We start from the raw sequence: 57,671 nt of genomic DNA, 5'->3' as shown, positions 1-57,671 counted from the left end.
CCTCCGCGATCTCCTCCAGGGCGCGGGAGCGGGTGGTCAGATCGCTGGCGCGCTTGGTCTTGTGCAGGACGAGCGCCTGCTGCGCGTTGCGCCCGACCGTCTCCATCAGGTCCTTCTTGTCGCCGCGCTGCGGGATCCGCAGCGAGACCTGGGCGCCACGGCGCTCGCTCAGCCACAGGGCGACGGCGTCCGTCTCCTCCGGCAGAGCGGGAACGAGGACCTCCTTGGGCACGGAGTCGCCGCTCTCCTCGCCGTAGAGCTGCTGGAGCGCGTGCTCGACCAGGCCCGCCGTGTCCACGGCCTCGACCTTGTCGGTGACCCAGCCGCGCTGGCCGCGGACCCGGCCGCCGCGGACATGGAAGATCTGTACGGCGGCTTCGAGTTCGTCCTCGGCGACCGCGATCAGATCGGCGTCGGTGGCATCGGCGAGCACGACGGCGTTCTTCTCCATCGCGCGGCGCAGGGCGCCTATGTCGTCACGGAGCCGGGCGGCCTTCTCGTACTCCATCTCCTCGGCGGCGGCCGTCATCTGCCGCTCCAGGCGGCGGATGTACGTACCGGTGCGGCCGGCCATGAAGTCGCAGAACTCCTCGGCCAGTTCACGGTGCTCCTCGGCGGTGACCCGGCCGACGCAGGGCGCCGAGCACTTGCCGATATAGCCGAGGAGGCAGGGACGGCCGGTGCGCTCGGCGTTCTTGAACACGCCCGCGGAGCACGTCCGTACGGGAAACACACGGAGCATCAGATCGACGGTCTCGCGGATGGCCCAGGCGTGTCCGTACGGTCCGAAGTAGCGCACGCCCTTCTTCTTGGCGCCGCGCATGACCTGGACGCGTGGGTACTTCTCGTTGAGCGTCACCGCGAGCGAGGGATAGCTCTTGTCGTCGCGGTACTTGACGTTGAAGCGGGGATCGAACTCCTTGATCCAGGAGTATTCGAGCTGGAGCGCCTCGACCTCGGTGGAGACGACGGTCCACTCGACGGAGGCGGCCGTGGTGACCATGGAACGGGTGCGCGGATGCAGGCTCGCCAGGTCCTGGAAGTAGTTGGCGAGCCGCTGACGCAGGCTTTTCGCCTTTCCGACGTAGATCACCCGGCGGTGATCGTCACGGAACTTGTAGACCCCCGGCGAGTCGGGGATCTGTCCCGGCTTGGGGCGGTAGCTGGAGGGGTCGGCCATGCCGTCCACCCTACTGTCGGCGACGGACAGTGTGACGGCGCCGGGGCACGGGAGCAGCCCGGCCGGTGGCCCTCAGGCCCGGGGACCGGCGATGAGCTTGCCGCCCTCCGCCGTGACCGGGACCTCCGGCAGCGGTACGGTCGCCGGGCCGTGGATCGCCTCGCCGGTGGTCACGTCGAACTTGCTGCCGTGGCACGGGCAGTCACCCACCGTGCCCTCCAGCTTCTCCAGGAGACAGCCGGCATGGGTGCACTGGGCGCTGAACGCCTTGTACTCGCCACGCGCCGGGCAGCTCACCACAAGACGCTGCTCGCGGAAGAGCTTGGCACCGCCGACCGGGATGTCGTCCGCCGCACCGAGCTCCACGGCCGCGGTGGGCGTGGGATTCTCGGCGTGCCCGAGCTTCGACTCGGTGGAACATCCGGCCACTCCGGCCCCGGCCACTCCGGCGAGCGCGACGCCCTTCAGTACGGTACGACGCTGCGCGAACGGGCCGTTCATGATGTCTCCACTGGTCAGAATTGCCGAATACCGCCTCCGACGATACCGACCGCCGCCCGGCCAACGGCGGGCGACGGCTCGGCGGAGCCGGTATGACGACGCCGGACAGGCCAGGGCCGCCCTGAGGCGAGCCGCCCTGGCCCCGGTGGTGTCAGGCTCGGCCGGAGGTCGCCGGGGCCTTCTTCGGCGCCGTCTTCCTCCGCGTCGTCTTCTTCGGCGGAGCCGCGTCGCTGATGCGTTCCGGATCCAGGATCTCCCGCAGGAACTTGCCCGTGTGGCTGGCCGGGATGCCCGCCACCTGCTCCGGCGTGCCCTCCGCGATCACCAGGCCGCCGGCGTTGCCGCCCTCGGGTCCCATGTCGATCACCCAGTCCGCCGTCTTGATGACATCCAGGTTGTGCTCGATGACGATCACCGAGTTGCCCTTCTCGACCAGACCGGACAGCACCGTGATCAGCTTGCTGATGTCCTCGAAGTGCAAACCGGTCGTGGGCTCGTCCAGGACGTAGACCGTACGGCCCGTCGAGCGCTTCTGGAGCTCGCTCGACAGCTTCACGCGCTGCGCCTCGCCGCCCGAGAGCGTCGGCGCGGACTGGCCGAGCCGTACATAGCCGAGACCGACCTCGTTGAGCGTCCTGAGGTGGCGCGAGATCGTCGGGACGGCCTCGAAGAAGTCCAGGGCCTCCTCGATCGGCATGTCCAGCACCTCGGCGATGGACTTGCCCTTGTAGTGGACCTCCAGCGTCTCCCGGTTGTACCGGGCTCCGTGGCAGACCTCGCACGGCACATAGACGTCCGGCAGGAAGTTCATCTCGATCTTGATGGTGCCGTCACCGGAGCAGTTCTCGCACCGGCCACCCTTGACATTGAAGGAGAAGCGCCCGGGCAGATAGCCACGGACCTTCGCCTCCATCGTCTCCGCGAAGAGCTTGCGGACATGGTCGAAGACACCGGTGTACGTGGCCGGGTTGGACCGGGGCGTACGGCCGATGGGCGACTGGTCGACATGGACCACCTTGTCGACCAGATCGTCCCCGTCGACCCGGGTGTGCCGGCCGGGCACCGACTTCGCGCCGTTCAGCTCACGCGCGAGATGCGTGTACAGGATGTCGTTGACCAGCGTCGACTTGCCCGAGCCCGAGACACCGGTGACCGCCGTGAAGACGCCCAGCGGGAACGACACATCGATGTCCCGCAGATTGTTCTCCCGCGCGCCGTGCACGGTGAGCCTCCGCTCCCCATCGACGGGCCTGCGGATGTCCGGCGTCGGGATGGACCTCTTGCCCGCCAGATACTGGCCGGTCAGCGACTCCTTGTTGGCCAGCAGTCCCTTCAACGGCCCGGAGTGCACGACCTTGCCGCCGTGCTCACCGGCGCCGGGGCCGATGTCGACCACCCAGTCGGCCACCTTGATGGTGTCCTCGTCGTGCTCCACGACGATCAGCGTGTTGCCCATGTCCCGGAGCCGGACCAGCGTCTCGATCAGCCGGTGGTTGTCCCGCTGGTGCAGCCCGATGGACGGCTCGTCCAGGACGTAGAGCACTCCGACCAGACCGGAGCCGATCTGCGTCGCCAGCCGGATCCGCTGGGCCTCACCGCCGGAGAGCGTGCCCGCCGCGCGGTTGAGCGAGAGATAGTCCAGGCCGACGTCGACCAGGAACTTCAGCCGTTCGTTGACCTCCTTGAGCACCCGCTCGGCGATCTTCTTGTCCCGGGCGTTCAGCTTGAGCTCGCCGAGGAACTCCGCGCAGTCGCTGATCGAGAGCGCCGAGACATCGGCGATGGACTTGTCCATGACCGTGACCGCGAGAACGATCGGCTTGAGCCGGGTGCCCTCACAGGTCGGACACGGCACCTCGCGCATATAGCCCTCGAAGCGCTCCCTGCTGGAGTCGCTCTCGGCCTCACTGTGCCGCCGCTTGACGAAGGAGACGGCTCCTTCGAAGGCGGGCGTGGTGTAGGCGCGCTCACGGCCGTACCTGTTCCGGTAGCGGACCTCGACCTGGGTCTTGTGGCCGTAGAGCAGGGCCTTCTTCGCCCGCTGCGGCAGCCCGGCCCACGGGATGTCCGTACGGAAGCCGAGGGCCTGCGCGAGCCCGCCGATCAGCCGGCCGAAGTACTCCCTGGTGTGGCCGTGCGACCACGGATGGATCGCGCCCTCGTCCAGCGACCTTTCCTCGTCGGGGACGATCAGCTCCGGATCGACCTCCATACGCGTACCGATACCGGTGCAGTCGGGGCAGGCGCCGAACGGCGAGTTGAAGGAGAAGGAGCGGGGCTCCAGCTCCTCGAAGGAGAGATCGTCGTACGGGCAGTAGAGATGCTCCGAATACATCCGCTCGCGCTCGGGATCGTCCTCGGGAAGATCCACGAAGTCGAGCACGACCATGCCGCCGGAGAGACCGAGCGCGGTCTCGACCGAGTCGGTCAGCCGGCGCTTGGCGCTGTCCTTCACCGTGAGGCGGTCGACCACCACCTCGATGGTGTGCTTCTCCTGCTTCTTCAGTGTGGGCGGCTCGCTGAGCTGGATCGTCTGTCCGTCGACCCTGGCCCGGCTGTATCCCTTGGTCTGGAGATCGGCGAAGAGATCGACGAACTCGCCCTTGCGCTCGCGCACGAGCGGCGAGAGGACCTGAAAACGGCTGCCTTCGGGCAGCTCCAGCACCCGGTCCACGATGGCCTGCGGCGACTGCCGGGAGATCGGCCGCCCGCACTCGGGACAGTGCGGCTTGCCGATCCTCGCGAAGAGCAGCCGGAGGTAGTCGTAGACCTCGGTGATCGTGCCGACCGTCGAGCGCGGATTGCGCGAGGTCGACTTCTGGTCGATGGAGACGGCCGGGGAGAGCCCTTCGATGAAGTCGACGTCCGGCTTGTCCATCTGACCGAGGAACTGCCGGGCGTACGAGGACAGCGACTCCACGTACCGGCGCTGTCCCTCGGCGAAGATCGTGTCGAACGCGAGGGAGGACTTGCCCGACCCGGAGAGCCCGGTGAAGACGATGAGGGAGTCACGGGGGAGGTCGAGCGACACGTTCTTGAGATTGTGCTCGCGCGCGCCACGGACGATGAGACGGTCGGCCACGCCGGTCCGCACCTTTCTGGGGGAAACAGGGGCGGAGCCCCCGTTCTCGGACTACGGAGGTCGCCAGAGCGATTGATTGCCAAGCGGTGGACTGCCCCGCACGGAAGCGCCGGGCTCGGATGTGCCTGCATGCGTGGTCCCCGCATGCGTTCTGCCTACATGCCAGGATGCCTCCCCCGAGCCTATAGCACGCGCATTCGATTTACGGAGCCCCTTCACCGCCTTCACCCGATCGAGTGGCACGGCTATCGTCGGCGCCATGATCGACCATGTGCGGGACCTGGCATCAGTACGCGAAGCGACCGAGCGGCTCCTCACCGCGGCCGGCGCACTGGACAACGCGGCGCTCGCCGCGCCGTCACGCCTTCCCGGCTGGAGCCGGGGCCATGTACTGGCCCATCTCGCCCGGAACGCGGACGCCTTGGTCAATGTGCTGGAAGGACGGCCCATGTACGAGGACGCCGCTTCCCGCGAGTCGGACATCGAGCGGGACGCGTCACGCGCCCTCGACGTACAGCTCGCCGATGTACGTAACACCGCCGAGCGGTTCCAGCATTCCGCGGCCGTGCCCGCCGACTGGTCCCGTGTCGTCGTCCTGCGCAACGGCGTCACGGATGTGGCGGCCCGTCTTCCGTTCCGCCGGCTGATCGAGATGGAGCTGCACCATGTCGATCTGGGACTCGACCGTGAGCTGGAGGATCTGTCCGAGGAGTTCACCGCACGCGAGATCGACTTCCTCACCGAGCGCTTCTCCGGGAACGCCGGAGTCCCGCCGCTGACCTTGAAGGCGTCCGACGGCCGCACCTGGCGCACCGGCCGTACGGAGGGCATCCCGCAGCCCGTCACCGGCCCGGCCGCCGATCTGATGGGCTGGCTCGCCGGGCGCCGCGACGGAGCCGCGCTGGAGTTCCCGGGCGGCTCCCTGCCCGTACTGCCGCCGCTATAGGCTGATCCGTATGACGTACAGCGGAGCGGTGAAGGTCGGCGGACCGGCGGATGTGCATGAACTGCCCGCCCTGATGATCTCCAAGGTCGCCGTCGGGCCGATGGAGAACAACGCCTATCTGCTGCGCTGCCGGGCCACCGGTGAGCAGCTTCTGATCGACGCGGCCAATGACGCCGCGACCTTGCTGACTCTGATCGGTGACGACGGCATCGCGTCCGTCGTCACCACACACCGGCACGGCGACCACTGGCAGGCGCTCGCCGAGGTCGTGGCGGCCACCGGTGCGCGTACCTACGCGGGCCGGTACGACGCCGAGGGCATCCCCGTACCGACCGATGTGCTGGTCGAGGACGGCGACACCGTCACCGTCGGCGAGATCGGGCTCACCGCACTCCATCTGGTGGGACACACGCCGGGCTCGATCGCGCTGGTCTACGACGATCCGCACGGCCATCCGCATGTCTTCACCGGTGACTGCCTCTTCCCCGGCGGTCCCGGACGCACCACGACTCCGGCGGAGTTCACCAGTCTGATGGACGGGCTCGAAGCCAAGATCTTCGACGCCCTGCCCGACGAGACCTGGATCTACCCGGGCCATGGGAACGACTCCATGCTCGGCGCCGAGCGCCCGCAGCTCACGGCCTGGCGCGCCCGCGGCTGGTGACCGCCGGGGCGCGCCTCACTGGTCGCCGATGCTGATCGCCGATCAGGATCAGGACCGGGATCGCGCCTGGACGCTGTCCTTGCTGCCCGCCTCGCCCGTGTCGCCCTCGCTGTCCGAACCGCCCGTGTCTCCCTTGCCGTCGCTCCCGGCCACGGCCGATGCCTCGCGCTCCGCCTGCTTCTTGGAGGCGATCAGGCTGGTGATCGTGGTGACGATCAGAACTCCGCAGATGACCGCCAGCGAGACCGGTATGGAGATCTCGGGGACATGTACGCCGGACTCGTGCAGCGCGTGCAGCACCAGCTTGACTCCGATGAAGCCCAGGATGACCGACAGACCGTAGCTGAGGTGCACCAGCTTCTTGAGCAGGCCGCCTATGAGGAAGTAGAGCTGCCGCAGGCCCATCAGGGCGAAGGCGTTGGCGGTGAAGACGATGTACGGGTCCTGGGTCAGACCGAAGATCGCCGGGATGGAGTCCAGCGCGAACAGCACATCGGTGGTGCCGATGGCGAGCATGACCACCATCAGCGGAGTCAGGACGCGCTTGCCGTTGTTCCGTATGAAGAGCTTGGTGCCGTGATACCTGTCGGCGACACCGAACCGCTTCTCGATGGACTTGAGCAGGCGGTTCTCCTCGAACTCCTCTTCCTCCTCGTCGGAGCGCGCCTCCTGGACGAGCTTCCAGGCGGTGTAGATCAGGAACGCGCCGAAGATGAAGAACACCCACGAGAAGCTGGCGATGATCGCGGCGCCCGCCGCGATGAAGACCGCGCGCAGGACCAGGGCGATCAGCACACCGATCAGCAGTACCCGCTGCTGGAGATGTGACGGCACCGAGAACTTCGCCATGATCAGGACGAAGACAAAGAGATTGTCGACACTGAGCGACTTCTCGGTGATGAAGCCCGCGAAGAACTCGCCGGACGCCTGGCCCGTACCGAAGACCATCAGCCCGAGGCCGAAGAGCGCGGCGAGGGCGATCCAGACGACCGTCCAGATTCCGGCTTCCTTCATCGACACGTCATGAGGCTTGCGCCCGATGAGGAAATCCACGGCAATCAGGGCGGACAGACCAAGAATGGTCAGCACCCACAGGGTCAATGAAACGTCCACTGCGCCTCCGGCTTCGTACGGCTACTGATCAGCGTCGTCGCTGCCGGAGGTCTCCTCCACCCGTGCGGCACCCGCCGCTCCCGGGCCGACGCCCCGGGACCGATGGCGGTCCGTACTGACGGGCACGTCGCGAGGTGGGAGTACTCCCCTCCGTTCCAAGAAACAGTACAGGAAAGACCAAGGAAAGGTAAAGAAAGAGGTAAAGGAGCTGGAAGTGTGCAGCTCAGCCGGGTGCGCGCCGTCGTGCGCCGGTGTGCGCCGCTCAGCGGCGCCAGGAGCGACGGGCGATGGCCACCTGTTCCAGGACCTGGAAGAGCACGCGGCTGCCCGGAGGCACGGTGGGAGGCTCGTACGTCCAGGCGTGGCCGACCCAGGGATCGGCGAGATGGTCGTCGGGGACCGGAGTGATCCGGAGCAGGGAGCGCCAGAGCGGATCCAGCACCGGTCCGTACGCGCTCGCGTCCTCGCGGTCCGCGACCATCAGCAGATGCACGCCGACCGACGGACCCTCGTCGGCGAGATAGCGGAGCTGCGTCACCGCGCGGTCGTCGAAGCCGTGCGGGAAGTCATTGACGATCAGTAGCTGTTCGGCGGTGTCCAGACCGGGCGGCAGCGACTCGGCGGCGCCGCCGCGCACCGCCATCTGCACCAGATCCACCCGCTCGGTCAGCTTCGCGAGGACGGCGGCCACTCCCGCGGCACCGGCGGCGGGCGGTCCCGCCAGCGCGCCGGAGGCGGTCAGCGGCGCCAGCGAACGGGCCGCGGAACCGGCCGGGTCGATGACATGGACCGTGAACTCACCGGGCGGATAGACCGCGAGCAGCCGCCCGGCATGAGCGACGGCGGTGTCCAGGGCGAGCCCGCGGAGCTGCGCCTCGTCCATCATCAGGGCGGCCTCGGAGCCGGACCGGCCGCTGTCGACCCACAGCCCGCGCTCCAGCGGCAGCCGCACCAGCATCGGGATCCGCAGGTCCGGGCGCTCGGGCAGATGGACATCGCCCAGGCGCAGCGCCATCGGGATCTCCATCGGTACGCGGTACGCGTGCCAGACCGGATTGTCCCAGCGGGCGTACGCGGCCGGCAGGGCCGGTTCGACGACCTCGGACTCGGCGACGAGCTGGGCGAGATCGCGGTCGAGGACCTCACGCGCCTGGGCGGCGAGCTGATCGTGCTTGGCGCGGGCCGCCTCCCGTGCCGCCTCGCCCGCTCCGCCGATGCGGTTACGGGGATCGGACAGGACGCGGTCCAGCTCCTGGTCGAGCCGGGACTCGGCGAAGTCGATCGCGCTGCGGTACGCGGCGACCGCGCGGGCCAGATCCTCGAACATGCCCCAGACCTGGTTGTAGAGCCGCTCGTCCATGGACCAGCCCGTGGCATCGCCCGCGACGGGACGGGGCTGCCGGCCCGGTTCGGCGGGCGGCGCGGCCGGAGGCGGCGTCGGTGGCGCGGAGGTCCGGCGCCCGGGATGCGTGTAGTTGACGGCTCCTCCGGCGCCACCGGTGGCGCCCGTACCGCTCGTACCACCGGAAGCGGCCGTCGTGCCGGAAGCCGCCGCCGTCCCGCCGGAAGCCGCCGGGCCGGCCTGCGGGACGGTGGAGCTGCTCTGGGTGGCCGCTCCCGCCGGTCCCGGCTGGGCGGCCGGACCGGGCGTGGCCGACGAGGACAGGCTGTCGGGCCTGACCCGTACACCGTCCTGGGCGCCGGGCAGCGGGATCTGCACCGTACTTGCCAGATGGCGGGCGACCGCCTCCTGGATACCGCCGGCGAAGGCGCGGGCCTGCGGCAGACCGTGGTCGCCGAACAGCTCGGCGAGCCCTCCCGCGTATCCCTGGCCGACGGCCCGGACCTTCCAGGCGCCCTGACGGCGGTAGAGCTCCAGGGCGACGACGGCGGACTCGGCGTCCAGACCGGTGAGGGTGAAGCTGGCGACCTCGGTGCCGTCGGTGGAGGTGACGGCGGCGAACGGAGCCGCGGTGGCGCCGAACCGGTCCGGTCCGCCGACGCCCTCGGGCAGGGCGAGCAGCACATGCACGAGATGCGCCTGCTCGGGCACTGCCTCCAGATCGATATGGAAGCGCAGCCCCGAAGCGGCCTGGCGGGACACCTCGATACCAGGAAGCGTGGGCGAGCCGGGATGGGCGATCCACTCGGTGCCGCGCACCGCGCCCTGTGCGTCGCCGAGCGTGGCGCAGGCCATGACCGGTGCGCCGGCCGTCACCCGGATCTCCAGGCGGGTGTGGGGCAAGGGATGGTTCTGCCCCCGGACCAGCTCGGCCGTCATCGCCTCTGTCCCCTCGTCGGTCACGCGTCGTTGTTCAGCTGTGGATTCAGCTACGGGTGGTCGGGTGGTGCTTGTACGGGTGGTGCCGTACGGGTCCACGGCAGCCGCGCAGCTCCCGGCGACCTGACTTCCGGGAGCTGCGCGTGCCGGCGAAACGCCGTGTCATACAGGTGCGTTCGCCGTGGTGCTGGAGTGGTGCCGGCGCCGTCGTGGTGCTGACGCCGTCGTACTCGTCGTCCTGCTTCGCCGTACTCAGAGATGCGGCAGGATCGCCGGCATCAGGTCCTGGAACGTACGGCCGTTGGCCGGGTTGCCGAGGGCCGTCATCTGCCAGCCCGCGCCCGCGCGGTGCACCTTCGCCATGATCTGCGCGGTGTACTGGCCACCGCCGTCCAGCGTGTAGCGCGCCAGCTCCTGGCCGTTGGTCTCGTCCACGATGCGGCAGAAGGCGTTCTGCACCTCCTGGAACGTCTGGCCGGTGAACGAGTTCACCGTGAAGACGATCTGGTCGATATGGACCGGGACCCGCTGGAGGTCGACCAGGATCGCCTCGTCGTCGCCGCCCTGTCCCGCGCCGCCGACCAGATTGTCACCGGTGTGCCGCACCGAGCCGTCGTCACTGACGAGATGACGGAAGAAGACCACGTCGACCGGCTGCTTGTCGGCGAAGAGCACCGCCGACGCGTCCAGGTCGATCTCACGGGTGCGGGAGCCGAACAGGCCCCGGCGCGGCGCGGCCTGCCAGCCGAGCCCCATGCGGACCGCGGTCAGCGTGCCGCCGCCCTTCTTCTCCAGGCTGATGGCCTGTCCCTTGGTCAGATTGACGCCAGGGCCCCCGGGCGCACTGCCCTTGGATACGTCCACCACGCGCTGTCCCCTCTCGAATGGTTCCCCCGCAACCGTCCGTATGCGGTTGCGCAGCACCCTACGCAGTCGCGCGGGCGGTGCAGGAGGCTTGGACCGTTTTTGTGTCGGTCTTGCAACACACCAGGTGTTCCGGGGTGTCAGGCCAGCCCCGCCTCCCTCATCTGCCGCAATTCCTTCTTCAGTTCACTCACTTCGTCGCGCAGCCGGGCGGCCACCTCGAACTGGAGCTCTGCCGCCGCGGCCCGCATACGGTCGGTCATCTCCTCGATGATTCCGGCCAGTTCGGCGGCGGGACGGTCGGAGAGCACCGCGGTCTTCGCACCCGCGCCCTTGGCGCCCTTGGCTGCCTTGGCGGTCTTCGTACCGAGCGTGGGCACGGCGGCCTTGGGCGACCGGCCGTCCTTCGACTGCCGGTAGCCCGTGCCGAGCAGCGCCTCGGTGTCGATCTCCTCGCGCGCGATGGTCGCGACGATGTCGTTGATCTTCTTGCGGAGCGGCTGGGGATCGATACCGCGCTCGGTGTTGTACGCGATCTGCTTCTCGCGGCGGCGGTTGGTCTCGTCGATGGCCTTCTCCATCGCCGGAGTGATCTTGTCCGCGTACATATGGACCTGGCCGGAGACATTGCGCGCGGCCCGGCCGATGGTCTGGATCAGCGAGGTGCCGGAGCGCAGGAAGCCCTCCTTGTCGGCGTCGAGGATCGCCACCAGCGAGACCTCCGGGAGGTCGAGGCCCTCACGGAGGAGGTTGATTCCGACGAGGACGTCGTACTCCCCGGAGCGCAGCTCGCGCAGCAGCTCGACACGGCGCAGGGTGTCCACATCGCTGTGCAGATACCGCACCTGGATGCCCAGCTCCAGGAAGTAGTCGGTGAGATCCTCGGCCATCTTCTTGGTGAGCGTGGTCACCAGGACACGCTCGTCCTTCGCGGTCCGCTCACGGATCTCGTGCACCAGGTCGTCGATCTGGCCCTCGGTGGGCTTGACGACGACCTCCGGGTCGATCAGCCCGGTGGGCCGGATGATCTGCTCCACGAACCCGTCGGAGCGGGACAGCTCATAGGTGCCGGGCGTGGCGGAGAGATAGACGGTCTGGTCGATCCGCTGCTGGAACTCCTCCCACTTCAGCGGGCGGTTGTCGAGCGCGGACGGCAGCCGGAAACCATGCTCGACCAGGGTCCGCTTACGGGACGCGTCGCCCTCGTACATCGCACCGATCTGCGGCACCGTGACATGTGACTCGTCAATGACCAGCAGGAAGTCCTCGGGGAAGTAGTCGATGAGGGTGTTGGGCGCGGTGCCCGGCGAGCGGTCGTCGAAGTGCATCGAGTAGTTCTCGATCCCGGAGCAGGAACCGATCTGCCGCATCATCTCGATGTCGTACGTCGTGCGCATACGCAGCCGCTGGGACTCCAGGAGCTTGCCCTGCTTGTCCAGCTCGGCCAGACGCTCCTCCAGCTCCCGCTCGATGCCGTTGACCGCCTTCTCCATACGCTCGGGACCGGCCACATAGTGGCTCGCGGGGAAGACGTACAGCTCGCGGTCGTCGCTGATGACCTCGCCGGTGAGCGGATGCAGCGTGGAGAGCGCCTCGATCTCGTCGCCGAACATCTCGATACGGACGGCCAGCTCCTCGTAGACCGGGAAGATCTCGATGGTGTCGCCCCGGACCCGGAAGGTGCCGCGCGCGAACGCCACGTCATTGCGCGTGTACTGCATGTCCACGAAGCGGCGCAGGAGCTGGTCCCGGTCGGTCTCGGCGCCGACCTTCAGCGGCACCATCCGGTCCACGTACTCCTGGGGCGTACCGAGACCGTAGATGCAGGAGACCGAGGCGACCACGATCACATCGCGCCTGGTCAGCAGCGAGTTCGTCGCGGAGTGGCGCAGCCGCTCGACCTCCTCGTTGATCGAGGAGTCCTTCTCGATATAGGTGTCCGACTGCGGGACGTACGCCTCGGGCTGGTAGTAGTCGTAGTACGAGACGAAGTACTCGACGGCGTTGTTGGGCAGCAGCTCGCGGAACTCGTTGGCGAGCTGGGCGGCGAGCGTCTTGTTCGGCGCCATCACCAGCGTGGGGCGCTGAAGCTTCTCGATCATCCAGGCGGTCGTCGCCGACTTTCCCGTGCCGGTCGCGCCGAGCAGGACGACATCCTTCTCACCGGCGCGGACACGCCGTTCGAGATCGGCGATGGCCGTCGGCTGATCGCCGCTGGGCTGGTAGGGACTGACGACCTCGAAGGGCGCCACCGTACGTTCGATGCTGGAAACGGGCCGCATGGAACCACCGTACGACCACCCACTGACAGCCGGGCGCCGGGCGACACCGGATCACCGGCCGGTCACCAGTCGTGCAGGTCCTGCGGGCCGCTGCGCGGCGCTCTGGCGGCCGTACGGTCGGCCTCCTCACGGCGGTCCCGGTCCGCGCGGAGCCGGGTCCGCTGCGCGGGCACACCGCCCAGCCCACGGGACCCGCAGAGCCCGCGCGTGGCCCCCGCGGACCGGGCGGGCCGGGCGGATCGCAGGTGGCCCTCGTGACGGTCCATGTCCCGGCCGCGCCCGCCCGTCACCAGCAGCGGATCGAAGAACAGCGCCACGCCCGCCAGCAGCAGAAAGACCGCAGGGCCGATCAGCATCGGCACGAGCAGCTCGGTGGCCGGCGCGCCGCCCGGCGCGGTGGTGGTTCCGTCGAGATGGACCTCGACTCCGGCCATCGCCGTGAAGTGCATTCCGGTCGACGCGACACCCAGCACCAGACTGGCGCCCAGACTGGCCGAAAATCCTCGGTGCGTGGCGATCACCCAGAGCCCGGCCACGGACGCGGCGACGGCGATCAGTACGGAGAGCGCGACCGTCCCGGTGTCGTAGGTGACCTGTCCGTGCAGCCGTACGCCGGCCATGCCGAGATAGTGCATGGTGGCGATGCCGAGGCCGGTGACCGTACCGCCGGTGACCAGGGCCATCGGGGTCGAGCCGCGATATCCCACTATGAAGATCCCGATCCCGGTCATGACGATCCCGACGACAAGGCTGGCGAAGGTCGTGAACCGGTCGTAGCCGATCGGCGCCTCGGTGACGGCGAAGCCCATCATGCCGATGAAGTGCATCGTCCAGACGCCGGAGCCGATCGAGGCCGCGCCCAGCGCCAGCCCGCCCGGTTTCCAGGGCCGCCTGGTGCGCAGGGATCTCGCGGTGCAGCGCAGGCCGAGTGCCGCCCCGAGACAGGCCATGAGAAAGGCCGCCACGGGAGTGACGAGGCCATAGCTGAATCCTTCGACGGTGCCCTGCATACGGTGTGCCCTTCGCCCCTCGGCCCCATGTACGGAAGCGCTGGTTCGGGGCGAGAGTAGGACGGCCGGCCCGGTAATCAAACAGGCACCGGACGATTTGTCGATATGAAGCCGATATGAAGCCGACATGCGGCGACACGGAGCGGCACGGCCTCGCGGTCCGGTATGCCTGTCTCGGGGTGTGGCTTCATGTTGTGGCCAACCTTCGCCCGTCCTCCGTTGGCCGGAGGCTGCCACCCTCGGGGCCGACCGTCTTCCCGCGACGCGAGGAGTCCATGTGTACGCGCGCACTTCGGCGGCGACGCGCACCTCGTCGACCACGGCCACCGCGCTGCTGGGAGTCACCGCGCTCATGCTGCCGGGCGCCGCCACGGCCTCCGCCGGTCCGGCCGAGGCCCGCGCCGCCACTGCCACCGCTACGGCCACTGCCACCGCCACTTCAGCCGCCTCTACCGCTGCCGCCGCCACCGCTGACGCGCCCAGGGCCGGCGGCCCGCTCGTCATCGCGCACCGCGGTGCCTCGGCGTACGCGCCGGAGAACACCCTGGCGGCCGTCGACCGGGCCGGTGACCTGGGCATCGACTGGGTGGAGAACGATGTGCAGCGCACCAGGGACGGCGCTCTGGTCGTGATCCACGACGACACTCTCCGGCGGACCACGGACGTCGAGAAGGTCTTTCCCGACCGGGCGCCGTGGAAGGTCAAGGACTTCACCGCCGCCGAGATCGCGCGGCTGGACGCGGGAAGCTGGTTCGGCGCGCGGTGGGCGGGCGAGCGCGTACCAACGCTGAAGCAGTTCCTGAACACCGTCGACGCCAACCGTCAGAAGCTGCTCCTGGAGATCAAGGGCCCCGAGCAGTATCCGGGCATCGAGAAGGACATCCTGCGGGTGCTCCGCCAGGAGGGCTGGCTGGACCGCGCCCATGTCGAGGAGAAGCTGGTCATCCAGAGCTTCAGCGCGGACAGCGTCCGTACGGTCCACCAGCGGCGCCCCGAGATCACGACGGGCTTCCTCGGCACACCGGCGGCGGCCGAGCTGCCCGCGTACGCCGCCTTCACGGACCAGATCAATCCGTCGTACACCTCGCTGACCGCCGGCTATGTGGCCGCCGTGCACCGGCTGAAGGGCCCGCACGGCAAGCCGCTCACGGTCAGCACCTGGACGGTCAACGACGCGGCGGGCGCGGTGCGGGTCAGGGACCTCGGTGTGGACGGGATCATCACCAACAACCCGGACGTAGTGCGGGACGCGGTGGGCTGAGGCCCGCTGTCAGTGGTGGCCCTTACGGTGGTCGACATGAACACCCGCATGAACACTTACGGGCAGTCCTCGCTGGAGTGGACCGTCGTGGGCAGCGACATCGGGCCGCTGCTGCTGGCCGCGACCGGCCATGGTCTGGTGAGCGTGGTCTTCCACGCCGACGGGCCGGTACGGGAGAGGGCGCTGAGACAGCTCAGGGACCGGCTCGGCGTCGAGCCGGCCGAATCGTCGTCGGGCCTGCTGGCAGAGGCGATACGTGAGCTGTCGGCGTATTTCGCGGGCGAGCTGCGGGAGTTCGGGCTGCCGCTGGACTGGTCGCTCTCCGGAGGCTTCAACCGGCAGGTGCTGCGCGAGCTGGCGACGGGTGTCCCGTACGGAGCCGTGGTGGGGTACGGCGAGCTGGCACGCCGGGTGGGCCAGCCGGGCGCCGCGCAGGCGGTCGGCGTGGCGATGGGCTCCAATCCGCTGCCGGTGGTGGTGCCGTGTCACCGGGTGGTGGAGAGCGACGGCGGGCTCGGCGGTTTCGGCGGCGGGCTGGAGACCAAGCGACAGTTGCTGGCCCTGGAGGGTGTGCTCCCGGCGCCGCTGTTCTGAGCCCGGGCGGCTGTTCTGAGCCCGGGCGAGAGAGCGAGAATTGTACGACTTTACCGTCACTTGTCCGCTTTCCCTGCCGGGCTTAGGCTGATTTGTGGAGCACCACCGCGCGTACAGCCCGGCGGAAACCGTGCGAGGCGCAGTACGTCCGGCCCCGCCGACCGGGCGGATTTCCGTGTCCGCACACACCGTGGCCGGACCGCCTGAGCGGTAGCGGACTCCATGACCCGCGCACAGGCCGAGTCATCCGCTGGACAAGCAGAACCGAAGGGACGGCGAGTCAGCATGAGCGGAGGAAACAAGGCGGTCGCATACATCAAGCCGGGCGAGGTGGAAGTCAGGGAAACCGACTACCCAGTGCTCGAACTTCGCGACGGGCCGGGAGTGGCTCCCGCCAATGTCGGCCGCAAGTGCCGGCACGGAGTCATCCTCAAGGTCCTCGCCACCAACATATGCGGCAGCGACCAGCACATGGTACGAGGCCGTACAACGGCCCCCGAAGGTCTGATCCTCGGTCACGAGATCACCGGCGAGGTCATCGAGAAGGGACCCGATGTCGAGTTCATCGACACCGGTGACATCGTCTCGGTGCCCTTCAACATCGCCTGCGGGCGCTGCCGGAACTGCAAGGAGCGCAAGACCGGAATCTGTCTGAACGTCAATCCGGCCCGTCCGGGCGCGGCATACGGCTATGTCGACATGGGCGGCTGGGTCGGTGGCCAGGCGGAGTACGTCATGGTGCCGTACGCGGACTTCAATCTGCTCAAGTTCCCCGACCGGGACGCGGCACGCGAGAAGCTCCTCGATCTGACGATGCTCTCGGACATCTTCCCGACCGGCTTCCACGGTGCCGTGACCGCGGGCACGGAGGTCGGCTCCACGGTGTACATCGCGGGCGCGGGACCCGTCGGACTGGCGGCCGCGGCTTCGGCGCAGCTCCTCGGCGCGTCGGTCGTCATCGTCGGCGACCTCAACACCCAACGGCTGGACCAGGCCCGCAGCTTCGGCTGTGAGACCGTCGATCTGACGCTGGGTTCGCTGGAGGACCACATAGCCCAGATCCTGGGTGTGCCGGAGGTCGACTCGGCGGTCGACGCGGTCGGCTTCGAGGCGCGCGCCTACGGCAAGGACACCGACGAGGCACCGGCAACCGTCCTCAACTCCCTGATGAACATCGTCAGGGCGGGCGGCAAGCTGGGTATCCCGGGGCTGTATGTCACCGAGGACCCGCGCGGTGTCGACCAGGACGCCAAGTCCGGCACGCTGAAGGTACGGCTGGGCCTCGGCTGGGCGAAGAGCCATGAGTTCACGACCGGTCAGTGCCCGGTGATGAAGTACCACCGAGGCCTCTCGGAGGCGATCCTGCACGACAAGGTGCATATCGCGAAGGCGGTCAACGCCACGGTGATCTCGCTGGACGACGCGACGCGCGGATACGCGGAGTTCGACCAGGGAGCGAGCCGCAAGTATGTGTTCAATCCGCACGGCGCACTGGACGGAGTGAAGGCCGCCTGATGCCGCAGGTGTCATACGGCTGAGGTCACAGGCCGGATCCGACCGTCCCGCGCGGACGCGATTCCGGACACGATCGCCGACCGGCTTTCCCGCCGGCCGGCGATTCCGTACCAGGTCCACGATTCCGTGGCCGACGTTTGCGCGGGCCCCGGACGTGCCATGGATGGGTACATGCCAGACATCACATCGCAGCACTCCCCCGAGGTGCGGGAGGCGCTCGCCGCGGGCCGTCCCGTGGTCGCCCTGGAGTCCACGATCATCGCGCATGGACTGCCGCGCCCGCGCAATCTGGCGGTCGCGGAGGAGCTGGAGGCGCTGGTGCGGGCCGGCGGCGCCGTGCCCGCGACCGTGGCCGTGCTGGACGGCGTGCCTCATGTGGGCTTGGTCAAGGACCAGTTGGAACGGATCGCCGAGGACACGTCCGTACGGAAGCTGGGCCACCGTGATCTGGCACCGGCGATCGCGGCGGGCGCCAGCGGTGCGACGACCGTGTCCGCCACCGCGTTTCTCGCCGCGAGGGCCGGGATCCGGATCTTCGCTACGGGCGGTCTGGGCGGAGTCCACCGCGGCTGGACCGAGACCCAGGACGAGTCGGCCGATCTGGCACTGCTGGCCAGGACCCGGATCACGGTCGTCTGCGCGGGCGTCAAATCGATCCTGGACGTCCCGGCGACGCTCCAGCGGCTGGAGACGCTGGGCGTCAGCATCCTGGGCTACGGGACGGAACGTTTCCCCGGCTTCTATCTGGCCTCTTCCGGCGAGCCGGTCGACTGGACGGTCCATTCGCCCGAGGAGGTCGCGGCCGTGATGCGCGCACAGGACGCGCTGGGCGGTCCCGAGTCGGCGCTGATCGTCGCCAATCCCGTACCGGAGGCGGAACAGCTCGATCCGGCGCTGCACGACCGGGTGCTCGCGGAGGCGCTCACCGAGTGTCATGAGCGCGGGATCGGCGGCCAGGCCGTCACTCCGTTCCTGCTGGACCATCTCATGCGGCAGACCGCGGGCGCCTCCCTGGAGGCCAATCTGGCGGCGGTACGCGGCAACGTACGGCTCGCGGCCCGGATCGCCGTGGCGCGGATCGCCTCGGCCCGGTGAACCACAGCGCTCTGCCCGGCGGCGGCGCGCTGCTGGTGGTCGGGGACGTGGTGACCGATGTGGTGGCGCGGTACCGCACACCTCTCGCGCACGGTACGGACACGGCCGCCGAGATCCGTACGCTGCCCGGCGGCGCCGGGGCCAACGCGGCCTGCTGGGCCGTCCACAGCGGGTGCGCGGACGTAAGGCTGCTGGCGCGGGTGGGTGCAGACGCCCATGACTGGCATGCGGAGCGGCTGCGACGGGCAGGGGTACGGGCACATCTCGTCATCGATGACAAGGTGCCGACCGCCACGGTGATATGCCTGGTCGACGCCTCCGCGGAGCGCACACTTCTCACCGACAGCGGCGCGACGCTGCGGCTGTCACCCGCCGACTGGTCACCGTCCCTCCTCGACGGGATCGGACGGCTGCATCTCTCCGGCTATCTCTTCTTCACCGAGGTGAGCCGACGGCTCGCCGCCCTCGCGATGGCGGCGGCCCTGGAGCGGAGGATTCCGGTGAGCGTGGATCCCGCCTCGGCCGGCTTTATCGAGGAGCTGGGCGCGGACCGTTTTCTGGCGGCGGTGGAGGGCGTGGAGACGCTGCTGCCCAACGTGGACGAGGCCAGGCTCCTGACCGGACTGACGGATCCGGCGGACGCCGCCGCCGAGCTGAGCAGGCGGGTGCCGGTGGCGGTGGTCACGCTGGGCAGGGACGGCGCTCTGGTGGCGGAGGCGGGCGCCGTCCGTGCCCATGTACCACCCGTCCCGGCGCGCGCCGTGGACTCGACGGGAGCGGGCGACGCCTTCACGGGCGCGTTCCTGGCGGCGCGGCTGACGGGCGCGGACCTCGTGCGGGCCGCCGCTGCGGGCTGCCGGGCGGGAGCACGCGCGGTGACGACGGTGGGCGGACGACCACCGGACGGACCGTAGCCACGGCCGTCGTCGGCACACGGGCCGGGACGCGTGAAAGCCAGTACGTCCATACGGTCGTGGCGCCCGCTCGCCGGTCAGTCGCCGTCAGCCCAGCCCGCCCCAGGCCGGATGCCTGGGATCGTCGGCCCGTACGACCACATCGGCGACCGCGGCCGGGTCCACCTCGTCCTCGTACCGCGCGAAGGCGGGCAGCGTCCAGAGTTCGCCCGCGTCGGTACGGCGCCGGAGCGCGCCCGGTGAGAGCCGCAGATGCACCGTGAGGTCGAACGGGAACCAGTGCCCCAGCAGCAGCGGCCCGTGCAGCACCAGCACACCGCCGGGCGCGAGTCGACGGTGCGGGCTGCGCGTCGCCCGGTCGGTGGCCGGGTCCCAGAGATCGGGCAGGACCCGCCCGCTGCCGCCCGGTTCCAGAGGTCCGAACACCTCGCGCCAGAGGGCGCCGGTGTCGAACCAGCCGCTGTAGTACGTGTCGGGGTCCTCGCGCCCGTACTCGTACCGCAGCGAGGCCGGGCGCAGAAAGCCGGCGGTACCGACGACCAGCACCGACCGGCCGCGTATCCGCAACGCCTCGGCGAGCGCCTCGGCCGGTCCGGCGGTTCCGGCGGCAGGCGCTCCGTCGACAGCCACGCGCAACCAGGGCCCGCCGTCCGCCGGCTCCGTCTCCAGGATCCGCTCGGCGAGGGCCTCGGTCAGCCGGTCCCAGGTGATCGCTTCGAGTCGCACCCGTTCATCATCGTTCAGGCGTTCAGCCGTTCAGACGGCGGCTCACAGGCCCGTAACCCAGGCCTATGACTCACCCACCCGTGGCTCAGATCCATGACCGGTGACTCACAGACCCATGACCGGAAGGCTCTGCTCCGCCCAGATCGTCTTTCCGCCGACGCCCTGGCGCGTGCCCCAGCTCTGGGTGAGCTGGGCCACCAGCAGCAGTCCGCGGCCTCCCTCGTCGAAGACACGGGCACGGCGCAGATGCGGCGCGGTGTTGCTGCCGTCGGAGACCTCGCAGATGAGGCTGCGGTCATGGATCAGCCGGAGCTGGATGGGCGCCTCGGCGTACCGGATGGCGTTGGTGACGAGTTCGCTGACCACCAGCTCCGTGGTGAAGACGGCCTCGTCGAGGCCCCAGTCGGCGAGCTGGGCCGAAACCTCGCCCCGTGCCTCGCTGACCACGGCCGGGTCGCAGTTCAGCTCCCAGGTGACCACCTGGTTCGCGTCGAGCGCGTGCGTACGGGCGAGGAGCAGCGCTACATCGTCGGCCGGGTGAGGCGGGAGCAGCGCCTTGAGCACGCTGTCGCAGATCTCCTCCAGAGGCGCGGTGGGCTGGGACAGGGCCTCGCTCAGCGCGGCCAGCGTCTCGTCGATGCCGCGCTCGCGCCTCTCGATCAGACCGTTGGTGTAGAGGGCGAGAATGCTGCCTTCCGCCAGATCCACATCGACGCTCTCGAAGGGCAGATTGCCCAGCCCGAGCGGCGGTCCCGCGGGCAGGTCGAGGAATTCGACGGCTCCGTCGGGACTGACCACCGCGGGCTGGGGATGTCCCGCGCGGGCCAGCGAGCAGTGCCGGGAGACCGGATCGTAGACCGCATACAGACAGGTGGCACCGACGTCCCCGGCGGATTCCGCCGTTATGGGCGCGCCCACGACCTGGCCGCTCGCCGCTTCGGTGGCGAGATGGTTGACGAGGTCGTCGAGATGGGTGAGCAGTTCGTCGGGCGGCAGATCGACATCGGCCAGCGTACGCACCGCCGTCCGCAGCCGGCCCATCGTGGCCGACGCCTGGAGGCCATGGCCGACGACATCGCCCACGACCAGGGCGACCCGGGAGCTGGACAGCGGGATCACATCGAACCAGTCGCCTCCCACTCCGGCCCTGGTGTCGGCGGGGAGATAGCGGAAGGCGACCTCGGCCGCCGCGTTCTCGGGCAGTTTCCTGGGCAGCAGGCTGCGCTGGAGAGTCAGTGCCGTTTCACGTTCGTGGGTGAAGCGGCGGGCGTTGTCGATGCAGACGGCGGCCCTGGCCGTGATCTCCTCGGCGAGGAGCAGATCCTCCTGTTCGAAGGACTCGGGACGCCGGTGCCGGGTGAAGGTCGCCACACCGAGAGTGGTTCCGCGGGCGCGCAGAGGAACGGCCATCATCGAGTGGAAGCCGAACTCGCGCGCCTTGGCGGCCCGCTCGGGTGCCTGGATCCTCCAGCGGTTGGTGGCGGGCTCCGTCATCCTGCTCACGACTCCGCGCGCGGTGAGCAGGCTCTCGGCGGCGGGTGAGTAGTCGGAGTAGACATCCGTCTCACCCACCGGGACCACGGACTCGGGAACACCCTCGAAGACCGAGCTGCACGCGGCGCGGCGCAGCGTGACCCGGCCGGTCAACGGTCCTGACGGCGGCTCGCCGCCCTCATTGACCGTGGGGATCAGATCCACGGTCACGAAATCGGCCAGGACCGGGACGGACACGTCGGTGAGCTCCTGCGCGGTACGGCCGATGTCGAGGGTGCTGCCGATACGGACGCTGGCCTCGTTGACCAGAAGCAGCCGCTGCCGGGCCGTGTGCTGCGAGGTCACGTCGTGTGTCGCCACCATCACACCTCGCACCCGCTCCTCATGGTCCCGGAGCGGCGAGATGGAGAGCGACCAGGCGAGTTCGTGTTCATGGCCCACCATGCGCAGGGAGTACGCGAGCTGCCGCGGTACGCCGGTCTCCAGCGCCAGCCGCATATGACGCTCGGTGTTCTCGGACTCCGGGCCGGGCACGATCTCCGGCAGCCGCAGTCCGCGTACGTCGTCCTCGGCCAGGCCCAGCAGGCGCTCCATGTCCTCGTTCGCGCAGCGCAGCCGCAGATGGGTGTCGTAGATCGCCATCTTGCACGGGGACTGGACGAAGAACTCCTCGATCAGCTCGCCGTCCTCGGTGCACGGCGGGGGACGGGAGAGCGGAGAGACGAGGAGCCACTCGGCGTCGGCACGGCTCGCGGCGGAGGCCTCGGGGGCCTCGGTGCCGGTGGAGGTGTCGGTGTCGGTGGAAGCCTGGAGATCAGGCGTTGTCCGTAGATGCGCCAGCAGTGGTACGTCCACCTGCTCACCGTCCCGGTGCAGCAGCGTGACCGTACCGCTCCATCTGCCCAGCGCCTCCGGGCTCCGCCGCGCCTCCTCCGCCGCCCGCGCGGCCGACTCCGCGGTCTCCGCGTCGGCGAACAGCCCGGCCACGGGCCGTCCCACGACCTCGGCAGGCGCGTAACCCAGCAGCCTGCGGGCTCCCTCACTCCACCGCGTCACCATGCCCTGGGCATCGACAGCGGCCTTCGCCGTGGACGACTCGTCCACGAAGACATTCGATCGGACGGACTGTTCCTCGTGCTCGGTGTCCGGCCGAATCATGGCCATTCATCTCACCCTCGGACCGTCAGGGAACACGGACATCATCAAGTATGACACCGGGTGACAAATAGAGTCATTTAACCCCACTTTCTCTCAAAGTATTGAGAAATACATTAAGAACGCGTTAAGGGTGCAACGAAGGAGGTTTCACTCGCCGCGCAGCACCTTGGCCAGCGCTCCCTCGCCCGACACCTCGATACGCCCGTCCCGCACTCCGTCCCCGACCGTCAGCTCGCCTCCGCTCAACGCGCGGCAGGTATCGACGTCGAGGACCAGACGGGCGTCCGGGCTCTCCGCCGGACCGTCGCCGTACACCGGATCGCCCACACCGAGCCGTATATGGAACGCTCCTTCGTCCAGCCGGACTTCCACCACGCCCTCCTGTCCGTACCCGTCTGCGCCGCCCGGCCCCGACAGGCCGTCGAGCACCGGCAGCAGCGGCACGGCGAACCAGTGCGCCCGTACGGCGTCGGTGGGCCTGCGCTCCTCCAGCGCCGGAGCGCCCCACTCCGCGAGGGCCGTGAGGACCGGCAGCAACCCACGCCCGCGCTCGGTGAGTTCATACACATACGCGGCGGACGGCGGCGGCAGTCTGCGGCGCGTGGCCAGTTCGTCGCGCTCCATGTCCTTGAGCCGGGACGCGAGCACATCCGTACTGACGCCGGGCAGATCGGCGTGCAGATCGGTGTAACGACGGGGCCCGGCGAGGAGTTCACGGACGATCAGCAGGGTCCAGCGGTCACCCACGGCATCAAGGGCACGGGCGGTGGCGCAGTACTGGTCGTAACTTCGGCGACGTGACATGTGGCGCAGTCTAGACATGTTGTTGGACTTTCCAAGCTCGCACTTGGTAAAACCAAGTATCGCAACAAGGTCTGGGAGGCCACCGCATGGAATTCCGGCAGTCGAGCAAACTGAGCGAGGTCTGCTACGAGATCCGCGGCCCGGTGATCGAGCACGCCGACGCACTGGAGGAGGCGGGCCACAGCGTCCTGCGCCTCAACACCGGCAATCCCGCGCTCTTCGGGTTCGAGGCGCCGGAGGAGATCCTCCAGGACATGATCCGGATGCTCCCCCAGGCCCATGGGTACACGGACTCGCGCGGCATACTCTCGGCGCGCCGTGCCGTCGCCCAGCGGTATCAGACGCTGGGTCTGCCGGATGTCACCGTCGATGACATCTTCCTGGGGAACGGAGTCTCCGAGCTGGTCTCGATGGCCGTCCAGGCGCTGCTGGAGGACGGCGACGAAGTCCTCATCCCGGCGCCCGACTTCCCGCTCTGGACCGCCGTCACGACTCTGGCCGGCGGCCGTCCCGTGCACTATCTCTGCGACGAGTCCGCGGACTGGTATCCGGATCTCGACGATCTGGCCGCGAAGATCACCGACCGCACCAAGGCCGTTGTGATCATCAATCCCAACAATCCCACCGGGGCGGTCTATCCACGGGAGATGGTCGAAGGGATGCTGGATCTCGCCCGCCGTCATCAGCTCATGGTGTTCGCGGACGAGATCTACGATCAGATCGTCTATGACGACGCGGTCCACCACACCGCCGCGGCCCTCGCTCCCGATCTGGTCGTCCTCACCTTCAGCGGGCTCTCGAAGACCTACCGGGTGGCGGGCTTCCGTTCCGGCTGGCTCGTCGTCAGCGGGCCCAAGCAGCACGCGCGCAGCTATCTGGAGGGGCTCACGATGCTCGCGTCGATGCGGCTGTGCCCCAACGCGCCCGCGCAGTACGCCATTCAGGCCGCGCTCGGCGGCCGGCAGTCCATCCGCGAGCTGACGGCTCCGGGCGGCAGACTCCATGAGCAGCGCAATCGCGCCTGGGAGAAGCTGAACGAGATTCCGGGCGTCTCCTGCGTCAAGCCGAAGGGCGCGCTGTACGCCTTCCCTCGGCTCGACCCGAAGGTGCACAAGATCCATGACGACGAGCGATTCGTACTGGACCTGCTGCTGCGCGAGAAGATCCAGGTCGTCCAGGGGACGGGCTTCAACTGGCCGCGCACCGACCACTTCAGGATTCTGACTCTGCCGTACGCGGACGACCTCGACGCGGCGATCAGCCGCATCGGCCGCTTTCTGAGCGGATACCGCCAGTGAGGGGGGGCTCAAAAGAGCAGGAAAGAGTAGGAGGAGGAGCGGACCCGGGGGCGTAGCCGGCCCCCGAGCCCTGTGATGCCACCCATGTCGCACGCCGGCACACTTGAGAACCCAGGTCAGTCGTAATGTCGCCGCGTCCTGCCATTGGACCACCGCGCATCGAGCTGCACGGGCCGGACTTGAACCGGCACTTCGACGTCCCAGGGCCTGGGTCCGATCGATCCGGCGATCGGCGGCCAATGCTGAGTCTGGAGCAATAGTCTGAGATTGATCGCGGTCTGCCTCTGCCGATTGGGCTACCGCGGCCCGTCCATCCTGCTACGGATGTGCCGCGGGGAGGACTCGAACCTCCACTGGAACCGCGCAGTCACGACAAGCCTCAGTTTCAGCTTGCGCTCCTCGCGCACCCCGGCCGCACAAGCAGGCAGCCGAGGAGTCTTCGAGGCTACCCGAACAGGTAGCCGAACACCGCGTCACCTATCAGCTGATCGGTGACATCCGTGCCGTTCGCCTCCTCGCGGGCGAACTTCACGGCCTGCTGGAGCTTCTCGACCCGGTCGAGCAGCTCGTTCACCCGACGGGCGGGCAGCGCGCCGCTGAATTTCACCGTGGTCCAGTAACCGACGGGTATGTCCTCGTAGTACACCTCGACCTGCGCCGGGTGCTTCTCGGTCGCCTCGGCCTTCACATGGTTGCGCGGGACCTTCTTCGTACGGACGGTCCGTACCGCCTCGGTCTTCCACGCGTCCGTCGACGGGTCCTGGCTCCAGGACTCCGAGGCGTCGAGCACCGGGAGCTTGCGTACAAAGGTGTTGAGGTCGGTGAGCTGCTTCTCCAGGAAGAGCAGATACGACACCGGCGCCTCGCTCACCAGCACCCGTCCGTCGACGGTGATGTCGGCGCGCGCCGTGCAGTTCGCCCAGTCCTTGGTGGCGGTCACATCGAACAGCCTCGTCAGGGTCTTCGCGGTCTCGCGCAGTACGTCCTCGGCCTTGACCTGGACACGGGTGGACTCGGGCGGAAGCTGCTCGCCCTCCTCGTCCTTCGGCTGATACGTACGGGAGATACCGGCGAGCAGGGCCGGCTTCTGGAGGCCGTGATGGGCCGCCGTCAGGTCCTGGTGCGCCTTGGACTTGACGCCTTTCTCCACTGCGATGATCTGATTGAGTTTCGTTGCCACGTCAGGAAGTTAGCAGGGCCGATCAGCCGTGATCGAACGAATAAACGGCGCCGGAACAACCGGAATAAACAGCGATCCGTGATCCGCCGGATGTCGCTACCGCCATGACGCCACCTCAAACAGACAGCGGGAAGCCCCAACCGGGCAGGGTGCGGCCCGGGTTGTTCATTGGCATGGACCTGTTCATGATCCTCGGCTACGCTCCGGCTGATACGGGCTGAGAGCGCTCTCAGCCGGTCACTGTTCCACGTTCCACCCCCACGATGCTGGAACAACCAGAAGGGCCAATCCCTTGAGACGCACGACAGTGATACGCACCGGTCTGTCCGCACTCCTCATCCTCGGAACCTGGGCCACCGCCGGCCTCGTTCCCGCGGCGGCGGCCCCCTCCACCGTCTCCGAAGCACCGGCCTCCGCCGGTCTGCTCTCCGCGATGCAGAAGGACCTGGGCCTGACGAAGAGCCAGGCCGAGGCGCGTCTCGCGGCGGAGAAGACCGCGACGGCCGTCGACGGAAAGGCGCGGCGCGCGGCGGGATCGTCGTACGGCGGTTCCTGGTTCAACGCGGACAGCGGCACGCTGACCGTCGCCGTCACCAGCACCGGGAAGGCCGACGCCGTACGGGCGACCGGCGCGACCGTACGGCTGGTCAAGCACAGCGCACGGCAGCTCGACGCGGCGAAGGCGAAGATCGACGCGCTCTCCGCGCCGGCCGGTGTCGCGAGCTGGCACGTCGACCCCAAGGCCAACAAGGTCGTCGTGAACGTCGTCGCCGCGCAGAAGAACGACAACGATGTCCAGGGCTTCCTCGCCCGGGCCCGGCAGGCCGGTCCCGTCACGGTCGAGGAGACCGCCAAGGCTCCGCAGACCTTCGCCGCGGGCACCGTCGGCGGCGACCCGTACTACACGGGCAATGTCCGCTGTTCCATCGGCTTCTCCGTCTACGGCGGCTTCGTCACGGCCGGCCACTGCGGCCAGCCGGGCGCCGGCGTGAGCGGCTGGGACGGCTCGTACATCGGCAACTTCCAGGGATCGTCCTTCCCCGACAACGACTACGCATGGGTGAACGTCGGCAGCGGCTGGTGGACCGTCCCCGTGGTCCTCGGCTGGGGCAGCGTCTCCGACCAGCTCGTCCGCGGCTCCAACGAGGCCCCGATCGGCGCCTCGATCTGCCGCTCCGGCTCCACGACCCACTGGCGCTGCGGCAATGTCCTGGCCAAGAACGAAACGGTCAACTACAGCCAGGGCGCCGTCCACCAGATGACCAAGACGAGCGTCTGCGCCGAGGGCGGCGACTCCGGCGGCTCCTTCATCAGCGGCGACCAGGCCCAGGGCGTCACCTCGGGCGGCTGGGGCAACTGCAGCAGCGGCGGCGAGACCTGGTACCAGCCGGTCAACGAAATCCTGAACCGCTACGGCCTGACTCTCCACACGGCCTGACCACCCCAACAGCCTGACGGACGAGCGGCCTGAGCGGTCGACAGGCCTGTCGGGCCATGAGGCAACAGAACAGCGGACGAAGCCTGCCGCGTTGAGGACTCGGAGAATCCTCATCCCCTGACGCGGCAGGCTCTCCATCTCGGCGGCGGTCAGCAGTCAGTGATATCGCTCACCGGCCCGCGCCTACTTACGCCCTCGAAACAGACATCGCCCTACGAGCGGGTACCGCTCACCGTGGCGATTCCTGTGGCCGCCCTCAGTGTTCCGAGGGCGGCCACAGCTGTTCTGCCACCAAGGAGCGCTCGTGTACTGAGTGGCGTGTCTCCTTCGCGCCACCATCACGGCCGTCGGAGGCCGCGCCACTCGGTGGGCAGCACGAGAGGGCGTACGACCGCACGCAACAGAAGATTTCGATCAACTGAGAGAACCTTCTTGTCACGGTCGGATCAACTGCGTAGAGTTTCGAACGATCTTCGGCATCAACGAGCTTCCCGCACGGGATACGCTCTCCGCCTACATCTGGAGCACGCACGTGTCTTGCCTCTCTCTCGACGGCCACCATGCGAGATCCACTCGCCTCTCCTCGCCGTCGGCACTCGGACAGCATTCAGGTCGCAGGGGCCGCACAGCACCGCTGACTCGCGCCCACGCCCTCTCCGCCTGATCCGACCTCCTCACCCGATGGCTGTGTCCGCATCACGGAGAATCGTTCCTCCTTTATGCGCCGACACAGGTGTCCGAAGGGAATGCTGTGCTGTCCGACTACATCGTTCTCGCGTGGTGTCTCACCGCGATGGCAGTAATGACCTGCTGCGCTTTCGTCTGCATCACGATCAGCAGAATCGCCGGTTCGGCTCTCCGGAACAGCCGCTCGGCCGACCGGGCTCAGATCATCGGGGCGCTGGCCACGATGTTCCGCCACTTCCTGAGGCCCTGGTGGCGCAGTAAGTAGCCGCAAGGACTTGGGCGGGGGCCGTGTGCCGCCGAACGCCGGCCCTCGCCCCGAAAGGCGGAAATCACAACGAATGACCGAGCTACAGTTGACATCGACATCCACGCGGCCCGCCGGGCTTCCGCTCCTGACGGGCAACGCCCGAACGGACTGCAAGGGACACGCCCCCACCCGCTCCAGCCACTACGTGCTGCCTGGGGGCTCTCCTTGCTGATCCGCGAATCCGTCGCTTCCGTCGCCGCCCAAATTCAGTCCGAAGCACTGTACTTCCATATGGTGGACCGTTTCTTTCATGTGCACGGGCATAAGCCCGGCCCGGGCGAGATCCGGTCATGGAAGCACTCCCTTCCCGCCTTGGTGAACACGCTGCTGGAAGCTGGGCTGGGTGATGTCGAGATCATGCTGGAGTACACGCTGCCGCTCACCAGCAAGCGCGCCGACGCGGTGCTCGCCGGAGTGCACCCGAAGACCCGTGAACCGTCTTACGTGGTCATCGAGCTGAAGCAATGGACCGAGGCCCACCCCGACGAGGAAGCGCCGAATCTGTGCCAGGTCGCCGGAATGTACACGAACCTCAAGCTCAATCCGATTGAGCAGGTCCGTGGATACTGCGACTATCTCGCTCAGTTCAACGGAGCACTCGACAAGAAGGAACACCGGATCACCGGAGCCGCGTACCTGCACAATGCGACGGAGTTCGGGGCCGGCTCATTGGATATCGCTGGGCAGAGTGAGAGGGGCCGACTCTTCACCGGGGACAAGCGTGGACAGTTCATCGCCTTTCTCCAAGACCACCTCGCTCCGGAATCCGGCGCCCTCGCGGCAGACGAACTCCAGGCAGGGAAAATCAAACCTTCCACCCAGCTCATCGCCGTCGCCGCGGACGAGATCCGCGACCGGGAACAGTTCCGTCTGCTGAGCGAACAGAAACTGGCCTACGAGCTGGTGCTGAAGGCCGTACGGAACTCACGGCAGTCCGACCACAAGCAGGTCATCGTCATCACCGGCGGACCGGGCAGCGGGAAGAGCGTCATCGCACTGTCCCTGCTCGGCGAGTTGTACCGGCAAGGACGCACCGCGTTGCACGCCACCGGTTCCGCGTCCTTCACCAAGACCATGCGGAAGGTCGCGGGCGCCCGGAAGCGCGAAGTCCAGGAACTCTTCAAGTACTTCAACAGCTTCATGACCGCCGAGCGCAACGCACTGGACGTGCTCATCTGCGACGAGGCGCATCGAATGCGGGTGACATCGGCCAACCGCTACACGCCGGCCGCCCATCGCACGGGCAAAGCCCAGGTGGTGGAGCTGATCGACGCCGCTCGTGTACCGGTCTTCCTGCTGGACGAGCACCAGGTTGTGCGTCCGGGTGAGATGGGTTCGGTGGAGAAGATCAGAGACGAGGCCGCGGCCAAGGGGCTGAACTGCACGGTGGTGGATCTCGACGGCCAGTTCCGTTGCGGCGGCAGCGACGCGTATCTGCAGTGGGTGCTGCGGCTTCTGGGACTGGAGAAAGGGGGTTCTACGCGCTGGGAGCCGGACTCGAAGATGCAGCTCATGGTGGCGGAGAGTCCTCAGGAGATGGAGGAATTCCTCGAAGAGCGACGCTCGGAGGGGTACGGCGCGCGTATGTCCGCCGGTTACTGCTGGAAGTGGACGACCAAGACCGCGCCGGGCCAGGCGCTCCCGGCCGATGTCGTGATCGGCGACTGGGCCCGGCCATGGAATGTGTACGGCGACCGAGCGGTGGCAGGAGCGCCCCCGGCCGCGCTCTGGGCCACGGACCCGGCCGGCTTCGGGCAGGTCGGCTGTGTCTATACGGCCCAGGGCTTCGAGTACGACTGGAGCGGCGTCATCATCGGACCGGATCTGGTGTGGCGGAACGACCACTGGGTCATCAACCGAACGGCTTCGCAGGACCCGGTGTTCAGGAGGTCCACACCGGATGACGAGGTGGATCAGCTGATCCGCAACACCTACAAGGTACTGCTGACACGCGGGATGGTCGGAACAGTCATCTATTCGACCGATGCGGAGACTCGGGCGAAGTTGCGGGAACTCGTCCAGCCTGCCGTACAGGACGCGATGTCTGTGTAGCGCAGGTTGCCAGGAATCAGAAGTGAGCCGGAAACGCCGGAAGGTAGAGTCTCCGGCCGTGCCGTCTCACCTTCCCGGAGAACCCTCGCCGACCTGGGAGAAAGGTATACCCCGAAGCCTCACCCAAAGTAGGATTAAGGATCCTGAAACGGGCAGCGGGCAGCGGGCAGCGGGCAGCGGGCAGCGGGCAGCGGGCAGCGGGCAGCGGGCAGCGGGCAGCGGGCAGCGGGTCCGGCGGACGGTGTTGTTTGCCGTACGGTCCGCGACCGCGCTGAACCGTCTGCTCGACGCGCTTCCCGTCTTCGCCGGGGATCACCGTGTCCGGCCGCTCTTCACCCTCGTCCCCGGGTCCGACTTCAGTACAGACGCGCTCGTCGCGCTCGACGGTGCCGGGGCGCGGACCGTTCCCTGGGCGGAGGCCGTGCGCGGCGGGCATGATCTCGTGGTGGCAGCGAGTCCCAACGGTCCGCTCCATGAGCTGCCCGGACCGCTCGTACTGCTGCCGCACGGCGCCGGGTTCAACAAGCGGCTCCCTCGTTCGTCCGTGGACGACTCCGCTTCCGGACTGCATCCGCGCCAGCTCCTACGTAACGGATCGCCACTGGCCTCGCTGCATGCCCTCGCGCATCCCGGCCAGTTGGCGCGGCTCGCCCAGGAGTCGACGGCGGTGGCCGGGCGAGCGGCCGTCGTCGGGGATCCGACGCTGGACCGGATGCTGGCGTCCCGTACCCGCCGGGAGCGGTACCGGGACGCGCTGGGCACGGGCGGGCGGCGGCTGGTGGCCGTGGTCTCCACCTGGGGACCCGAGTCGCTGGCGGAGCGCCTGCCGGAGCTGCCGGGCCGGCTGACCGCCGAGCTGCCGTACGACGCGTATCAGGTCGCTCTCGTTCTGCACCCCAACGTCCACAGCCGACTGGGCGAATTCGCCCTGCGGCAGCGGCTCGCGCCCGCGCTGGCCGCCGGACTGCTGCTCGCGCGGCCGTACGAGGAGTGGGCGGCCCTCCTCACCGCCGCCGACTGCGTGCTGACCGACCACGGATCCACCGCGCTCTATCCCGCGGCCCTGGACCGGCCGCTGATCGGCTGCTACGAAGGCGGTACGGAACTGCTCCCGGCCAGTCCCATGGCCGAACTCCTGGCGCGCGTACCGCGTTTGGCGGTCGACCGGCCGCTCGCCGCGCAGATCGACACCGCCGTCGCCACGCACCGTACGGGTGACACCAGCGGCCTCGCCGCCGCTGCCTTCGCCGAGCAAGGGCGTTCACTGGAGCTGCTGCGTACGCGCTGCTACCGGCTCCTCGGGCTCGAACCGCCTCCCGGACCGGTCGCGGTCCGCCCTCTGCCGGTCCCCAGGATCGCCCGACAGCGGCCGTCGGCGTTCGCGGCGCGCGTGCGCGTCGAGGTAGGAGGCAACGAAGTCTCCGTGGCGCGGTATCCGCTGAACAGCGGTCCGCACGGAGGGCATGTGTCCGCAGAGGACGGTCACTCCACAACGCAAGAGATGCGGAGCGCCGGGCTCATCCACCGGCGGGCGCGCGTCGAGACCGCCCGGGAACCATACGGATCCGACGTGGTATGGACGGTGGACAGCTGGACCTCCTACATCCTGGAGCACTACCCCGCATGCCGCACCGCGGCGGCCGTGCTCTCGCACCAACGCTGCATACTGCGACGCGACCGCTCGGCGCTGCTGGCGGTGAGCATCACGGCCGGCCCTTCGCAAACCGGGCCGCTGGTACGGCCCGATGCCGCGGCCGTGCTCTCCGCCGTCCACGGCTGGCTCGACACCAACCCGAGCCCGGCCCTGCCCGCAGCCCTCGACTGCATGGTGGGTGGCCGCCCGGTGCGGGTCCTAGTGGCGTACGCGACGGAGGCCGACGCGTACACCGAGCTATGACCGTCGGCGCGTCGTCAGTCTTCGTGATCCGACTCCATGCCCACCTCAATACGCAGTTCGCGGGCGCGGACACGGTGCCGCTCGGCCGCCTCCAGGTCGCCCGACTCCTCCGTCACTCCGGCGAGTTCGTCGTGCAGCGCGATCTGGTCGTGGACGGATCCCCGCGCCCGCTCATGGACCAGAGCCTCCTCGTACGCAGCGACGGCCTTGGCTGTGCGGCCCAGTGCGCGGTGGGTACGGGCCAGTTCGGCCGCCGCCCGGCCGATCATACGAACCCGGTCCTGGTCCACGGCCAGTCGGCGCGCGGCCTCCAGCTCCGCTTCGGCCTCGGTCAGCAGGCCTGCAGCACGCAGCGTACGGCCGACCAAAAAGCTCTGGAGCAGTACGCCATAGGGATTCTCGATCGTGAGATGGATGTCGCGCGACTGCTGGAAGTACGGGACGGCCTCGTCCGACTGTCCGCGCCAGGCAAGATACTTGCCCCGGAACTCCAGGGCCGAGGCATGGAGCTTCTCCCCGGGCACGACCGACTCCGCCGAGAGCACCGCCTGCCGTGTCTCCGCGTCCGCGTCCACCGCCCGGCCGGCACTCCAGAGCGCCTGGGCGAGCTGGCAGCGCATCCGGATCAACGCCTGGGCCGCGCCGTCGCGCTGTGCGCAGTCCCGGCCGGTCTCGAACGCGCGGATCGCGTCCTCGTGATTGTCATGGTCCTCGTAGTGCTTCCAGAGCGGTTCGCAGAGGGACCAGGCGTGCCTGTCCTCGCCCAAGTCGCTCGCGATCCGCACGAGTCCGTACAGCGCCTTGCGCTCCGTGTCGAGCCAGGCTCCGGCCTCCGCCGCACTCGCGAACGGCACATCGGGAGCATACGGAAGCTCCGGAACCGGTTCGGCCATACGCATCCTTTTCGCACCGATGGTCCGGTCGGCGCGCTCCGCCTGCCTGCGGTACCAGACGAGCAGCCGGCGCAGCCCTTCCTCGGTCTCGGCCGGATCGCCGTGCCGGTTGGCGCAGCGGACGGCGTGGGCACGGAGCAGGCTGTGCATCCGCCGCCGGCCCACGCGTGGCGAGAGGGCCAGCAGTCCCGCGTTCGTCAGTCCGTCGAGCCCGTCCTCCCCGTCGTCAAGGCCCGTCCCGAGCAGGGCCGTGGCGGCGTCGAGCGTGATGTCGTAACCGGGGTGGTGCGGCATCAGCCGGTAGAGCCGGGCCGCGGGCGGGTCGAGCGTGGCGTACGCCGCGTTCCACACCGCTTCGACCACGGGCAGCCCCTTCTCGTAGAGGTCCTCCGTGAGGTCCGCGACGATCCGTTCCAGCCGTCTGCGCGGGTATTTGAACAGCAATTGGCCCGCAACATGCAGGGCGATCGGGAAGCCGTCGCAGAGCTGGGCGAGCGGGATCAGCGTCTGCGCGGACTCACCAGGCCGTACATGTGCGCTGAGCTTCTGGAGGACTGCCGAGCCGTGCTCGGGTGACAACGGCCCCAGCGCGAGTTCGTGCGCGACTTGCGACTCCAGTCCGGAGAGCCGCTCCTGGCTCGCGACCAGGACCACCGCTTCGGCCGACACCGGCAGCAGGGTCCGGATCTCGTCGGCGGACCATACATTGTCGAGGACGAGCGCCAGCCGCGCCCCCTGGGTCTTCTCCCTGTACTGGCCCACTAATTGCCGGTACTCCGACGAAGGCCGGCCGTCCCGCACTCCGAGCCAGCGGAGCAGGTGCTTCAGCAACGCCTCGTGGTCGATGGAGCCGGCCGTGCGCCATTCGTCCAGGTCGATGTAGGCCGCCCGGAAGCGGTCCTTCAGCTTATGGGCGAGGTGAATGACCAGAGCCGTCTTGCCGATTCCGCTCACCCCGGTGAAGGCGACGACCAAGGGGTGTTCGGGCTGGGCGGACTTCGCCCGCTCGTCGAGCTCCCGCCACACCCGGTCGGTCTGTGCTCTCCTGTTCTCGAACACGCCGTTGTCCAGAGGAAGCTGATGCCCCGGGTCGGCGTTGTCCTGGCCGCCGAAGTGGAAATGCTGATTTACTTCGCCAATCCGGCTCGCCTGCACCAAGCCGTGCTGGGTGCCGCCGCTGACGCTGTTCCCCCCGTCGGTCATCTCCTCAGCCCTGTCCGCCGATGTGCAGTTCGCCGATCGTGCCGGTCTGGACGACCGTGCCGTGCTGGGTGCCGCCGCTGATCGTGTTGTATACGTCACCGACCTGCTGGGCAGGGAGCGTCGGAGTCAACTCGTCCACGAGCGCGCGCAGTTCCGCGGCGGCCTCGGGGTCGGCGCGCAGTGTGCGGCGCAGACGGTTGCGCCATTCCGCGCGGAGGTCGTCGGCCGTCTGCTCGTCGCCGTCCTGCTGCGCCGTGGTCAGTTCGGCGCGTGCGGTCTCCAGTTCGGCTTCGATCGATTCCGGGGACGCCGAGCCCCGGTCGGCGAAGAATCCGACCACCCGGTCCCGTACCCGCGTCCAGCCGTCCGTCGCCATCTGCTGGACGAGCGCCGTCGCGCCTGCTGTCGCCAGTGCCACCAACTCGGCTTCCACCGTGCCCCCTTGGACCGCTGATCGATATGGAGAAACGAGCCTACCGGTCACCTGCCGAGCAGCGCGGTGAGCGCGCCGACCGGGTCCGTGTCCGGGGTGCCGCGCGGCCACCAGTCCTCGCGGTCGCGGTCCGACTCGTATCCGTACCAGAGGCCGTCGCGACCGAAGCGAAGCTGGAGGGAGGGCGTGGAGAGCTGGTTGCGCCAAGGCCGGAAGTGCGGGAAGTCCGCGGCGGCCAAGGCGGGGCGCGCCCGGTCGAAGGGGCCCGCGGGCGGATCCCAGGGCTCTTCCAGTACGGCGAGTCCCGCGAGGCCGCCCTGGCGCCAGGCGGCCACGGCGCGGGCCAGATCGGTGGGAGTACGGTCCAGGGCGCCGGCCAGATCGCGGTAGAGGGCGCGGGAGGAGGCGGTGAGTCCGGAACCGGGATGGACGGCGGCCAGACGTACCGCGTCCTGCCAGGGAGTGAGGGCGCCGACCGGATCGAGACCGGTGGTGAGGAACGTGTGCGCGCGGGCCGCCGCCTCGGTGGCGAGGAGATCGAGCGCGAGCGGATCGGGCGCGCCGGGCACCTGCGGATAGACCGGCGGGCGGCCGGGCACCGCGGGCACCGGGAACGGCGGTGGAAGCGCCGGGAGCGACCTCGGCCGAAGGGCGGTTTCGGCCGGGACCGTGGGCATGGCCGGTGCGGCCGAGGTCCGCTCGGCGGCGGAGCGGGTGGCGTTGCGGCGGGTCAGGTCGGCGAGGACTTCGCTCTCTCCACGGCCACGCATCAGAAAGAGGACGAAGGGATCCTGGTCGAGGAGCCGCGCCGTCTGGTAGCAGAGAGCGGCGGCGTGCTTGCACGGGTAACCGTCGTCCGGGCAGGAGCAGTCGGGAGTGAGATCGCCCGCCGACGGCAGGAGGTCGGCCGACGCGGCGAGGGCGTGCGGCATCTCCTTGTCCAGGAGGGCCGCGATGTGGTCGGGACGGGCCGCCGCGGTGTCGAGGAGCTCCTCCCAGTCGGACTCTTCGAGCACACGGAGCCGGATCTCCGTACGGTACGGCCGCGGCCTGGTCCCGTGCACATAGGCCATGACCCGGCCGGGCGTAACAGTGATCGCGTCGACAAGGCCTCGGCCCGCGTAGGCACGGCCGCGCTGGAGACGCGCCGTGTCCAGAGCGGTGTCCTCCATCGACTCCACCCAGGCGTTGCCCCACCAGGTCGCGGCGAAGTCGCCCGCCGCGCCGGGCCTGGGCGGCAGGGCCGGGAACGTACGGCGACGGTCGTCATGCCGCGGAGCACGCGCCGCACGGGCATTGCGGCCGGCCCGCGCGCCACGTGAGGCCTTGGATGTGTGCGTGGTGCCGATGGTGTCCGGTGTGAGCGGAGCGTCCGAGGCGCGAGGTGTGTCCGGGGCGGGAGGTGTGTCCCAGGCGTGGCGAGCCGTCATGACAGCCTCCTCAGGGACACCAGATCGGCCAGTTCACGGTCGGTCAGCTCGGTCAGGGCCGCCTCGCCCGAGCCGAGGACGGCATCGGCCAGCGCCCGTTTGGACATCAGCATCTCGGCGATCCGGTCCTCGACCGTGCCCTCCGCGATCAGCCGGTGGACCTGGACGGGCTGGGTCTGGCCGATACGGTACGCGCGGTCCGTCGCCTGCTCCTCCACGGCCGGATTCCACCAGCGGTCGAAGTGGACGACATGCCCGGCCCTGGTGAGATTGAGACCGGTGCCCGCGGCCTTGAGGGAGAGGAGGAAGACCGGGATCTCGCCGGACTGGAACCGGTCCACCATGCGCTCGCGCTCGGCCACGGGAGTACCGCCGTGGAGGAGCTGGGACGGGACGGCACGGGAGGTGAGATGGGCGGAGAGCAGCCGCGCCATCGAGACGTACTGTGTGAAGACCAGCACCGAGCCGTCCTCCGTGAGGATCGTGTCCAGCAGTTCGTCCAGAAGGGCAAGCTTGCCGGAGCGGCCGGTCAGCCGGGCCGCGTCCTCCTTCAGATACTGCGCGGGATGGTTGCAGATCTGTTTGAGCGCGGTGAGCAGCTTCATCACAAGACCGCGGCGTGCGATGCCCTCCGCCTCCTCGATGGCCGCCATCGTCTCGCGGACGACTGCCTCGTAGAGCGAGGCCTGTTCCCGGGTGAGGGCGACGGGATGATCACTCTCCGTCTTGGGCGGCAGCTCGGGCACGATGCCGGGGTCGGATTTCTTTCTGCGCAGTAGGAAGGGCCGTACGAGCCGGGACAGACGCTCCACCGCGTCCGCGTTCTCCACATCCTTGACGCTGGCGCTCTTCGCGTTCTCGATGTTCTCCACAATTCTGGCGTGCCGCGACCGGAACGCCTTGAGCGGGCCCAGCAGACCAGGAGTGGTCCAGTCGAGCAGCGCCCACAGTTCGGAGAGATTGTTCTCCACGGGAGTGCCGGTCAGCGCGATCCTGGCGGGCGACGGGATCGTACGGAGCGCCTTGGCGGTGGACGAGAACGGGTTCTTGACATGCTGGGCCTCGTCGGCGACGACCATCCCCCAGGTGTGCCCGGCCAGCGCGTCGGCGCTGCCGCGCATCGTGCCGTAGGTGGTCAGTACGAAGCCGCCCGCCACATCGTCCAGGCTGCGTCCCGCGCCGTGGAAGCGGTGCACGGGCACCCCGGGCGCGAAGCGGTTGATCTCCCGCTGCCAGTTGCCGAGGAGGGAGGCAGGACAGACGACCAGCGTGGGGTCCTTACGGGCCCGGTGGAGATGCAGGGCGATGACCGTGACCGTCTTGCCGAGGCCCATGTCGTCCGCCAGGCAGCCGCCGAGGCCGAGCGAGGTCATCAGATCCAGCCAGGCGAGACCGCGTAGCTGGTAGTCGCGGAGCGTGGCGGCGAGGGCCGGTGGCTGGGGAACGGTGCCGTGGTCTCCGATGAGCCGGTCGCGCAGGGCCGCCAGCGCGCCCGTCGGGACGGCCTCCACCGTCTCGCCGTCCACCTCGGTGGTACCGGTGAGGGCGACGGCCAGCGCGTCGACCGGCTCCAGCAGCCCCAGCTCACGCTTGCGCGCCTTACGGACGAGCGCGGGATCCACCACCACCCACTGGTCGCGCAGCCGCACGATCGGGCGGTGCGACTCGGCGAGCGCGTCCATCTCCGCCTCGCTGAGCGGATCGCCGTTGAGCGCCAACTGCCAGTTGAACTTGAGCAGTTCCTCACTGTCGAAGAACGGTGTGCCGTCCGTGGCCGAACCGGGCGCGGGACGTACGACCGCGGCGGCCGTGAGCGTACGGGCCAGCTCCCTGGGCCAGTGAACGGCGACGCCCGCCGCCGCGAGCCGGGCGGCCCCCGGGCCGAGCAGGTCGTACAGCTCGTCCTCGGAGAGCGCCAGCGCGTCCGGGACATCACGCTCCAGCAGCCGGGCGAGCGGCGTCCAGACGCGCGCGGCACGGCGGAGGGCGAGCATCGCGTCGATCCGGGCGCGCGGACCGAAGCTCTCGTCGCCGGCGCCCGCCCAGAGCCCGGCCGCGTCGATGACCAGAGTCGGGTCGGCCAGGCTGTGGATCTGTACGAGGGCGGTCCCGGCCCGCCGTACGACACCGTCCTGCTCGGCGCCGGCACGGACACCGGAATCGGAGCCCACGCCTGCGCTCGCGCCGGAGCCCGAACCCGTATCCGCGTCGACGTCTGCATCCGTTCCCGCGCCCGCCTGGTCGAACAGGTCGAACGCGGAAAGATCCAGCCGCAGCGAGACCCGCACTCCCGCGTCCATACCTGCCGCCGCCTCCGCCGCCCACGTACGGGCGTGCGGCAGATGCTGGGCCGCTCGGGCCGCGAACGGCGCTCCCGCCGCGTACGCGGCGGCCGGCGTACGCGGCAGGGAGTCGGCCACGGCGTCGAGGAACGCCCTCACCAGGGCTTCCGGATCGGGCAGTCGCAGCGGACTCGGCCCCGGGATCGGTACGGCGTGTGCCTCGGGAGGCATGGCCGCCGCGATGGCCCGCAGCTGCGCGATGTCGTCGGCGTCGAGCGGGCCCGCCCGCCAGGCGTCATGGTCGGACGCGGTGAGACCGGGCAGCAGCCGGCCGCGCGCGACGAGCTGAAGCGCATGGAGCGCGGCGGCGCCCCAGCAGGCGGCGGCCGGATGTGCCGCCTTGTCGCGCCGGGCACGGACGAGCAGCGGAACAGCGTCCACGACGGGCAGCACCACGGCGGGAACGGTCGCCGTACGGACTCCGTCACCATGGCTCCGTACGACGGTCAGCTCCCCCGTACTGCCCGCCGTCCTGTCGTCTCCCGTACCACCGTCCGCCGTCGCCATGGGCAGCTCGCCCTCCGGAGCCCAGAAGGCCACCCGTCCCTCGCGCGGCAGTCCTGCGGGCAGGAAGACGCCCGCACAGCGCGTGAGCCCGGCGGTCACCACGGCAGGCGTGGCATGCAGGGCCGGTTCTGTCAAGGTATGAACGAATTGCGCCACGACCGTCGGCTCCTTCCCGCGCAAGATCCGATTACCTCTGCGAGTCTAGGCGGGGGGTCTGACAGCCGGTCCCTGAGCGACGTTTTCGCAGCTCAGGGAGGTAGGACGGAGCATCAGGAGGACGGGGAATCAGGCGCGCGGCTGGGTCGGCACGGGCTTCTGACTCGATGAGGCCTCACCGACCGGGCCGGGGCCTGCTCCAGGCGGCGATGTCTCCAGCGGAGCTTCTGACTCCGGTTCTGCCTCGACGGTCGATGCATCGGACACATCAGGCGCCTCGGAGCGCTCCGCGGACTCGGACGGGATCCGCGGTTCCGTCCGCGCTCCTCCCAGAGCAGACGGAACCGCGGACGACACCGGGCCGCCCGAGACGGCCCGCACGGCCTGCGCCGCCTCGGCCGGCGTGGCCCGCTCAAGGAAACGCAGCAGCTCGACCGGGAAGGGCAGCACGAGCGTCGAGTTCTTCTCGGCGGCGACCGCCACCACGGTCTGGAGCAGTCGCAACTGAAGCGCGGCGGGCTGTTCGGACATCTGCTTGGCCGCTTCAGCGAGCTTCTTCGACGCCTGCAACTCCGCGTCCGCGTTGATCACCCGCGCACGGCGCTCACGGTCCGCCTCCGCCTGACGCGCCATCGACCGCTTCATCGTCTCCGGCAGGGACACATCCTTGATCTCGACCCGGTCGATCTGTACGCCCCAGCCGATCGCCGGGCTGTCGATCATCAGTTCCAGACCCTGGTTCAGCTTCTCGCGATTGGACAGCAGATCGTCCAGATCGCTCTTTCCGATGATCGACCGCAGCGATGTCTGTGCCATCTGCGAGACCGCGAACCGGTAGTCCTCGACACGGATCACCGCGTCCGCCGCGTCCACGACCTTGAAGTAGATCACCGCGTCCACGCGGACGGTGACGTTGTCCCGTGTGATGCCGTCCTGTGCGGGCACGGGCATCGTCACGATCTGCATATTGACTTTGTGCAGCTTGTCCACAAACGGGACGATCATCGTGAATCCGGGCCCTCGAACACCCTCGCGGAGCTGGCCCAGCCGTAGGACCACACCTCGTTCGTACTGCTTGATGACCCGCGCGGCGGACATCCCGTACAACCCCAGGGCACATATCGCCGCTATGACCGCTATGACCAGTTCCTGGACCATGATGGGTCCCCCTGACGCCGGAGCGAGGTGTTAATACCCACGGTATGCCCTGTATGACCCGACGGTCGAGAACCGGGAACAGGCTTCTACGGGCCAGTAGCCGACCGAGGCAGCGGAATACCGACCGGTGACCGGCTACCACGGCCGGCCGCGCATCTCGTGCCGTGGCGCCGCGGATCCGGCAGTGTGACCAGCACCGGGCGTGCACCGGGCTTCTTCCGGCCGACCCCGACAAACCGACCCCCACCACCGACCACCGACGAGCCGACCAGGACCGCCCATGTCCGTGACCGACCACCGGCGCCCCCTCGGCATCGCCGCCGGGGCACTGTTCCTGTCCCTCTCCCTCGCGGGCTGCTCCGGCCTCGGCCGGAACGCGGTGGGCACCATCGCCTATCGGACGGAGCAGCATCACGAGGTCCAGGTGTCCAACCCACTGGTCAGAGGCTGCCACCGGCTGACCTCGCCCGGAGCCGTCGAGCTCACGAACCGTACGCTCGTCGACCTCATGATGTACCGGACAGCGAACTGCACCGGCGACCACACGACGTATATCGCCACCACACTGACCGATGTGATCGCCCCGGACTCAGGTCCCTGGCACAGCTACAGCATCGTTCACTGACCGCGTACCCCATCGTCCGTCGGTGGGCTACTTCGGCACGGCCCGCACCCATGTACCGTCGTCCGTCAGATAGCGGTCGACCGCCAGTCCCGCCGCGTCCAGATACCCTTCGAAGGCCTCCTTCGTCAGCTCACGCGACCGGAACGTCTGCGTCCAGCGGGCGTCCGGGAATATGTACTCGGCGTGTACGGAGTCCACTCCGTCCCCGATGGGCTCGGAGGACACGATCCGTACCGTGTAACCGGCCGGATCCACCCGCTCCCGAGGCACCGCGGTGTGCCAGTCGAGCCCTTCGCGCTGGATCAGCACGCAGCCGTCGTCGGCGACATGTCTGCGACAGGTGCGCAGCAGGCCGTCCCGTATTTGGTGCTCGCCCGTGTGCACCAGATACGACGCGAGCATCACCACGTCGAACGTCTCGTCCAGCTCCAGCGACTCGATCGGGCTCCGTACCGTACGAGCGCCACGTATGTGTTCCAGCATCTCCGCGGACTCGTCCACGGCCATCACGGCGAAGCCGCGCTCCACCAGCGGATGAGTGACCCGGCCCGCTCCGCAGCCCAGCTCCAGCAGCGAGGCGCCCGCGGGCACGGCTGCCGCGATCACCTCGGGCTCGGTGCCGACGGAGAGCCGGGAGTACAGATCGACGGCGCAGCCGTCCGGGGTGATGGCTCCCGGGCCGGTGCCTTGATGTCCTTGACGCATCGGTGCGCTCATGTCCCGGGAACGAGCGGCCTGTTGCACCGGTTCCCCGGTTCCACCCCACAGGTGACGAGACCTTCGTCGTTGACGAGCTTCGTTGACGAGGTTGACGAGCTTCATTGACGAGACATTCTTCGACATCGCTCGTCCCCAGGCCGGGTCGGCGACCGCGTGCGCGGGTACACACCAGGTGGGAGGTGCGAGAGCCATGCGCACCGGAAGTGAACCGGTCACCGCGCGCAGTCCGCTGCGTATGCGGCTCTGGTTGAGCATTTGGGGCCTGATCTGGACCGGCCTCGGGACCGGCCTCTTCGCGGTCGCCGGGCGGACCGGATGGGCCGTCGCGTGCGGGGTGCTCTTTGTGATCGTCGCCACGGACCTGGTCCTGGTGGTGCGCCATATCCGTCAGGGCCCGCACTACCAGCCCGGTCGGAACATCCCGCCGTACGAGCCCGACCACGGGCCCGACGGTCGGCCCGAGGACTACGGCCGCGACAGCCGCGCCCGGCACCGGGTGCCCGACAAGGGCTGGGACGACGGCCCGGAGGACGGCACACACAGACCGTGAGCCGCGGGTGACCCATTGCCTACCGCGAAAGGCCAGTCGGCGCGCGGGCAGGTTCATACAGCCTGGCCCGGATACGCCCAGTCCCGGCCCCTGTACGACCCGTACTGATCAGCCGTCCGACGCCGATGTGTCGTCGTCGGCGCCGCCACGGATGTCGGAATCGAACTGCGCGGCCTTCAGATACTCCGGCTTGGGATCGAGCGCCGCCGCCAGCCGGAAGTGTCGTTTCGCTTGCTCGGGCCGGCCCGAGCGCTGGAACGTACGGGCCAGCGCGAAGTGCGCGAAGGCGTTGTCCGGCTCGCGCTCCAGTACCAGCTCGAATTCGAGTTCGGCCGGACGCAACTGCGCCGCCGCGAAGAACGCGCGGGCGCGCAGCAGCCGGGCCGCCGTGTTCTCCGGATGGGCGGCGATCACCGAGTCGAGCAGCTTCACGGCTCCCCGTGGATCCCGTGCGGCCAGCAGATGCTCGGCCGCGCGATAGTCGATGATGTGGGTCTCCGGGCTCTCGGGCACGGTTCGCATCCTTCCCTGGCTGCGCGCTTTCAACGCCAGCGCGTCGGTCGCTGTTCGACACCCCGCATGTCACACCTCTGCATCTCACACCCCCGCGTTCCACCACTCCCGCGCGGCCTCTGCGCAAGGCGCACGCCCGAGCACTCCCCCGCGCCCCCACGTCCCCGCCCTGCTCAGGACGCACGGCCGTCGGTCAGCGGCCGGCCGCCGCGCGCTCGGTCAGTTCCTTCCACACCTCGCGAACCCGTGGTTCCAGCCGCTCCAGCGGACCGTCGTTGTCGATCACGACATCCGCGACCGCGCGGCGCTCCTCACGGGTCGCCTGCGCGGCCATCCGGTCGCGCGCCTCGGATTCCGCCATCCCCCGCTGCCGTACGAGCCGGTCGAGCTGTGTCTCGGGCGAGGCGTCGACGACGACCACCAGGTCGAACAGCCCGGTCATACCGTTCTCGACCAGCAGAGGTACATCGTGCACCACGATCGCGTCCGGCCCGGCCTCGCTCTCCAGCTCCGCCGAGCGGGCACGGACCAGCGGATGCACGATCGCGTTCAGCGCGCGCAGTCGGTCCTGGTCGGCGAAGACGATCGCGCCGAGCTTGGGCCGGTCCAGACGGCCGTCCGCGGTGAGCACCTCCGGACCGAACTCCGCGACCACAGCCGCCAGCCCCGGCGTGCCCGGCTCCACCACCTCGCGCGCGATCCGGTCGGAATCGATCAGCACCGCTCCGTAACCGGTCAGCAGACGGGAGACCTCGCTCTTGCCCGCGCCGATCCCACCCGTGAGTCCCAATCTCAGCATGCGCTCAGCCTAGGCCCTGTCCGGTCGGTCTTCGTGGGCCCGGAACGCCTGGCACGGCACCTCGCCGCGTTGTCGGAGTCGGCCAAGTACGTCCAGTACGAGGCCGATCCTCCGCCTTGCGATGCACCGCACCAGACGCCCCGGGCTGATCCACGAAAACCGACCGGACAGGACCTAGGCGGTCACCCTGCACCGTCCCCCTGCCGGTACACCGAGCGCGCCTGACACCGAGCGGCCGCACGGTTCCAGCGGCTGCTGGACACCGTACGGCCGAAAGCGCTCAGGAGCGCAAACACGGAAAACCGGAAACACGAACACGAACGTGCAGAAGCACTCCGCGTCTCGGGCACCAGGACGGTCAGATCACGCTCCGCCGCCCTCGCCCTCCCGCTCCGCGAGGAACCTCTCGAACTCCCGGCCGATCTCGTCCGCGGACGGCAGCTCCGTCGGCTCGGCGACCAGATTGCCGCGGGTCTCGGCGCCCGCGACGGCGTCGTACTGGTGCTCAAGTCCCTGGACCATCGAGACCAGTTCCTCGTCGCCCTCGCCGAGCTGACGCTCGATCTCGGTCTGGGTGCGCTGGGCCTCCGTACGGAGGGAGTGCGCGATGCTCGGCAGCACCAGCCCGGTCGCCGCCGTGATCGCCTCCAGCGCGGTCAGCGCCGCGTCCGGGTACGAGGACCTGGCCACATAGTGCGGTACGTGCGCCGCGACACCGAGGACGTCGTGGTCCGACTCCATCAGCCGGTACTCGACGAGCGACTCGGCGCTGCCGGGCACCTGGGCCTCGTCGAAGGCGCTCCGATGCCCCGGCATGAGGTCGGTGCGGTTGCCGTGCGGGGTGATACCGACCGGGCGGGTGTGCGGAACGCCCATCGGGATCCCGTGGAAGTTGACGGACAGACGCACGCCGAGACGGTCCACGATCTGCTGTACGGCGAGCGCGAACCGCTCCCACTCCACATCCGGCTCGGGCCCGGACAGCAGCAGGAACGGCGCACCGGTCGCGTCCTGTACGAGCCGTACGTCGAGCGTCGGCGTCTCGAAGGACGTCCAGCGGTCGCGCCGGAAGGTCAGCAGCGGACGCCGGGCGCGGTAGTCGACCAGCCTGTCGTGGTCGAATCGGGCCACCACCTGGTGCGGCAGCGACTCCAGCAGGTTCTCGACGATCTGGTCGCCGGTCTCACCCGCGTCGATATAGCCGTCGAAGTGGTACAGCATGACCAGGCCCGCCGACTCCTGTGCCAGCGCCATGTCGACGACGGCCAGGCCCTTGGGCTCCCATTCGTACAAACCCTGCGGATCAAGCACGATTACCGCTCCTCCTCGTGTTCATAACGAAGAACACGTCATGGGGCGCAGGCATTCCCCGCGCCCCATGTCACAAACGTCAGCCGTCAGGAACGTCAGCCGTCAGGCGAGAACCCGTGTGTGCAGCGCCGTGACCGTCTTGCGCGCGGAGGTGAAGGCACCGTGCTGCCAGGCGTCGGCGTACGAGAGATGGTCGCCGGCGAAGTACACATGCCCGGTGGGCTTGTTCAGCGGGTCGAACACGGGCGCGTCGGGCCCGCCGGACAGGGAGTGCCAGGCCGCCTCCAGATAGGGCGTCTGCCGCCAGTGGTGGGAGAAGGACGAGACCAGTTCGCTGCGGTATTTCTCGCCATGGATCTTCACGCCCTGCGCCACGGCGCGCGCCTCGCGCTCGCGCGGTGTGAGCTGGGCGTACGAGTCGGCCGACGCGCCCGTGTTGTAGTACCCGACGATCACACCGCGCCGGCCGTGATGGCCGTAGGACGGATACCAGACATGGGCCAGATCGAGATCGGTCTCGGTGATGCCGCCGTAGATCCGGTGATCGCTCTCCCACCAGCGGCTGCGGTATTCGAGCCCGATCTTGCCTGCCGACGAGGGCCGGCAGGCCTCCAGTGCCGTCTGTACGGCCGGGCCGAGATTGTGCGCGGTCTTGGCGAGGATGTTGGGCGGCAGCGCGGCGATACAGAAGTCCGCGTCGATGGTGCGGACACGGCCGTCGCTGCGGTAGGTGACGGTCACACCGTGCGCCGTGTCGGTGATCTTCTCGACGGCCGCACCGGTTCTGATCCGGTGCCCGCCTATCGCCTTGGTCAGCGCCGCCGGTATCCGGTCCATACCGCCGACGGGCTGGAACATCAGCATCGCCTGGTCATAGCCGAATTCGAACGAGAAGTAGCGTCCGACACCGCTGGCGAAGACCTCGGACGCCGAGGGCACCGGGCCCAGTTCGACGCCCGGAGTACCGGCCGCTGCCGGGTCCACGCTGTAGCCGCGGCGCTCGCTGCCTGTGTAGGTGAGTCTGGAGCCGATGTCCCCGAAGCCACGGAGGAATTCGAGCAGCCGCTCCTGGTCCTCGGCGGTGATCTCGCCGTCCAGCGCGCCCTTTCCCGCGGCCTTGGCGAGCAGTTCGGAGACATAGCCGTACACATCGGCCTTGGCGGTGCGGTAGCGCACCGGGGCGGTCATGCCGGTCTTCTCGTTGAAGATGTACGCGTTGGCGTTGGAGTTGGTGAACACCTCGACGGGAACGCCCAGTTCACGGCAGTAGTCCATGGTGACCATCCACTGCGGGATACGGGCGGGTCCCGCGTTCAGATACTGGCCGTCGCTGAACCGCGCCGTCTGGCGGTTGCCGTACAGATCGAGGTTCGAATCGCCGCCGCGCACGGTGAAGTTGCGCCCGCCGGTGCGGTCCCGGGCCTCCAGGACCGTACAGTCGTAGCCGGCTTTGCCCAGTTCGTACGCGGCCGTCAGCCCGGCTATGCCGCCGCCGACGATGACGACTCTGGCCGCGCCACGGCCCGTGAGGGTGAAGTCGCCCTTCCGGGGCGCGCGGAAGACGGGTTCGCGGCTCGCGGCCTCGGCGGTGGGAGCGAGGCCCAGGGCCCCCATGGTGGCGAGCATCGCTCCGGCTCCTCCGGAGATGCCCACCTGCTGCAGAAATCCGCGGCGGGTGGTGCCCGTGCCCGTGCCTGTGCCTGTGCCTGTGCCTGTGCCTGTGCCTGTGCCCGTCATGGTGTTCGGCGCGTGACTCATGTCCGTTACCCCTTCCGGTGTTCAGATGTGCCGGGATCTTGGCAACGGCTTGTTACGGCTCATCAGATGCGTGTGTGTCCCACGCGTTGCCCTCCGCTCACCGCCTCCTCCGCGCACAGGCGTTGGTCTGGCTCGCCCATAGGTATTGGTCTGGACCTTGACATGCCCAGATCCCATCCTTACCGTCACAGGACAGCGCAGGTTCAGAAACACGATCAGCGTTCATGTATGAGAACTTCACATCTACGGGAAGGCACCCCACATGCGCACCCGAACTCTGCTCCCGGCCCTGCTGGCCGGAGTGCTCGCCACCGGCGGACTGTCTCTGCTCGCCTCGCCGGCCGGAGCCGCCGGAGCCGCCGCGGTCATACAGGTGACCACGGCCACCGAACTCAAGGCGGCCCTCACCGCGGCCCGGCCCGGCGACACCATCCAGCTCGCCAACGGCACGTACAAGGGCAACTTCAAGGCGACCACCCCCGGCACCTCCGGATCGCGGATCACCCTGACCGGTTCGTCCGGCGCCGTCCTCACCACCGGCGGCGGAGGTTACGCCCTCCACCTCAACGGAGCCGCGTACTGGACCGTCAAGGGCATCACCCTCACCGACGCCCAGAAGGGCATCGTCGCGGACGCGGCCAACGGCGTCGTGATCGACTCCGTGACCGTGCACAACCTGGACATGGAAGGCGTGCACTTCCGTCAGTCCAGCAGCGACGGCATCCTCAGGAACTCGCGGATCTACGACACCGGCAACGACGGCCGTGGCATGGGCGAGGGCGTGTATGTCGGCACGGCCAACTCACTCTCCGACCGCAGCGACAACGTACAGATACTCAACAACACCATCGGCCCGGACGTCGGCGGCGAGAACGTCGACATCAAGGAAGGCACCACCGGCGCGCGCATCATCGGCAACACCTTCGACGGCAACGGCCTCACCGGCGCCAACTACGACGACTCCTGGGTCGATGTAAAGGGCAACAACGTCCTGGTCGAGGGCAACACCGGCAAGAACACCACCAACAACGGCTACGAGACCCACACCCAGCAGAGCGGCTGGGGCTGCGGCACCGTCTTCCGCTCCAACAAGTCGGACCTCCGTGGCTCGACCGGCGCCAATCAGCTCGCCATCAATGTCACCAACAGCAGTTCGAGCTGCCGCACCACCGTCTACAGCAGCAACACCGTGACCGGCGGCAAGGGCCTGACCAATATCTCCGTCACTCCCTGACGGCCCGATCCGACCGGCCTCCTCCAGCCCCGTCCGGCCAGGGAACCTCCGGTCCGGACATGCGTAAGGCCCGCCCCCCGAAGGGAGCGGGCCTTACCATATTCAGCTGTTCAGCTGGAGACCGGAGAGGCCGGAGCGTCAGCTCTGGCCGCCCGCCAGCTTCTCACGCAGGGCCGCCAGGGCCTCGTCCGACGCCAGGGCGCCGGAGTTGTCCGCGGACTCCGAGGAGTACGAGCCACCACCCGAGGCGGCCGGTGCACTGCCACCGCCGGCGGGAGCGGCAGCACCCTCGGCAGCAGCGGCCTCGTCGGCCTCGCGGGACTTGATGACCTGGGCCTGGTGCTGCTCGAAGCGCTGCTGCGCCTCGGCGTACTGGCCCTCCCACGCCTCGCGCTGGGTCTCGAAGCCCTCGAGCCAGTCGTTGGTCTCGGGGTCGAAGCCCTCGGGGTAGATGTAGTTGCCCTGGTCGTCGTAGGACGCGGCCATGCCGTAGAGCGTCGGGTCGAACTCGACCGAGGCCGGGTCGCTGCCGAAGGACTCGTTGGCCTGCTTCAGCGAGAGGCTGATGCGGCGGCGCTCCAGGTCGATGTCGATGACCTTGACGAAGATCTCGTCGTTGACCTGGACGACCTGCTCCGGGATCTCCACATGGCGCTCGGCCAGCTCGGAGATGTGCACCAGGCCCTCGATGCCCTCGTCGACGCGGACGAACGCACCGAACGGAACGAGCTTGGTGACCTTGCCCGGGACGACCTGACCGATCTGGTGGGTCCGGGCGAACTGCTGCCACGGGTCTTCCTGCGTCGCCTTGAGCGAGAGGGAGACACGCTCGCGGTCCATGTCCACGTCGAGCACCTCGACGGTGACTTCCTGACCGACCTCGACAACCTCGGAGGGGTGGTCGATGTGCTTCCAGGACAGCTCGGAGACGTGCACCAGACCGTCGACCCCGCCGAGGTCCACGAACGCACCGAAGTTGACGATCGAGGAGACGACGCCGGAGCGGACCTGGCCCTTCTGGAGGGTCGTGAGGAAGGTCTGACGGACCTCGCTCTGGGTCTGCTCCAGCCAGGCACGGCGGGACAGGACCACATTGTTGCGGTTCTTGTCCAGCTCGATGATCTTGGCCTCGAGCTCCTTGCCCACATAGGGCTGGAGGTCGCGGACGCGGCGCATCTCGACGAGGGAGGCCGGCAGGAAGCCACGGAGGCCGATGTCGAGGATGAGACCACCCTTGACCACCTCGATGACCGTACCGGTGACGATGCCGTCCTCTTCCTTGATCTTCTCGATCGTGCCCCAGGCGCGCTCGTACTGCGCGCGCTTCTTGGACAGGATGAGACGGCCTTCCTTGTCCTCCTTCTGGAGAACCAGGGCCTCGATCTCATCGCCCACGGCGACGACCTCGTTGGGGTCGACGTCATGCTTGATCGAAAGCTCGCGGGAGGGGATGACGCCTTCGGTCTTGTAACCGATGTCGAGCAGGACCTCGTCCCGGTCGACCTTCACGATGACGCCGTCGACGATGTCGCCGTCGTTGAAGTACTTGATCGTCTCGTCGATCGCGGCGAGGAAGGCTTCCTCGTTACCGATGTCGTTGACCGCAACCTGCGGGGTGGTGGCGGTGGTCTCGGTGCTGCTCGTCATGTGGGAAAGGGCTCCGGTACGGACATTGAGTCGTAGGTACTGCCACGCCGTGAACCCGTATCGCCCCTGTACAAGCCGGACAGCCAAGGAAGCGCCGCCCGGAGAAGGGAAGCGCCTCGACAACCGAGGAGACTTTCATACAGATGCGAGCGCGGCTGCTACGTCTGAGGCGCGCAGGCCCGCAGCGCAACCTTTAGCATACGGGGGCAGCCGGGCACGGTCAATGCGCGAAGGCGCACACCCGGGGCGGAACCTCACATACCCGGCACAATCCGCGTTTGATGAGGCCAGAACACTCGTCCGAGGCTGCCCATCACCGCTACTGCCAGCACACTACGACGACGGACACGATGATCCAAGAGCATGAGCCCGAAGTGACCCCGGAACCCGCGGCGACACAGGATCCCGAGACGCCACAGGATCCCGAAGCTACGCAGGAACCTGAGGCGACCCGCCGCGACAGCGGCTCCACGGAGAGCAGCCGGGCCAATCGCGGCTGGTGGGACCGGAACGCGGACGACTACCAGACCGAGCACGGCACCTTCCTCGGCGACGACCGTTTCGTCTGGGGCCCCGAGGGCCTCGACGAGGTGGAGGCCGGTCTGCTGGGCCCGCCGGAGTCGCTGCGCGGTCTGGACGTCCTGGAGATCGGCGCGGGAGCCGCCCAGTGTTCGCGCTGGCTGGCCGGGCAGGGCGCGCGCCCGGTGGCGCTGGATCTCTCGCACCGTCAGCTCCAGCACGCGCTGCGTATCGCCGACGGCCGGTCCGTGACATTTCCGCTGGTGGAGGCGGACGCCGGGACGCTGCCCTTCCGGGACGGCTCCTTCGATCTGGCCTGCTCCGCCTATGGCGCGATGCCCTTCGTCGCCGATCCGGTACAGGTGTTCCGAGAGGTACGGCGTGTCCTGCGTCCCGGCGGGCGCTGGGTCTTCTCCGTCACTCATCCGATCCGCTGGGCGTTTCCCGACGAGCCAGGCCCCGAGGGCCTGTCGGTGTCGGCCTCGTACTTCGACCGCACGCCCTATGTGGAGCAGGACGAGCAGGGACACGCGGTCTATGTGGAGCACCACCGCACGCTCGGCGACCGGATACGGGACGTGGTGGCGGGCGGCTTCCGACTGGTCGATCTGGTGGAGCCGGAGTGGCCGGCCTGGAACACCCAGGAGTGGGGCGGCTGGTCGCCACTGCGCGGAAAACTGATCCCTGGGACGGCGATCTTCGTCTGCGAACGGGACTGAGGTCCGCGAACGGACTGAGACGTACGGGCCTGATGGTACGTACGCCCACGGGCCTGACGCGTACGACACTGGGCGGGTGATCCGCGACGACATCCTCGGCAGCCTGCCCGTACACACCGCCCTTCCCGCGCTGGAGCGGGCGCTCGACGGGCACGGCTGTGCGGTGCTGTGCGCACCGCCGGGCACGGGCAAGACGACGCTGGTGCCGCTGGCACTGGCCGGGCTGCTCGGCGACGGTCCCGTACGACGGGTGGTCGTCGCCGAGCCGCGCCGGATCGCGGCGCGCGCGGCGGCCCGCCGGATGGCGTGGCTGCTCGGGGAGCGAGTCGGGGAGCGCGTGGGTTTCACCGTGCGCGGGGAGCGTGCGGTAGGGCGCGCGACGGTGGTGGAAGTGGTCACCACCGGAGTGCTGCTCCAGCGGCTCCAGCGGGATCCGGAGCTGGCGGGCGTCGACGCGGTGATCCTCGACGAGTGCCATGAGCGCCATCTCGACGCGGACACGGTGGCGGCGTTCCTGCTGGACGTACGGGCCGCGCTCCGGCCCGAACTGCGGCTGGTGGCGGCCTCGGCGACGACCGACGCGGCCGGATGGGCGCGGCTGCTGGGCGACGCGCCGGTGGTCACGGCACGCGACGTCTCGTATCCGGTGGAGGTGGTGTGGGCGCCGCCGGGATCGCCGGTGAGGCCGCCGCACGGGATGCGGGTCGATCCGGTGCTGCTGACGCATGTGGCGTCGGTGGTACGGCGGGCGCTGGCCGAGCGGGACGGTGATCTGCTCTGTTTTCTGCCGGGTGTGGGCGAGATCGGGCGGGTGGCGGGACAGCTGGCGGAGCTGGACGCCGAGGTGCTCCAGGTGCACGGGCGGGCACCGGCGGCGGTACAGGACGCGGTCCTGGCGGGCTCCTCGGGCTCCCTGGGTTCCTCGGGCGTGTCGGATCCGGTTGGCCCCTCGGGCGTGTCGGCTGCGGGTGCCGTGAGCTCACCGGGCCGCCGCCGCGTCGTTCTGGCGACGGCCGTCGCCGAGTCGAGTCTGACCGTTCCCGGTGTACGGATCGTCGTGGACGCGGGGCTGGCGCGTGAGCCACGTACCGACCATGCGCGCGGGCTGAGCGCGCTCACGACCGTACGGGTGTCCCAGGCGGGCGCCGCGCAGCGGGCCGGACGGGCCGGGCGCGAGGCTCCCGGGACGGTCTACCGCTGCTGGAGCGAGGCCGAGGACATCCGTCTCACCCGCTTCCCCTCGCCCGAGATCAAGGTGGCGGATCTGACGGCCTTCGCGCTCCAGACGGCGTGCTGGGGCGATCCCTCGGCGGAAGGCCTCGCGCTGCTGGACCCGCCGCCGGCCGGGGCACTGGCCGCCGCGCGTTCCGTACTGAGCGCGATCGGCGCGGTGGACGAGGCCGGACGGCCGACCGACCGTGGCGTACGGATGTCCCGCCTCGGGCTGCACCCGCGGCTGGCCCGCGCCCTGCTGGACGGCACGGCCGAGGTGGGCACACGGCGGGCGGCCGAGGTGGTGGCGCTACTGAGCGAGGAACCGCCCAGGGAGTACGGCGACGATCTGGCGGCGGCCTGGCGCACGGCCCGCAGAGGCGGCGACGGATACGCGACACGCTGGCGCCAGGAGGTACGCCGCCTGACCTCGGCGACGAACGGCGAGAGGCCGGAGCCGGACGCACGGCGGAGTCCGGACCCGACCTACGGGTCCGGCTCGGGCTCCTCGGGCTCGGGCCCACAGGTCGGCTCGGGAACCGACGATGTCGTTGCCGGGATCGTCACCGCGCTTGCCTTTCCCGAGCGGGTGGCTCGGGCGCGTGGTGCTGGAGCGTTTCTTATGGTTTCCGGGACCGGCGCCGAGCTGGGCCAGGGATCCGGGCTGCGGAGTGCGGAGTGGCTGGCGGTGGCAGTCGCGGACCGGCCCGCGCACTCCGCGTCCGCGCGGGTGCGGCTCGCCGCCGTCATCGACGAGGACACGGCGCGGACCGCCGCCGCGCATCTGCGGGTGGCGGGCGACGAGGTGCGCTGGGAGGACGGCGATGTGGTCGCCCGGCGGGTGGAGCGGCTCGGGGCCGTGGATCTGACCGTACGGCCGCTGAAGAGGCCCGAGCCCGGTCTCGTACGGCACGCCCTGCTGGACGGTCTGGCCCGGCACGGGCTCGGACTGCTGCGCTGGACACGGGACGCGCACGGGCTGCGCGAGCGGCTGGCCTTTCTGCACCGGGAGTTGGGCGCGCCCTGGCCGGATGTCTCGGACGCCGCGCTGCTGTCCCGTACGGAGGACTGGCTGGAGCCCGAACTGTCGCGCGCCCGCCGCCGCTCCGATCTGGAACGTATCGACGCCGGACAGGCGCTGCGGCGGCTGCTGCCCTGGGCGAGCGGTGACGCGGCACGGCTGGACGAGCTGGCTCCGGAACGTATCGAAGTGCCCAGCGGATCGCGGATACGGGTCGAGTACGGCGGTCCGCAGCCCGTACTGGCGGTGAAGCTCCAGGAGTTGTTCGGCCTGGGCGAGACGCCGAGAGTCGCGGGCGTGCCGGTGCTGGTCCATCTGCTGTCACCGGCGGGCCGGCCCGCGGCGGTCACGGCGGATCTGGCGTCCTTCTGGCGGGACGGCTACCGCTCGGTGCGCGCCGAGCTCCGTGGCCGCTATCCGCGCCATCCCTGGCCGGAGGATCCCTCGGCGGCGGTGGCCACGCGCCGTACGAACAACCGGCGTTGACGCCCAGGCCCCGCCCAGGATCCCGGCCGGGACCCCGCCCGGAAAGCCGACCGCCCCGCACCACTGCCCACTCGGCGGGCGTGGTGCGGGGCGGCTGTGAACTCTCGCCGTCAGGCCGCCGCGGCGACCGTCAGCGTGATGTCGAGCTTCACGCCGTTCTCGGTGACGAGCCGGAGCACGAACGTGCCCGTGGTGTCGTCCGCGTAGATCTTCGGGAGCTGGAGGACACCGTCGGCGTTCGTCGTGAGGCCCTTCAGACTCCGCAGCGGACTGCCGTCCACGTCATCCTTGAAGTACGGACCGGCTGCCGGTGTCGTGGCGTCGTCCGCGGAGGTGATCACGGTGGCGGTGAGCCCGACACCCGGAACGGCGACACCGCCGGACGTGGCCTTGACCACGACCGTGTCGGCGAAATCCGTGCCGGGCGCGGCCGTCAGCGCCTTCTGCTCGGTGGCGAGCGTGTCCGTCTGCCGGGCCGTGACGCTCGCGGCGTACTCGACGGCCGCGACATCCGTGCCGGCGACCGTCGCCCGGACCCTGAACTCGCCGGTCTGCTCGCCCGCCTGGAGCGCCGACGCGACGGCCGTACCGTCCGCGCCGGTGGTGACGGTCACCACGGAGACGCCGCCGCTGAAGCGGGCGTCCGTGGTGCTGGTGATCTCGAACCGTACGGCCACGGCGGCGACGGGCTTGCCCGTCGCGTCCTCCGCCCGTACTCCGGCACGCTCGCCGAACGCGCTGCCGGCCACGGCGGTCAGCGTGCCCGCGGTCGTCTTCTCCAGGTGCGCGACGACGGGCTTCGGAGCGGGCGTGGTCGGGTCTCCACCGCCCGGCTGGGGCGGCTTCGGGATGCTCGGGCCGGTCGGCGGCGTCGAGCCGCCCGGCTTCGGCGGCTTGGGCTTGGTGCTGGTGGGCGGCTTCGGGCTCGGGCTCGGGCCGGGCGAGGCGCCGGGATCGGCAGGACCGGGGCCGATGGGCAGTACGCCGGTGCCGTCCGGCACCTCGTGCGTACCGTTCCTGTAGTACTCGAACCAGGTCAGGACCGTGTTCAGATACTCCTGCGAGTGGTTGTAGCCGAGGATCGCCTGGTGCAGATCGGCGTCGACCGACAGATCGCGGTTCCCGGCGCACAGATACTGCCCGGCGGCCAGCGCGGCGTCGTAGATGTTGTTGGGGTCCTTGCGTCCGTCGCCGTTGCCGTCCTGGCCCCAGGTGGCCCAGGTGGACGGGATGAACTGCATCGGGCCGACCGCGCGGTCGTGCGTCGTGTCGCCGTCGTACTGGCCGTTGTCGGTGTCGCTGATATTGGCGAAGCCCACACCGTTGAGCACCGGGCCGAGGATCGGCGAGAGCGTGGTGCCCTGGGCGTCCACCCGGCCGCCGCGCGCCTGGCCCGACTCCACCTTGCCTATGGCGGCGAGCAGTTGCCAGGGCAGATTGCAGCCGGGCCTGCTCTCCGCGAGGGCCTGCTCGGCCTGCCGGTACGCGGCCAGCACCGTGGCCGGAATGCCCGCTTCTGCCGGGCCTGTGATGGCGGGCAGATCGATGGAGGTGCCCGGCTTGTTGGGCGTCGTCAGCGGCGGAAGCTCCGTGTAGTACGGGGAGTTGCCGCTGACCGGCGTACCGGGAGGCGGTGTCACATCGGCCGCCTGCGCGTTGCCGCCGGTGTCCGTGTCCGTGTCCAGGGGGATCGCGCCTGGTGCCTGCGAGGCGGAGAGGGCGGCGATCGCCGCCGCGGCCACCGCCGTCGTCATGGCTCCTTTACGCAGTCGGCGGCCGAATAGCGCTGCCATACGTCTGGTCCCTCCCGGTGGACTGCTGTTCGCGCTCCCCGCGCGTGGACTCAGGCGACACTACGTCAACTCCATGCCCCAGCACACCGGTGCGTGACCGGTATTCACCAGTTCGCCACCTCCGGGACCCCCAAGTGCCCCGGGGCCCGGTACGAAGGATCCTCCCAGGCTGCCCTCATGGTCGGCGGGCCGGGCAACCGGCGCCGCCGCGCAATGGCCGGTGCGGCTCCGAAGCACCCGAAAGGGACACCTCGAAGCCGCACCGGATCACCGCACCTGATCACCGCATCGAATCACCGCGCCGGTTCTTCTCCGGTCAGTGCGCCCGGGCCGGTTCGCCGGCCCTCTCCGCCTCCGGTCAGTGCGCCGCCGACTCCCAGTCCGTGCCGACGCCCACCGAGACATCCAGCGGCGCGCGCAGCTCGACCGCGCTCGGCATCTCGCGGCGCAGCAGCTCCTCCACCCGCTCGCGCTCGCCCGCCGCGATCTCCAGCACGATTTCGTCATGCACCTGGAGAAGCATCCGCGACTCCAGGGCGGCTTCCGTCAGGGCCCGGTCGACCTTGAGCATGGCGACCTTGACGATGTCCGCCGCGGTGCCCTGGATCGGCGCGTTGAGCGCCATCCGCTCGGCCATCTCCCGGCGCTGGCGGTTGTCGCTGTTGAGGTCCGGGAGATAGCGGCGGCGGCCGAGCATCGTCTCCGTGTATCCCGTGGCCCTGGCCTCCACGACCGCGCGGTGCAGATAGTCCCGTACGCCTCCGAAGCGCTCGAAGAACGTGTCCATCAGCCCGCGCGCCTCGGCCGCCTCGATACTGAGCTGCTGGGAGAGGCCGAACGCCGAGAGCCCGTAGGCCAGTCCGTACGACATCGCCTTGATCTTGCGGCGCATCTCGGGATCGACGGCGGACTTCTCCACACCGAACACCTGGGAGGCGACGGTGGTGTGCAGATCCTCGCCGGAGGTGAACGCCTCGATCAGTCCGGCGTCCTCGGACAGATGCGCCATGACCCGCAGCTCGATCTGGCTGTAGTCGGCCGTCATCAGCGACTCGTATCCCTCGCCGACGACAAAGCCGCGCCGGATGGCCCGGCCCTCGTCGGTGCGGACCGGGATGTTCTGGAGGTTGGGATCGGTGGAGGAGAGCCGGCCCGTCGCCGCCACCGTCTGGTTGAAGGTGGTGTGGATACGGCCGTCCGCCGCGATCGCCTTGATCAGGCCCTCGACCGTGACCCGCAGCTTCGCCTGCTCACGGTGGCGCAGCATGATCACCGGCAGCTCGTGCTCGGTCTGGGCGGCGAGCCAGGCCAGCGCGTCGGCGTCCGTCGTATAACCGGTCTTGGTCTTCTTCGTCCTGGGCAGGCCCAGCTCACCGAAGAGAACTTCCTGGAGCTGCTTGGGCGAGCCGAGGTTGAACTCATGGCCGACCGCGGCGTGCGCCTCCTTCACGGCCTGCTGCACCGCGCCCGCGAACTGCTGCTCCATGGCCTCCAGATGGGCCCGGTCGGCGGCGATGCCATGCCGCTCCATCCGGGCCAGCAGCTCGGAGGTGGGCAGCTCCACCCCATCGAGCAGTTCGGTCGCGCCGACCTCACCGAGCCGCTCGGCGAACGCGTCGCCCAGATCGAGTACGGCGCGGGCCTGCGTCATCAGCGCATCGGCCTCGGCCTGCTCGTCCACGCCGAACGCGAGCTGTCCGTCCTCGGCGGCCGGAGCCAGCTCACGGCCCAGATACTCGATGGCGAGGGCGTCCAGCGCGAAGGAGCGGCGGCCCGGCTTGACCAGATAGGCGGCCAGGGCGGTGTCCATCGTGACGCCGTCGACCCGCCAGCCGTGCTCGGGCGCGACCCGCATCGCGCTCTTCGCGTTGTGCATCACCTTGGGCCGGTCCGCGTCGCCGAGCCAGCGCGCGAAGGCCTGCTCGTCGGCCTCGTCCAGCTCGGCCGGATCGAACCAGGCCGCGGCGCCGTCGGCCGCGGCGAGCGCGATCTCGCTGACGCTTCCGGCGCCCAGCGCCCAGGTGTCGACCGTGGCGACTCCGAGCGGCTGTCCGCCGTGCTCGGCCAGCCAGGGCGCCAGCTCGCCCGCGCCCAGCACCGCGCCGTCCAGCTCCACACCGGCGGCGGGCGCCGGCGCCTCGTGCTCGGCGGCGCCCGGATCCACCGCGAGCAGCCGCTCGCGCAGACTCGGGTTACGGATCTCCAGCACGTCCAGCACCCGCTTCACGGCCGCGCGGTCGTACGGCGCGCGCTCCAGATCCTGCGGGCCCTTGGGCAGCTCGACATCGCGCACCATCTC

General features: G+C 69.2%; 41 protein-coding genes (2 of these 41 running past the window's edge). 16 read left to right on the top strand and 25 right to left on the bottom strand.

Annotated elements, in window-relative coordinates; all coding sequences use genetic code 11:
• From uvrC to uvrA, 3 genes are all read right to left on the bottom strand, one after another.
• Window positions 1–1,180: the 5' portion of an excinuclease ABC subunit UvrC gene (uvrC, locus tag ACFV6H_RS13795; protein WP_385541366.1), read on the bottom strand. Its footprint begins 971 nt before the window's first position; only the first 1,180 of its 2,151 coding nucleotides appear in the window; it begins with the start codon at window positions 1,178–1,180; its stop codon lies beyond the left edge, outside the window.
• 72 nt (window positions 1,181–1,252) lie between these two features.
• Window positions 1,253–1,681, bottom strand: a complete 429-nt coding sequence (locus tag ACFV6H_RS13790; RefSeq protein WP_385541364.1) for a Rieske (2Fe-2S) protein — start codon at window positions 1,679–1,681, stop codon at window positions 1,253–1,255.
• Window positions 1,682–1,832: 151 nt separating this feature from the next.
• Window positions 1,833–4,763: an excinuclease ABC subunit UvrA gene (gene uvrA / locus ACFV6H_RS13785; RefSeq protein WP_385541362.1), complete on the bottom strand. Its 2,931-nt coding sequence runs from the start codon at window positions 4,761–4,763 to the stop codon at window positions 1,833–1,835.
• A 259-nt stretch (window positions 4,764–5,022) separates the two neighbouring features.
• Between uvrA and ACFV6H_RS13780 the strand changes: the two genes are divergently transcribed.
• The gene (locus ACFV6H_RS13780) at window positions 5,023–5,709 is read left to right on the top strand and encodes a maleylpyruvate isomerase family mycothiol-dependent enzyme (protein WP_385541360.1); all 687 of its coding nucleotides are present in this window, start codon (window positions 5,023–5,025) and stop codon (window positions 5,707–5,709) included.
• A 10-nt stretch (window positions 5,710–5,719) separates the two neighbouring features.
• Complete coding sequence (locus ACFV6H_RS13775) at window positions 5,720–6,373, top strand: MBL fold metallo-hydrolase (RefSeq protein WP_385541358.1); 654 nt, start codon at window positions 5,720–5,722, stop codon at window positions 6,371–6,373.
• A 48-nt stretch (window positions 6,374–6,421) separates the two neighbouring features.
• On the opposite strand, the gene ACFV6H_RS13770 is transcribed toward ACFV6H_RS13775, so the two are convergent.
• The 5 genes from ACFV6H_RS13770 to ACFV6H_RS13750 form a co-directional block, all read right to left on the bottom strand.
• Window positions 6,422–7,486 carry a TerC family protein gene (locus ACFV6H_RS13770; RefSeq protein WP_385541356.1) on the bottom strand — a complete coding sequence of 355 codons (1,065 nt, stop codon included), beginning with the start codon at window positions 7,484–7,486 and terminating at the stop codon, window positions 6,422–6,424.
• Window positions 7,487–7,748: 262 nt separating this feature from the next.
• Complete coding sequence (locus tag ACFV6H_RS13765; RefSeq protein WP_385541620.1) at window positions 7,749–9,767, bottom strand: TerD family protein; 2,019 nt, start codon at window positions 9,765–9,767, stop codon at window positions 7,749–7,751.
• A gap of 252 nt (window positions 9,768–10,019) precedes the next feature.
• Window positions 10,020–10,586, bottom strand: a complete 567-nt coding sequence (locus ACFV6H_RS13760; protein ID WP_066950473.1) for a TerD family protein — start codon at window positions 10,584–10,586, stop codon at window positions 10,020–10,022.
• A 185-nt stretch (window positions 10,587–10,771) separates the two neighbouring features.
• Window positions 10,772–12,913 (bottom strand): excinuclease ABC subunit UvrB, encoded by a 2,142-nt coding sequence (gene uvrB / locus ACFV6H_RS13755; protein WP_385541354.1) that lies wholly within the window; start codon window positions 12,911–12,913, stop codon window positions 10,772–10,774.
• Between the two features lie 62 nt (window positions 12,914–12,975).
• Window positions 12,976–13,923, bottom strand: a complete 948-nt coding sequence (locus ACFV6H_RS13750) for an MHYT domain-containing protein (protein WP_385541352.1) — start codon at window positions 13,921–13,923, stop codon at window positions 12,976–12,978.
• Between the two features lie 352 nt (window positions 13,924–14,275).
• Between ACFV6H_RS13750 and ACFV6H_RS13745 the strand changes: the two genes are divergently transcribed.
• The 5 genes from ACFV6H_RS13745 to ACFV6H_RS13725 all read left to right on the top strand — a co-directional run bounded on the left by ACFV6H_RS13745 (window position 14,276) and on the right by ACFV6H_RS13725 (window position 19,302).
• On the top strand, window positions 14,276–15,184 hold the full coding sequence (locus tag ACFV6H_RS13745; RefSeq protein WP_385541618.1) for a glycerophosphodiester phosphodiesterase: 909 nt from the start codon (window positions 14,276–14,278) through the stop codon (window positions 15,182–15,184).
• A gap of 36 nt (window positions 15,185–15,220) precedes the next feature.
• Window positions 15,221–15,778, top strand: coding sequence for a methylated-DNA--[protein]-cysteine S-methyltransferase (locus ACFV6H_RS13740; RefSeq protein ID WP_385541350.1), 558 nt, complete (start codon window positions 15,221–15,223; stop codon window positions 15,776–15,778).
• Window positions 15,779–16,063: 285 nt separating this feature from the next.
• Window positions 16,064–17,293: a formaldehyde dehydrogenase, glutathione-independent gene (gene fdhA, locus ACFV6H_RS13735; RefSeq protein WP_093595005.1), complete on the top strand. Its 1,230-nt coding sequence runs from the start codon at window positions 16,064–16,066 to the stop codon at window positions 17,291–17,293.
• A 171-nt stretch (window positions 17,294–17,464) separates the two neighbouring features.
• On the top strand, window positions 17,465–18,388 hold the full coding sequence (locus ACFV6H_RS13730; RefSeq protein ID WP_385541348.1) for a pseudouridine-5'-phosphate glycosidase: 924 nt from the start codon (window positions 17,465–17,467) through the stop codon (window positions 18,386–18,388).
• On the top strand, window positions 18,385–19,302 hold the full coding sequence (locus tag ACFV6H_RS13725) for a carbohydrate kinase family protein (protein ID WP_385541346.1): 918 nt from the start codon (window positions 18,385–18,387) through the stop codon (window positions 19,300–19,302). The genes ACFV6H_RS13730 and ACFV6H_RS13725 overlap by 4 nt, the downstream gene beginning before the upstream one ends.
• Before the next feature lie 87 nt (window positions 19,303–19,389).
• On the opposite strand, the gene ACFV6H_RS13720 is transcribed toward ACFV6H_RS13725, so the two are convergent.
• From ACFV6H_RS13720 to ACFV6H_RS13710, 3 genes are all read right to left on the bottom strand, one after another.
• On the bottom strand, window positions 19,390–20,028 hold the full coding sequence (locus ACFV6H_RS13720; RefSeq protein ID WP_385541344.1) for a uridine kinase: 639 nt from the start codon (window positions 20,026–20,028) through the stop codon (window positions 19,390–19,392).
• 105 nt (window positions 20,029–20,133) lie between these two features.
• Complete coding sequence (locus ACFV6H_RS13715) at window positions 20,134–22,680, bottom strand: SpoIIE family protein phosphatase (protein ID WP_385541616.1); 2,547 nt, start codon at window positions 22,678–22,680, stop codon at window positions 20,134–20,136.
• A 147-nt stretch (window positions 22,681–22,827) separates the two neighbouring features.
• Window positions 22,828–23,484, bottom strand: coding sequence for a winged helix-turn-helix transcriptional regulator (locus tag ACFV6H_RS13710; protein WP_385541342.1), 657 nt, complete (start codon window positions 23,482–23,484; stop codon window positions 22,828–22,830).
• Between the two features lie 86 nt (window positions 23,485–23,570).
• Between ACFV6H_RS13710 and ACFV6H_RS13705 the strand changes: the two genes are divergently transcribed.
• A complete protein-coding gene (locus ACFV6H_RS13705) occupies window positions 23,571–24,782 on the top strand; it encodes a pyridoxal phosphate-dependent aminotransferase (protein WP_384786214.1) in 1,212 nt (403 codons plus the stop codon).
• A 445-nt stretch (window positions 24,783–25,227) separates the two neighbouring features.
• Here ACFV6H_RS13705 and ACFV6H_RS13700 read toward each other — a convergent pair whose 3' ends face one another.
• Entirely contained in the window at window positions 25,228–25,962 is a 735-nt protein-coding gene (locus ACFV6H_RS13700) for a hypothetical protein (protein WP_384786211.1), read from the bottom strand.
• Between the two features lie 307 nt (window positions 25,963–26,269).
• On the opposite strand from ACFV6H_RS13700, the gene ACFV6H_RS13695 reads away from it, so the two are divergent.
• The 3 genes from ACFV6H_RS13695 (at window position 26,270) to ACFV6H_RS13685 (ending at window position 32,343) form a co-directional block, all read left to right on the top strand.
• Complete coding sequence (locus ACFV6H_RS13695) at window positions 26,270–27,400, top strand: alpha-lytic protease prodomain-containing protein (RefSeq protein ID WP_385541614.1); 1,131 nt, start codon at window positions 26,270–26,272, stop codon at window positions 27,398–27,400.
• A 1,159-nt stretch (window positions 27,401–28,559) separates the two neighbouring features.
• Entirely contained in the window at window positions 28,560–30,446 is a 1,887-nt protein-coding gene (locus ACFV6H_RS13690) for a DNA/RNA helicase domain-containing protein (protein ID WP_385541339.1), read from the top strand.
• Window positions 30,447–30,687: 241 nt separating this feature from the next.
• Window positions 30,688–32,343 carry a translation initiation factor 2 gene (locus ACFV6H_RS13685; RefSeq protein ID WP_385541337.1) on the top strand — a complete coding sequence of 552 codons (1,656 nt, stop codon included), beginning with the start codon at window positions 30,688–30,690 and terminating at the stop codon, window positions 32,341–32,343.
• 14 nt (window positions 32,344–32,357) lie between these two features.
• Here the strand turns inward: ACFV6H_RS13685 and ACFV6H_RS13680 are convergent, their stop codons facing one another.
• The 5 genes from ACFV6H_RS13680 to ACFV6H_RS13660 form a co-directional block, all read right to left on the bottom strand.
• Window positions 32,358–34,439, bottom strand: coding sequence for an NB-ARC domain-containing protein (locus ACFV6H_RS13680; protein ID WP_385541335.1), 2,082 nt, complete (start codon window positions 34,437–34,439; stop codon window positions 32,358–32,360).
• Between the two features lie 4 nt (window positions 34,440–34,443).
• Window positions 34,444–34,872: a hypothetical protein gene (locus ACFV6H_RS13675; RefSeq protein WP_385541333.1), complete on the bottom strand. Its 429-nt coding sequence runs from the start codon at window positions 34,870–34,872 to the stop codon at window positions 34,444–34,446.
• 47 nt (window positions 34,873–34,919) lie between these two features.
• Complete coding sequence (locus tag ACFV6H_RS13670) at window positions 34,920–36,302, bottom strand: SWIM zinc finger family protein (RefSeq protein ID WP_385541331.1); 1,383 nt, start codon at window positions 36,300–36,302, stop codon at window positions 34,920–34,922.
• Window positions 36,299–39,307, bottom strand: coding sequence for an SNF2-related protein (locus tag ACFV6H_RS13665; RefSeq protein WP_385541329.1), 3,009 nt, complete (start codon window positions 39,305–39,307; stop codon window positions 36,299–36,301). The genes ACFV6H_RS13670 and ACFV6H_RS13665 overlap by 4 nt, the downstream gene beginning before the upstream one ends.
• Before the next feature lie 129 nt (window positions 39,308–39,436).
• Window positions 39,437–40,465, bottom strand: coding sequence for a slipin family protein (locus ACFV6H_RS13660; protein ID WP_385541327.1), 1,029 nt, complete (start codon window positions 40,463–40,465; stop codon window positions 39,437–39,439).
• A gap of 280 nt (window positions 40,466–40,745) precedes the next feature.
• Between ACFV6H_RS13660 and ACFV6H_RS13655 the strand changes: the two genes are divergently transcribed.
• The gene (locus ACFV6H_RS13655; protein WP_385541325.1) at window positions 40,746–41,090 is read left to right on the top strand and encodes a hypothetical protein; all 345 of its coding nucleotides are present in this window, start codon (window positions 40,746–40,748) and stop codon (window positions 41,088–41,090) included.
• 27 nt (window positions 41,091–41,117) lie between these two features.
• Here ACFV6H_RS13655 and ACFV6H_RS13650 read toward each other — a convergent pair whose 3' ends face one another.
• On the bottom strand, window positions 41,118–41,795 hold the full coding sequence (locus ACFV6H_RS13650; RefSeq protein ID WP_385541323.1) for a class I SAM-dependent methyltransferase: 678 nt from the start codon (window positions 41,793–41,795) through the stop codon (window positions 41,118–41,120).
• A gap of 205 nt (window positions 41,796–42,000) precedes the next feature.
• On the opposite strand from ACFV6H_RS13650, the gene ACFV6H_RS13645 reads away from it, so the two are divergent.
• Entirely contained in the window at window positions 42,001–42,360 is a 360-nt protein-coding gene (locus ACFV6H_RS13645; RefSeq protein WP_384786187.1) for a DUF6343 family protein, read from the top strand.
• A gap of 108 nt (window positions 42,361–42,468) precedes the next feature.
• Here the strand turns inward: ACFV6H_RS13645 and ACFV6H_RS13640 are convergent, their stop codons facing one another.
• The 4 genes from ACFV6H_RS13640 to ACFV6H_RS13625 form a co-directional block, all read right to left on the bottom strand.
• Window positions 42,469–42,873 carry a tetratricopeptide repeat protein gene (locus ACFV6H_RS13640; protein ID WP_385541321.1) on the bottom strand — a complete coding sequence of 135 codons (405 nt, stop codon included), beginning with the start codon at window positions 42,871–42,873 and terminating at the stop codon, window positions 42,469–42,471.
• Window positions 42,874–43,066: 193 nt separating this feature from the next.
• On the bottom strand, window positions 43,067–43,672 hold the full coding sequence (coaE, locus tag ACFV6H_RS13635; RefSeq protein WP_385541319.1) for a dephospho-CoA kinase: 606 nt from the start codon (window positions 43,670–43,672) through the stop codon (window positions 43,067–43,069).
• A gap of 363 nt (window positions 43,673–44,035) precedes the next feature.
• Window positions 44,036–44,983: a PAC2 family protein gene (locus ACFV6H_RS13630; RefSeq protein WP_093595266.1), complete on the bottom strand. Its 948-nt coding sequence runs from the start codon at window positions 44,981–44,983 to the stop codon at window positions 44,036–44,038.
• A 102-nt stretch (window positions 44,984–45,085) separates the two neighbouring features.
• The gene (locus tag ACFV6H_RS13625; protein ID WP_384980183.1) at window positions 45,086–46,609 is read right to left on the bottom strand and encodes a flavin monoamine oxidase family protein; all 1,524 of its coding nucleotides are present in this window, start codon (window positions 46,607–46,609) and stop codon (window positions 45,086–45,088) included.
• A gap of 394 nt (window positions 46,610–47,003) precedes the next feature.
• On the opposite strand from ACFV6H_RS13625, the gene ACFV6H_RS13620 reads away from it, so the two are divergent.
• The gene (locus tag ACFV6H_RS13620) at window positions 47,004–47,975 is read left to right on the top strand and encodes a chondroitinase-B domain-containing protein (protein WP_384786177.1); all 972 of its coding nucleotides are present in this window, start codon (window positions 47,004–47,006) and stop codon (window positions 47,973–47,975) included.
• 138 nt (window positions 47,976–48,113) lie between these two features.
• Here the strand turns inward: ACFV6H_RS13620 and rpsA are convergent, their stop codons facing one another.
• Window positions 48,114–49,622 carry a 30S ribosomal protein S1 gene (rpsA, locus tag ACFV6H_RS13615; protein WP_030353622.1) on the bottom strand — a complete coding sequence of 503 codons (1,509 nt, stop codon included), beginning with the start codon at window positions 49,620–49,622 and terminating at the stop codon, window positions 48,114–48,116.
• Between the two features lie 350 nt (window positions 49,623–49,972).
• On the opposite strand from rpsA, the gene ACFV6H_RS13610 reads away from it, so the two are divergent.
• Together ACFV6H_RS13610 and ACFV6H_RS13605 are read left to right on the top strand one after the other, a co-directional pair.
• Window positions 49,973–50,860, top strand: a complete 888-nt coding sequence (locus tag ACFV6H_RS13610; protein WP_385541316.1) for a class I SAM-dependent methyltransferase — start codon at window positions 49,973–49,975, stop codon at window positions 50,858–50,860.
• 76 nt (window positions 50,861–50,936) lie between these two features.
• Complete coding sequence (locus ACFV6H_RS13605; RefSeq protein WP_385541314.1) at window positions 50,937–53,579, top strand: ATP-dependent RNA helicase; 2,643 nt, start codon at window positions 50,937–50,939, stop codon at window positions 53,577–53,579.
• Between the two features lie 110 nt (window positions 53,580–53,689).
• On the opposite strand, the gene ACFV6H_RS13600 is transcribed toward ACFV6H_RS13605, so the two are convergent.
• Both ACFV6H_RS13600 and polA read right to left on the bottom strand, forming a co-directional pair.
• On the bottom strand, window positions 53,690–55,372 hold the full coding sequence (locus ACFV6H_RS13600) for a lytic transglycosylase domain-containing protein (RefSeq protein WP_385541312.1): 1,683 nt from the start codon (window positions 55,370–55,372) through the stop codon (window positions 53,690–53,692).
• Window positions 55,373–55,730: 358 nt separating this feature from the next.
• Window positions 55,731–57,671: the 3' portion of a DNA polymerase I gene (gene polA, locus ACFV6H_RS13595; protein ID WP_385541310.1), read on the bottom strand. Its footprint extends 768 nt past the window's final position; 1,941 of the gene's 2,709 nt are visible here — the last part of the coding sequence; its start codon lies beyond the right edge, outside the window; its stop codon occupies window positions 55,731–55,733.

Origin of the sequence: Streptomyces sp. NPDC059743 (assembly GCF_042732975.1) — a bacterium.
Classification (GTDB): domain Bacteria; phylum Actinomycetota; class Actinomycetes; order Streptomycetales; family Streptomycetaceae; genus Streptomyces.
The sequence above is the reverse complement of the archived record's forward strand: the minus strand, read 5'-3'. Positions and strand labels throughout refer to the sequence as shown.

What these genes read in the sequence shown, in the direction of transcription:
- ACFV6H_RS13670 (WP_385541331.1), bottom strand. Translation starts at nt 36,302, where the DNA reads ATGACGGCTCGCCACGCCTGGGACACACCTCCCGCCCCGGACACACCT.
- ACFV6H_RS13660 (WP_385541327.1), bottom strand. Translation starts at nt 40,465, where the DNA reads ATGGTCCAGGAACTGGTCATAGCGGTCATAGCGGCGATATGTGCCCTG.
- ACFV6H_RS13730 (WP_385541348.1), top strand. Translation starts at nt 17,465, where the DNA reads ATGCCAGACATCACATCGCAGCACTCCCCCGAGGTGCGGGAGGCGCTC.
- ACFV6H_RS13650 (WP_385541323.1), bottom strand. Translation starts at nt 41,795, where the DNA reads ATGCGTCAAGGACATCAAGGCACCGGCCCGGGAGCCATCACCCCGGAC.
- ACFV6H_RS13620 (WP_384786177.1), top strand. Translation starts at nt 47,004, where the DNA reads ATGCGCACCCGAACTCTGCTCCCGGCCCTGCTGGCCGGAGTGCTCGCC.
- ACFV6H_RS13750 (WP_385541352.1), bottom strand. Translation starts at nt 13,923, where the DNA reads ATGCAGGGCACCGTCGAAGGATTCAGCTATGGCCTCGTCACTCCCGTG.
- ACFV6H_RS13775 (WP_385541358.1), top strand. Translation starts at nt 5,720, where the DNA reads ATGACGTACAGCGGAGCGGTGAAGGTCGGCGGACCGGCGGATGTGCAT.
- rpsA (WP_030353622.1), bottom strand. Translation starts at nt 49,622, where the DNA reads ATGACGAGCAGCACCGAGACCACCGCCACCACCCCGCAGGTTGCGGTC.
- fdhA (WP_093595005.1), top strand. Translation starts at nt 16,064, where the DNA reads ATGAGCGGAGGAAACAAGGCGGTCGCATACATCAAGCCGGGCGAGGTG.
- ACFV6H_RS13765 (WP_385541620.1), bottom strand. Translation starts at nt 9,767, where the DNA reads ATGACGGCCGAGCTGGTCCGGGGGCAGAACCATCCCTTGCCCCACACC.
- ACFV6H_RS13705 (WP_384786214.1), top strand. Translation starts at nt 23,571, where the DNA reads ATGGAATTCCGGCAGTCGAGCAAACTGAGCGAGGTCTGCTACGAGATC.
- ACFV6H_RS13625 (WP_384980183.1), bottom strand. Translation starts at nt 46,609, where the DNA reads ATGCTCGCCACCATGGGGGCCCTGGGCCTCGCTCCCACCGCCGAGGCC.
- ACFV6H_RS13680 (WP_385541335.1), bottom strand. Translation starts at nt 34,439, where the DNA reads ATGACCGACGGGGGGAACAGCGTCAGCGGCGGCACCCAGCACGGCTTG.
- ACFV6H_RS13740 (WP_385541350.1), top strand. Translation starts at nt 15,221, where the DNA reads ATGAACACCCGCATGAACACTTACGGGCAGTCCTCGCTGGAGTGGACC.
- ACFV6H_RS13710 (WP_385541342.1), bottom strand. Translation starts at nt 23,484, where the DNA reads ATGTCACGTCGCCGAAGTTACGACCAGTACTGCGCCACCGCCCGTGCC.
- ACFV6H_RS13645 (WP_384786187.1), top strand. Translation starts at nt 42,001, where the DNA reads ATGCGCACCGGAAGTGAACCGGTCACCGCGCGCAGTCCGCTGCGTATG.
- ACFV6H_RS13600 (WP_385541312.1), bottom strand. Translation starts at nt 55,372, where the DNA reads ATGGCAGCGCTATTCGGCCGCCGACTGCGTAAAGGAGCCATGACGACG.
- uvrB (WP_385541354.1), bottom strand. Translation starts at nt 12,913, where the DNA reads ATGCGGCCCGTTTCCAGCATCGAACGTACGGTGGCGCCCTTCGAGGTC.
- ACFV6H_RS13790 (WP_385541364.1), bottom strand. Translation starts at nt 1,681, where the DNA reads ATGAACGGCCCGTTCGCGCAGCGTCGTACCGTACTGAAGGGCGTCGCG.
- ACFV6H_RS13655 (WP_385541325.1), top strand. Translation starts at nt 40,746, where the DNA reads ATGTCCGTGACCGACCACCGGCGCCCCCTCGGCATCGCCGCCGGGGCA.
- coaE (WP_385541319.1), bottom strand. Translation starts at nt 43,672, where the DNA reads ATGCTGAGATTGGGACTCACGGGTGGGATCGGCGCGGGCAAGAGCGAG.
- ACFV6H_RS13745 (WP_385541618.1), top strand. Translation starts at nt 14,276, where the DNA reads ATGCTGCCGGGCGCCGCCACGGCCTCCGCCGGTCCGGCCGAGGCCCGC.
- ACFV6H_RS13780 (WP_385541360.1), top strand. Translation starts at nt 5,023, where the DNA reads ATGATCGACCATGTGCGGGACCTGGCATCAGTACGCGAAGCGACCGAG.
- ACFV6H_RS13610 (WP_385541316.1), top strand. Translation starts at nt 49,973, where the DNA reads ATGATCCAAGAGCATGAGCCCGAAGTGACCCCGGAACCCGCGGCGACA.
- ACFV6H_RS13715 (WP_385541616.1), bottom strand. Translation starts at nt 22,680, where the DNA reads ATGATTCGGCCGGACACCGAGCACGAGGAACAGTCCGTCCGATCGAAT.